Consider the following 56,800-nt stretch of genomic DNA (forward strand, 5'->3'; position numbering starts at 1 on the left):
CGTACAGGTTCGACCATCATCGGCTGCCGACAACAAGCCGATGGAGCGCTGCGGATTGCGCAGAAGCTGACGGCAGAAGCGTTGCATGGCACCACCACGGTCGAGTACCGGATCAGCGGGCAGCATGTAGAACTGACCGCTTGCCAGATCGCTTTTGCCGCCGAGGACTATCGGTTCGAGCCGCGTGAAGCGCTTCGACAAACCGATGCCCCGGACATGAGCGTCTCGTCAGACATGGCCGCCAGCAGCAGTGATTGGTCTTGTGCTCCGTTCATTGTTGTCGAGGGCTATGCCGGGTCGCAGTTGCGCGACAGGGCTTGGCTGAACAAGACGACGGGCAAGTGCATTGAGGCCAGGCAAGACCTGTCCTGGCCCGAAGACTTGTTGATGCTGATGCCGTCCAGCCCTGAAAACAACGCGGTGCTGTTCTATAGCCAGCAGGAGCGGACGATCAGCCGCGGCATCGAACCCCGTGTCGGTCATTGGCAGAATGTGGTGATCGAGCGCGATGTGGTGGAGGTCACTCAGATCAATCAGCGTTTCATCGCCACCAAGGACGACGGCCGTCTGTTCGAGGTCGATATCGTCGACGTGCCGGCAGCGGCAGCGATCGACGAGGTGATTGTGTTTCAGTACGGGGTACCTTCCCTTGCGCACAGAAGCGATGAGGCGTGGCTTGATCAGGCCGATAAGCCTTCGATTCTCCGGTTCGCTGGTGTCGGGCAGCGTTGGCTGCAGCGACATCCCGATTGGTTGAGCGCATTGCATTCGCTGGCCACGAAAGCGCCGTTGCTGCCGTTCCCGGTCTTCGGTTTACGTGATGGGGCAGGTCAGGCTTTCCTAACGGCATGGTGTGTCGATGGCAAAGTCGCTGTGGCCGATATCGGTCAGGGCAAGGAGCTGGCGCTGCTCGGTCTGACCCCGGATCAAAGCGCTGTCTGGTTGCTTGAGGTCAGCACCGGACAACTTTACCGCCAGCCGCTGATGGCGATCGAAGCACTGCGGGGAGTGTTTGCCGCTGACCATCGTTTGCTGAAACCGGAGGTGCTCGACAGGCCTGAAAAGGTCTGGACGTCATGGACTTTTGCTGAGGTGCGGCGCCAGGGTGAAGGGCTGGAGGCGCAGACCCTCGACGGGGTGCATCTGCAATTGCTGGATAACCAGCCGGCAATGATCGTCGGCGTGGAAAATCGCTGGTCTCATGTGCCGGGGCAGAGCGATCAACAGTTACGTGCACGCCTGCGAGCATTGTTGCACGGGCATGCCCACGCGCCTGTCATACAAGTGGCAAGTGCAACCGGACGCTACCTGTATTACCTGCCGCAACTTGACCGGCTGTTTGATCTGTCCGGGCGCAGTGACGGACAGTGGTCGGCATTCCTCGGTACGCGCGGGTCGAAGCAGCCGATGCTGTTCGACCCGCTCGACCAACTGATTTTCAGCGCCGGCCCGAACGACGGCGTCTGGCTGCCCGACAGTTTTGCCCATCGCGACGCCGAGGTCATGGTGCTTGAGGTAGGTGATGACATCACAGAGATCGAAACATTGTTGCCCGATGGCGTTGCCAGGCTGCTGCTGACTTTCGGTGCGCAGACCTCGGGTTATCGGCTGGCGCAAGTTTCCTTCCAGCGCCTGGACTGCATCGTGGTCGATGGACGACAGGCTTCGGATGCTGAAACGGCGGAACCTTGCCTGCTGGATCTGGATCTGGACGAGTGCGGGCATTGGTGGATGTCACGGGTCGATGACGATGTGGTACTGACCGATCCGGACTCCGGGCACAGTCTGATCTTGCGTAATTTCGACGGACAACGCCCACTGCTACTGATGCTGCCCATTGCCGGGCGGCCACACACGTTCACGCTGGCTCAAGGGCTGGAAGCGTTTGCCACTGTGCGCGGCGCAGAAGCAACGGTCAGCCTGACAGCGGTGATCGCAGCGCTGCGCTGAGGTCGCTCCGCATAGCAAAACGCCGCGAACGGTGACCGTACGCGGCGTTTCGTTGTGGCGGTTGCGCGGCAACAATACTCAAGGCACCAGATAACCTTTCACGCCGGTAAAAATGATCTGCGCGGCCAGTGCGCAAACAAACAATCCCATCAAGCGGCTGACAATCTGCAAGCCCTGATCGCCGAGAATCCGCTCGATGCGATTGGACAGATACAGCACCACTCCGACAGTAAAACTGGCGAGCGCAATACTCATGATTGCAGTGAGCTTGTCGTCCCAGTGTGGCTGGCTGACGCCCATTACCAGCAAGGCGCCGATGGTGCCGGGGCCGACCGTCAGCGGGATGGTCAGCGGCACGATGGTCACATCCTGCTGCACGTTATCGGCCTGCACCGCCGGTTTGCCCTGAGCCATGCCCAGCGCGGAAATAAACAACACGCTGCCGGCACCGATGCGGAAGGCGTCCACGGTGATGCCGAAGACATCGAAAATCACCCGTCCGAACAAATAGAGCAGCACACTGGAAATCAGTGTGGCGAGGGCGACCTTCCACGCCAGACGCCGCTGTTCCTTGCGCGAATAGCCACGGGTCAGGCTGATAAAGCACGACAACACGAAGAACGGGCTGTAGAGCACCAGCATCTTCAGATAAACGCTGAACAACACATGGAGCATGATGCAAGCTCACTGGCGATGGAGTCGGGGGGAGTCTATCAGGCACCGCAGATTCTGTCGGTTTACGACGGCTGGGTCGTGGCCCGGTTCTGCTGATCGCGCTGGGCAACCCAGTGTTCGATCAACTCGCGCAACTGGGAGAGCTCGACCGGTTTGGACATGTGCCCGTCCATGCCGGCCTGCCGGGCGCGCTCCTTGTGTTCGGCAAGAATGTGCGCGGTGAGGGCTACAACCGGTGTGCGGATGCGCTGATTGCTGACTTCCCAGGCGCGCAGTTGCTGAGTGGCGGAGAAGCCATCAAGGATCGGCATTTCACAATCCATCAGCACCAGGTCGTAACGCTGGGCCTTCATCGCTTGCAGCGCTTCTTCGCCATTGCTCGCGGTGTCCGGTTGCAGGTTGAGCTTGCCGAGCATGCCACGGATCACTTTGGTCGAGATGGTGTTGTCTTCGGCGACGAGGATGCGGAAGTCGCTGGGCACTTTGGCCGCTGTGGCCGCCGTAACGACCTGCGGCTGGAACGCGACCTGGCCCTTGTTGCGTTGATTGAGCTCGTCAGCCAGCGTGGTCTTGAGCGTATAGCCGGCCACCGGTTTGGCCAGTATTCGTTTGATCCCCGAATTGCGCGCAATGATCTTGCTCGGCGCGTTGCTGATGCCGGTGAGCATGATCAGCAGAATGTCGTGGTTCAGGCTCGGGTCTTCCTTGATCTTCGCTGCCAGTTGCATGCCGGTCATGCCGGGCATGTTCTGGTCGAGCAGGACCACGTCGAAGTAATCGCGCAGATGCGCCTTGGTGCGCAGCAGCGCCAGCGCTTCCTTGCCCGACGGCACGGCGCTGACATTCAGGCCCCAGGCGCTGCACTGCTGCACCAGCACTTTGCGGCAAGTGTCGTTGTCGTCGACCACCAATACCCGCGCGCCTTGCAGCGGGCTGTCGAGGTCGGAGGTCGGATGTTCGAGGCGATCCGGGTCCAGTGGCAAGGTCAGCCACAAAGTGCTGCCCTGGGTGGCGCCGCTCTTGATGCCGAACTCGCCTTGCATCAGACGGATCAGTTGGCGCGCAATCACCAGGCCGAGATTGCCGCCCAGGCGATTGGCCGAGAGGAAGTGCTTGCTGTGCAATTCGGCGTGCAACAGTGCTTCGCGCTCTTCCGGCTCCATCGGCACGCCGCTGTCCTGCACGGCAATGCGCAGGCGCGGCTTGCTGCTGCGCTCATCCAGTGCAACGACGATCAGCACTTCGCCTTCTTCGGTTTTCTTCAGGGCATTTTCCAGCAGGCTCAGCAAGGTCTGGCGCAGGCGCGTCGGATCGCCGCTGATTACCCGTGGCACTTGCGGCTGGATGAAGCTGATCAGCTCGACGTTCTGTTGCTCGGCCTTGGCCCGGTAGATGCTCAGGCAATCATCGATCAGGGCGTTGAGGTCGAACTGCACGTCATCGAGTTCGATCTGCCCGGATTCGAGCTTGGAGATGTCGAGGATCTCGTTGATCAGCGTCAGCAGTTCGTTGCCGGCGCTGTGGATGGTTTGCACGTAATCGCGTTGCTTGACCGACAGCGGCGTGCCCAGCAGCAGCTCGGTCATGCCCAGTACGCCGTTCATCGGTGTGCGGATTTCGTGGCTGATCTTGGCGAGGAATTCGGCTTTGGCGTTGATTTCGGCGTTGCTTGCCGCCAGGTCGCGGCTGATGCTGAAACGACTTTCAGTGATGCTGCGCTGTCGCTCGCCCAAGGCGACGCTCATCAGCAGACCGCTGATGCAGATGAACACCATCAGCGTCATGATCAGGCCTTGCGGCGTGACCAGGGTCAGCCCCAGTAGCGCCGGCAGGATAACCAGGGTGCCGATGTTGAACACGATCATGGCGGCGACGAACAGACGCGCCGGGCGATAGCCCTTCTGCCAGTGATAGAAACCCACCAGCAACATGCTCAGACCGGCCAATGCGACCAATGCGTAGGTGATGATGTTCAGCGGCAAGGTGTTGACGAACAGCAGCAACAGGCTGCACGTGACGATCAACAGAATGTCGCCCCACAGCAGTTTGTTCAGCGGATGCTGGCCCAGTGGTGCAAAGAAGCGCAGGGCGTACATCAATCCGGCTGGAGCCGTCAGCAGCAATGCCAGATAAGCGCCCGGCGTCTGAATGGCTTGCCAGTTCGGCAACCACGGACCGGCGAGATTGAGCAACAGGAACAGACTCAGCCCGAGCAGGCCCTCACAGATCGCCAGCCACAGACTGCTGCGCGAGCGCGAGTAGGCGTAGCGCACCAGGTTGTGCAGCAGGAGCATGGCGAGGCAGCCGAACAGCAGGCCGAAAATCAGCGTCTGCTTCTGATCGGCTGCGCCCTCGATTGCCGCTTGCAGGGTGATGTGCGGGCGCAGCTGATGGCCGGAGACCATGCGTACGTAGACGTCCAGCGGCTTGTCGGCCTGGGGCAGCGGCAGCATGAAATCGCTGCTTGGCAAAGGATGTTCGGCCTGCGGCCGTTCGTTGCCGGTATTGCGTTGCTCGATCAGCCGGTCGCCGTCGAGCACGTAGAGATTGAGTTGGGACAGGTCGGGGGCAAAGATGCGCAGCACTTGTTCGTGCTTGCCCGGCGCCAGTTTGAAGCGCAGCCACAGGGCGCCCTCGGGTTCGGCCGCGGTCAGACGGTCAAGCTCGATGGGGCTGAATTGATTGGTGTAGCGAGCGGAGCGGATGTCGCTCAGTTGCAGGATGCCCTGATCGTCAAGCAATACCGACCAGCCACTGCCTTGCGCGGCCTGGGCCGGGAGCATGCAGAGCAAGGTCATCAGCGTGACGGTGAAGCTTATGGCAATCCTGAGCCAGCGCACGGCGAAATCCCTTCGTAGGTTGATGCCAGAATATAACGATGCGCGACGACCGAACAGCCCGGCGAGGAATGGCATCCCGCGCCGGGCCTGATGGATCGCTTACTCCTGGGTTTCGCCGCGTTCACGGGCAATGGCGCGGTAGCCGATGTCCTTGCGGTAGAAGCAGCCTTCCCAGTCGATGGCAGCGGCCAGTTTGTAGGCCTGCTGCTGAGCTTCACCCACGGTGGCGCCCATGGCAGTGGCACACAGTACACGACCACCGGCAGTAACGACCTGACCGTCCTTCAACGCGGTGCCGGCGTGGAAGACTTTGCCTTCCAGACCTGACGCTGCGTCCAGACCGTTGATCGCTGCGCCTTTGGCGTAGTCGCCCGGGTAGCCCCCAGCAGCCAGAACGATGCCAACGCTCGGACGCGGATCCCACTGTGCTTCAATTTTGTCCAGTGCCTGCGCCAATGCGGCTTCAACCAGCAGCACCAGGCTCGATTGCAGACGCAGCATCACCGGTTGGGTTTCCGGATCGCCGAAGCGGCAGTTGAACTCGATGACTTTCGGGTTACCGGCCTTGTCGATCATCAGACCGGCATAAAGGAAGCCAGTGTAGACGTTGCCTTCCTCGGCCATGCCGCGCACGGTCGGCCAGATCACCTGATCCATCACGCGCTGATGTACGTCGGCGGTAACCACCGGGGCAGGGGAGTAGGCACCCATGCCGCCGGTGTTCGGGCCGCTGTCGCCGTCGCCGACGCGTTTGTGATCCTGGCTGGTGGCCATCGGCAGCACGTTCTTGCCGTCGACCATGACGATGAACGAAGCTTCTTCGCCGTCGAGGAATTCTTCGATCACCACGCGTGAACCGGCGTCGCCAAACGAGTTGCCAGCGAGCATGTCACGCACGGCGTCTTCGGCTTCGGCCAGGGTCATGGCGACGATCACGCCTTTGCCGGCAGCCAGGCCATCGGCCTTGATCACGATCGGCGCGCCTTTCTCACGCAGATAAGCCAGGGCCGGCTCGATCTCGGTGAAGTTCTGGTAATCGGCGGTCGGAATCTTGTGGCGGGCGAGGAAATCCTTGGTGAAGGCTTTCGAACCTTCCAGTTGCGCAGCACCGGCAGTCGGACCGAAGCAGTCCAGGCCACGGGAGCGGAACAGATCGACCACGCCAGCCACCAGCGGCACTTCCGGGCCGACGATGGTCAGGGAAACGTTCTTTTCCGCGAAATCGGCCAGTTGCTCCAGCGCCAACACGTCGATGGCGACGTTTTCACATTTGGCTTCAATGGCGGTGCCAGCGTTGCCCGGTGCAACGAAAACCTTCTGCACACGCGGATCCTGAGCCACTTTCCAGGCCAGAGCGTGTTCACGGCCACCGCTGCCAATGATCAAAACATTCATTTCAAAAACCTCAAAAATCTGTCAGGCGCTGCTGGAGCGCTTTATGTGGGAGCGAGCCTGCTCGCGAAAGCGGTGTGTCAGTCAACGTCAACGTCGCTGGCAGATTGCATTCGCGAGCAGGCTCGCTCCCACATTTGAATCGGTGTATCAGTGACGGAAGTGGCGCATGCCGGTGAATACCATCGCGATGCCGGCTTCGTCGGCAGCGGCAATCACTTCAGCATCACGCATCGAGCCGCCCGGCTGGATCACCGCAGTGATGCCGACCTTGGCCGCGTTGTCCAGACCGTCGCGGAACGGGAAGAATGCATCGGACGCCATGACCGAACCGGCCACCTGCAAACCGGCGTGCTCAGCCTTGATCGCGGCGATGCGTGCCGAGTTGACGCGGCTCATCTGGCCGGCGCCGACACCGATGGTCTGGCGGTTCTTGGCGTAGACGATGGCGTTGGATTTGACGTATTTGGCGACTTTCCAAGCGAAGATCAGATCGTGGATTTCCTGTTCGGTCGGCGCGCGCTTGGTCACCACTTTCAGGTCATCGGTGCTGATCATGCCGATATCACGGCTCTGCACCAGCAGGCCACCGTTGACGCGCTTGTAATCCCAGGCAGCGGCGCGCTCAGCCGACCACTCGCCGCAGGCCAGCAGGCGTACGTTGGCTTTGGCCGCGACGATGGCGCGGGCTTCTTCGCTGACCGATGGGGCGATGATCACTTCAACGAACTGGCGCTCGACGATCGCTTTGGCGGTCTCGGCATCCAGTTCACGGTTGAAGGCGATGATGCCGCCGAACGCCGACTCGGTGTCGGTGGCGTAGGCCAGTTCGTAAGCCTGACGAATGCCGCCCTCAGCGTCCGGGCTGACCGCCACGCCGCACGGGTTGGCGTGCTTGACGATCACGCAGGCTGGCTTGACGAAACTCTTCACGCATTCCAGCGCAGCGTCGGTGTCGGCGACGTTGTTGTACGACAGTTCTTTGCCTTGCAGCTGGGTCGCGGTGGCGATGCCGACTTCGGCAGGCCTGGCTTCCACGTAGAACGCCGCGCTCTGGTGCGGGTTCTCGCCGTAGCGCATTTCCTGAGCCTTGATGAACTGGCTGTTGAACGTGCGCGGGAATTCGCTGCGACCTTCAGTGCTCAGGGTTTCAGCGGCCTGGTTCACGGTGCCCATGTAGTTGGCGATCATGCCGTCGTAGGCGGCGGTGTGTTCGAAGGCCTTGAGCATCAGGTCGAAACGCTGAGCGTAGGTCAGGCCGCCGGCCTTGAGATTTTCCAGAACGTTGGCGTAATCGCTGGCATTCACCACGATGGCCACGTCTTTGTGGTTTTTCGCTGCCGAACGGACCATGGTCGGGCCGCCGATATCGATGTTCTCGATGGCGGTCGGCAGGTCGCAGCCTGGCTTGTTGATGGTTGCTTCGAACGGGTACAGGTTGACCGCTACCAGATCGATCGGCTTGATGCCGTGCTCGTTCATGATCGCATCGTCAGTACCGCGACGACCGAGGATGCCGCCGTGGATTTTCGGGTGCAGGGTTTTCACCCGACCGTCCATCATCTCGGCGAAACCGGTGTAATCCGCGACTTCCACTGCGGCAACGCCGTTGTCACGCAGCAGCTTGAACGTTCCGCCGGTGGAGAGGATCTCGACGCCCAGAGCTTCGAGCTCCTTGGCGAATTCGAGGATCCCGGTCTTGTCGGAAACGCTGATCAAGGCGCGGCGAATCGGCAGGCGGGTAGTCTGGTCGGTCATCTCAATTTCCATCAAAAGCAAAGGAAGTCAGCAAAAAAGGCGACCGTTTTTTACGCGGGCGCCTTTCTGGTTTGATTGAATGCTTACAGCAGATCGTACTGCTTGAGTTTCTTGCGCAGCGTGCCGCGGTTCAGTCCCAGCAGCTCACTGGCCTTGGTCTGGTTGCCCTTGACGTAGTTCATCACGCTTTCGAGCAGGGGCGCCTCGACTTCGGACAGCACCAGGTTGTACACATCCGTGACGGACGCGCCCTCAAGGTGGGCGAAATAATTGTGCAGCGCCTTCTCGACACTCCCGCGAAGGGTCTGGCCTTCTTCGCTCGGCGTGTTGAGGTGCTGTTTCAAATTCACGTTGTCGCTCACGGGTGTTGTTCCACTCACTAAAGTCTCGGTCATCATCGTCATGCGGCCACCCCTTCTTCGTCCCCTGTCAGGCTCTTGTAACGCTCGGCGAAGAACTCCCGAACGTCGGCGCATTGTGTTTCCGTACCATCCAAACGATTGAAACGGGCGCGAAACTCCCTGGCGCCCGGCAAGGTTGCGAGATACCAGCCCACATGCTTGCGGGCAATGCGCACGCCCATCACGTCACCATAAAAGGCGTGAAGGGCAGCCAGATGCTCCAGCAGGATGCGTTCCACTTCGCTCAGTTCCGGCGCCGGCAATTTCTCGCCGGTACGCAGGAAATGATCGATCTCGCGAAAAATCCATGGCCGCCCTTGAGCGGCCCGGCCTATCAGCAGGCCATCGGCACCGGTCGCATCAAGCACGTATCGGGCCTTTTCCGGCGAATCGATATCGCCGTTGGCAAACACCGGGATCGACACGGCCTGCTTGATCGCGGCAATCGTGTCGTACTCGGCTTCCCCTGTGTACAGATCGGCGCGGGTGCGGCCATGCACGGCCAGCGCTGTGATCCCGGCCTGTTCGGCGATCTTCGCCACGTTCAGACCGTTCTTGTTTTCGCGATCCCAGCCGGTGCGGATCTTCAGGGTGACCGGCACATCAACCGCGGCCACTACGGCCTGCAGGATCTCGGTCACCAGTGCTTCGTCTTTCAGCAACGCGGAGCCGGCGGCCTTGTTGCAGACCTTTTTGGCCGGACAGCCCATGTTGATATCGATAATCTGTGCGCCCAGTTCGACGTTGGCCCGTGCCGCATCGGCCAGCATCTGCGCGTCGCCACCGGCGATCTGCACCGAGCGCGGCTCGGGATCGCCTTCGTGGATCATGCGCATGCGCGACTTGCGGGTATTCCACAGGCTCATGTCACTGGTGACCATTTCCGAGACTACAAGCCCTGCGCCCAGACGCTTGCACAGCTGACGAAAAGGCTGGTCGGTGACGCCCGCCATCGGGGCGAGAATCAAACCGTTCTGCAATGTATATGGGCCGATGCGTACCGCCGACATAGGACTTCCCTGAAGTGGGGCCGGATCATGAGAGTTCGAAAAAGGGTGGGCATGATACCCGCTCTCGATGACTGGTTAAAGGCTGAATTGAACAAAATCTGAACAGTTATTCTGTTATCGCCAACGGTTTGGTTGGCCGCGATCCAGTCAGAAAAATGCCGTCAATCGAGAAACGCTGAAGCGGTTCACTCCGGTGAGTGGAAGTTCAGGCTGTAATTCACCGCTTTCGGCCCCGGATCGAGAATATCCAAGGCGATGTGGATCGGCGTCTGCGGCGGCATTTCCGCGAGGCCTTCGAGATCGCCGCTCAGATACTCGCCGGGTTTGAAGCGACGACTGGCGATCAGATGACCGTTGAGGTCGGCGAAGCGCAGTTCGAGCAAAGGGAACGGCTGGGAAAACGTCGCCCGGTTGTAAATGATCGCGTCGACCACCAGCGCCCCGCTGAAATCGGGATGGCTGCGCACCACCAGATTGCTGCTCTTGATTTTGCCGATATCGACTTTCGACGGCACGGTGCAGCCGATCTGCGGGCAGATCTGCTGGAACCACGGTCGGTATTGATCCTGCCGCGCCAGTTCCTCGAAGTGATAGGCGATGTACTGGGCGGCAAGGCCGCCGGCCGCCAACACCACCAGCACCAGCCAGAGCAGGCGCCGGCCCCAGGGCGAGCGGCGCTGCTGCCAGTCCAGTTGCAGCGGGTCGTCGGTCAGATCCTGCAGGACCTCGGCGCGCACCCCGGGCTCGGCCCGTTCGCGTTTTTTGCGCGGCGAAGTGATCAATGGCAGATCGTCGTCATCGTTGTCGTCGCTAGCCGACAGTCGTTCGCGGCGGGCGTTGGGGTCGATCGGGTCATGCAGGCGCAATTGCGGAATCGGCGGCTCGTCATCCAGATCCACCGGCTCCAGCGACAGCGAAGGTTCGGTGCGCTCGGGCTCGAGGGTTTCGATGCCGTCGATATCCGGCTCGATATCCGGCGCTACGCTGCGCTCATCCGCAGGCTCGCTGAACAGGCTGTCGGGCCATGTGCCTTCGTCCGGCTCCGGGCTGTCGCGTCGGGCGCTCAAGGATTCTTCGCGGGTACGGCCGAATTCGGCGGCCGGCTGGATTTCGCGCTGTTCGAGGCGGGCGAGTTCTTCGTCCAGATCGAGGCTGTCCAGATCCAGTTCCGACGCGCTCCATTGCTTCTGGCTGATGGCGCGCGGTGCGGGGATCTGTTCGACGACCGCAGAATCGCTGACAGGCGCGGGCGCTTCAGGCAGCGCTGGTGCGAGCGGCGTCACCGTGTCCTTGCCGGAATGTTGCTCGAGCAGCTGCTTGGCGGCATTGAACACTTGCAGGCAGGAGCCGCAACGAACCACCCCGCGCGCCACGCTCAATTGAGCATGGTTGACGCGGAAACTGGTCTGGCAATGCGGGCATTGGGTGACGAAACTGTCGGTCATGCGGCGATCCGGTTCAGGCAAGCGGTCATTTTAGCGCCGACGCCCGGTGATGCGCACCCAGCCGTCGCGATTGGCGATCGGGTCGAGCTCGAAGTCCTGCGCATAAGCTGCCGCTACTTCTTCGCCCTGCTCGGCGAGAATGCCCGACAGCGCCAGGCGCCCGCCGCTCTTGACCAGACCGGACAGTTGCGGCGCCAGCGACACCAGCGGGCCGGCGAGAATGTTGGCGACCAGCACGTCGGCCTGAACTTGCGGCAGATCCTCGGGCAGGTACAGCGGGAACAGCTCATCGGCAATATTGTTGCGCCCAGCGTTGTCGCGCGAGGCTTCCAGTGCCTGTACGTCGATGTCGGTGCCCACAGCTTGTTTGGCGCCGAGCAGCAGGGCGGCAATCGCCAGAATCCCCGAGCCGCAGCCGAAGTCGAGCACGTGGCAGTCTTTCAGATCCTGACCGTCGAGCCATTCCAGGCACAGTGCGGTGGTCGGGTGGGTGCCGGTGCCGAACGCCAGGCCCGGGTCCAGCAGCAGATTGACCGCGTCAGGCTCGGGTGCGGCGTGCCAGCTCGGCACGATCCACAGACGCTGGCCGAAACGCATCGGCTCGAAACCGTCCATCCAGCTGCGTTCCCAGTCCTGGTCCTCGATGACTTCGCTGTGGTGCTCGGGCAACGGGCTGCCGGTCAGCAGCTCCAGGTGGGCCAGCACCGGCTCCGGTTTGGTACCGCCTTCGAACAGCGCCAGCAAGTGGGTGTGCGACCACAGCGGCGTGGTGTTGAGTTCCGGTTCGAAGATCGGCTGGTCTTCGGCGTCCATGAAAGTCACCGACACGGCGCCGACTTCGAGGAATGCGTCCTCGTAGGTTTCGGCTTGTTCCGGGGTGATGGCGAGACGGACTTGCAGCCAAGGCATGGCGGGCACCTTTGAAAATCTGTGGGGCAGCCCGAAGCTGCAAAAGCGCGCAGTTTACGCCAGGTCGCCGGCAAAGTGGACACACCGCTTGGCTGTTACACATTCGCGGCCGCGATATACATATGTATGGCCTGAGCACTTTTGTCGGCAAATAGAGTGAGCGCTCATCTCTACGCAACAAAAGACTGGACGACATGGCGGATCAACAAGGGACTGTAGAAGAAAAACCACCGATAGCCGCTGCGTCTACGGGGTCGGTGCAGGAGATCCTCCTGCGCATCACGCGCTGGCAGGTGATGATCGACAAGCGCTTGAACAGCCAGATGACGTTGCTCGAGGCGCTGGAGCATTTCGCTTTGACTGAACTGCGCAGGCATTACCCGGACGGCCATTTCGCCCCGGGCTTTGTGGTTGCGCTGCTTGACGCCATTCTGCAAAAGCTTATCGACGGCCGGCCAGTCATGTTCCTGGCGCTCCAGGACGCGCCATTTCGCTGGCCGGGGGGCGCTGACCCCGGTTTACCGTCCAGCCGTCATGAGCATGTGATCCGGACGGTGGATAGCGTTTCGCTGCACTTCCTCGACCAGTACAAAAAATACCTGCGAGAACATTGGGCGACAAAGGGGCAGGAGGCGTTGTTCGATCGTCTGATCAAACGCAAGCTGCGGCGCTATATCAAGGACATCGAGTTGCTGTTGCGCCGTGACCAACTGGCGGGCCTGACACTGGATCAATTGCGCAGCAAAATCGACCGGGTTCAGGCCCGCAGCACGCGTCGGTACCGGTTGACTGCCCTGGCAACCGACGCAGAGAAAAAGATTCTCGAGGCGCATTCCTTCGCGCAACTGCCGTCATGGATCAAAGCGCTGAAGGAGCCGGATCGCGCCCTGTTGCGCGATTATCAGGAGCAGACGTCACTGGCGCAGGCAGCTCTCGATGACCTGCTGCAGGGCCACGGCTCGTTGCGCGACTTTGCCCGCCAGCAGGCCATCGAATACATTCAGCTCAAGCTCGACATGGCGGTTGAACCAGACCGGATCGACGTGCGGCTCAGATGGCGCTCGGCGGTCGGTGAGCCGACCCACAATCGCAGCCTCAGTGACCTGCTGGCATGCGGGCCGATCGGTCAGGACTTCGCAGCGGTATTGGAGATCACCAGTCCTGCGCCATTGCGCAACCAGTCACTCAAGCCGGCATTCATTGCCGACATGCTGGCGGAACAGGATTATCCGGCGGACTACCTGCGCGCCCTCGCCGAGCAGTACCAGCGCACCGACGTGCAAAAGGCACTCATCGACTGGTTCACCGTACGGCTCAGGCAGAGCGCATTCGTCGCGCGCTGCGCAGCTCATCTGGCGGATTCCGACCATGAGCGTCTGGAGCAGATGTGGTCTGGGCAAGCGGCAATGAAACCGTTGCAAGTGGCCGCATTGACGCTGCCCAACGGCATGCAATGCGCCGATCTTCTGGTGTTCTACCAGGCAGAGACTGAGCAAGCGGTGAATAACCTGGTGCTGTACGCGCCCAACAAACCGGACGGTCAGGAGTGGGTCCGGTTGCCTTCGATTGCGGCGTTGACCGGCGAAGTATGGAGCTGGACGCAGAGCGAATCCGGTCGCGAGTATCTGTTGCAGCAGCTTTCGCCGGCTGCACATCACCCGGCACGTGATTATCTTGTGGCTGCGGCGGCCAGTCCTGCTCTCTGGGGCATGCAGAGTGACCTTCGACGAACGCCCTTGCCGTTCGACGAGTGCGTCGAAGCCGCTGCAAAAATGGCCCTGGCAAACAACCTGCAGCGGGTCGAGCAGGACAACTCGTTGCGCTGGTACACGACGCTCGCGCTCGAGGCTCGCCGGCGCATCAGCAGCCTGAATCAGGAACTGATCGTTCATCAGCAGGTTTTCAACGAGCTGCTGGGCGGTTTCGAGGTTTTTGTCGATTTCGCCAGGCGCTCGGTTGCCGCAGCGATCACGCCCTATATGCGCAGCAAGAACGTGCCGGAACCGGTCGATCCGGCCACTGTGTTGATCGATTACAACCCTGGCGTTGCCGACCGCAGGAAGCAGCAGGTTGCCACGCTGCTCGACCTGGCCATTCATGGCTACGATGACAACTCTGGCATCGAGCATCCGAAAAAAGGCGTGCGATCGTCGGTTGGCCAGGATCTGAGCCAGGTGCGCAGCGCCGATCTGGCGCTGTATCTGCGCCGGGCGTGGCTGGGTGAAAAATACGCCAGCGAGATTCGTGGCAAATATCTCGACCCGCGTGATGCTGCCTACGAACCGCGTCGCTTTGCCTACCGCAACGTGCTGCTGTCAAAGATGGACCGGGATTTACGCGTGGCCAGAAGTCAGGCGCGATTGAGCGACGCGGTGTATTCAGCGCTGGTCCGTCAGGTCTCTCTGTTGAGCGAGGTGCCAGCACCGGGTACGCATTTTCCGGGCGCGAGCATGGTTGAAAGTGACGGCGTGTTCAGGTTCACCGTGCGCCATCACGTCGTGCTCGGGGTGTATGTGCTGACCTCGTTCGACCCCGAGCCATCCTGGTGGCTGTACACGCCTGATGCCCCCGACGGCATTGTGGTACGTGCATATCAGTCACTGTTCGGCGACATCGCCGGCGCTTTGCATGACTACTTGATGGCGCGTACGCCGGTTGCTGCGCGCAGCATCGTGTCACGCACCCTGTATGCGATTGCGGCAAAAAAACAACGCGTCGATACGCTGCACGAAGCGCAGCGCCTGATTGACGCCCGTAGCGAGTTCAACGCGTACATTGAGCGCGCGGTCACGGATGTGCAGGACATCACCACCAGCCGCGCGCAAATGATCGAACGCCAAGTGGTCAAGGGTCTGATGTTTGCAGCTGCACCGTTTTGTATGGTGTTTCCTCCGTTTGCCTTGCTGCTTGATGTCGTGTTCATTGCCGTCAGCGCTGGTCAGGCGGTCGCGGCGCATCTGGAGGGCGACATCGATGGCGCGCTCGGCCACTGGCTGGAGGCGTCGTGGGGGGCGCTGTTTGCCATGGTCGGCGCAGGCAGTGCGATCAAGTGGCTGGGCGGTGCGGCCAGAAGTCTGAAGCACACGATGAGGCCTGTCTCGTTGTTGTCAGAGCGTCTGAATACCGTGGCTCCGCTACACAGGGACGCGCTGCCGGCGATCCGGGAAGTACGCTTTCATGCCAGGCAGGCCGTCAGCAAGACGCCCGAACATTTGCAAAGGGTGAGCGAAGAAGGCGTCTTTTTCGGCACCTGGCGCAGCCCGCCCAGCGCTGCACAGCCGCAACCGGCCTATTACATTCGTAACAGAGGCAAGTATTTTCTGGTCAGGGAAAATCCGCATTTCGGTGGCCTGAGCCTGGTCGATGCCCGTCGCCCGACCGCGATCTATCAGCAACCGATTCAGCTTGCTCCGGGGGGCAAGTGGACACACGCCAGGGTCGGACTAACAGGTGGCAACGTGCGCAACCTTGGGCGCGTGAATAATTTGAATGATGCTTTTCCTGGAGGTGTCGAGCCCGTGCTGAACCGCGGCGCGCTGCAGGGCGAAGCCGTGGTGGCGGCTTTCCGTCCCGGATCGCAGGATAACTACCTGTTTTCGTTGAATGCGCAGAGTTGCGTCATCGCCTCGCTGTATAACCCGACGACGAGAGTGGGGGCGGTCATTCATTTCGATCACAATATTCGCCCGCTGATCGAGCGAAGTGTCACGCAGGTGCTGGAGCGTCTGGGGGGAACACCGCCGAACATTCGCGCCACGCTGGTGGGTGGCGACTGGCTGTCGGCGGGTGCTGACATCGGCGGTCCGGTCAGGCGCGTGTTGCGCGAACAGGGCCTGCAGCCGACCTGGGATTACTGGTCATACTCGTCGTGCCTGGGCAACAGCTATGGCGTGGTGCTGAATCTGAACAATGGAGTCTCTAGAGTGTTCAAGCATTCCTCTGGTCAGATTGGCAGGCTGTACAACCCGCTTATCGCCAGATCGAGCTATGCCACGGACGGGCTCTCGATACGTGCCCGAAACTTTACGAGGCGGTTCACCCGCAGACCGTTACATGAAAACGCAGCAGGAGCGGTGGTCGATGAGGCTGGCCTGGGGGCATCTGCCACAATGGTCGAGCAGCAGGCGTTCTCCACGGTAATGGTCTGATCTGCTTGTTGCAGGCATAAAAAAACCCGATCCGCAGGGATCGGGTTTTTCATGCCGCTTCAGCCTTACGACTGTTTGGCCAGCTTGTGCTCGAGGTAGTGAATGTTCACACCGCCTTTGCAGAAGCCTTCGTCACGAACCAGATCACGGTGCAGCGGGATGTTGGTCTTGATCCCGTCGACCACGATTTCGTCCAGGGCATTGCGCATGCGTGCCATGGCTTCGTCGCGGGTTGCGCCGTAAGTGATCAGCTTGCCGATCAGCGAGTCGTAGTTCGGTGGCACGGCATAACCGCTGTACAGGTGCGAATCGACGCGAACGCCGTTGCCGCCTGGGGCGTGGAAATGCTTGACCGTGCCCGGGCTCGGCATGAAGGTCTTCGGATCTTCAGCGTTGATCCGGCACTCCAGCGAGTGACCGCGGATGACCACGTCATCCTGAGTGAACGACAGCTTGTTGCCAGCGGCGATGCTGAGCATCTCCTTGACGATGTCGATACCGGTGACCATCTCCGAAACCGGGTGCTCCACCTGAACACGGGTGTTCATTTCGATGAAGTAGAAACGGCCGTTCTCGTAGAGGAACTCGAAAGTACCGGCGCCACGGTAGCCGATGTCGATGCATGCCTTGACGCAGCGAGCCAATACTTCCTGGCGCGCTTTCTCGTCGATGCCCGGTGCCGGCGCTTCTTCGAGAACCTTCTGGTGACGACGCTGCAGCGAGCAGTCGCGGTCGCCCAGGTGGATGGCGTGGCCCTGGCCGTCGGACAGAACCTGCACTTCGACGTGGCGCGGGTTGGTGAGGAATTTTTCCAGATAGACCATCGGGTTGCCGAACGCCGCGCCTGCTTCGGAGCGGGTCAGTTTCGCCGAGGCGATCAGGTCTTCTTCCTTGTGCACCACGCGCATGCCGCGACCACCACCGCCACCGGCGGCCTTGATGATCACCGGGTAGCCGACTTCACGACCGATGCGCAGCGCCGTTTCTTCGTCTTCCGGCAGCGGGCCGTCAGAGCCAGGAACGGTCGGTACGCCGGCTTCGATCATCGCGTGCTTGGCCGATACCTTGTCGCCCATCAGGCGGATGGTGTCGGCTTTCGGGCCGATGAAGGCGAAGCCGGAGTTCTCGACCTGCTCGGCAAAATCGGCGTTTTCCGCGAGGAAACCGTAGCCTGGGTGAATGGCGGTAGCGCCGGTCACTTCAGCGGCAGCGATGATGGCCGGAATGTGCAGGTAAGACTGAGCGGCGGACGCCGGGCCGATGCAGACGGATTCGTCTGCCAGACCCAGGTGCATCAGCTCTTTGTCGGCCTTGGAGTAAACGGCGACGGTCTTGATGCCCATCTCTTTGCAGGCACGCAGAATCCGCAGGGCGATCTCACCGCGGTTAGCGATCAGAACTTTTTCCAACTTCGCAGTCATCAAAGGCTCTCCGCGGTTCAAACGATGGTGAACAGCGGTTGGTCGTACTCAACCGGCTGGCCGTCTTCGACGAGGATGGATTCGATCACACCGCTGGTTTCAGCTTCGATGTGGTTCATCATCTTCATGGCTTCGACGATGCACAGGGTGTCGCCTTTCTTCACGGTCTGGCCGACTTCAACGAAGGCAGGCGAGGTTGGCGAAGATTTACGGTAGAAGGTGCCGACCATCGGCGAACGGGCCACGGTGCCGTTCAGCGCGGGTGCAGCAGCGGCGGCCGGAGCAGCGGCAGCGACTGGCGCGGCAGCAGGGGCAGCGGCCGGAGCCTGCATCGGGGCTGGCGCGTAGTACTGCTGCGCCGGGGTCTTGCTGTGGCGGCTGATGCGTACGGACTCTTCGCCTTCCTTGATCTCGAGCTCGTCGATGCCGGACTCTTCCAGCAATTCGATCAGTTTCTTAACTTTACGGATATCCATGAATCATCAACTCCCAAGGGTCGGTCAGGGGCGTATAGCTTGGTGTTCAAGCTGCTCTAGTGCGGCCTCCAGGGCCAGTCGGTAACCGCTGGCGCCAAGGCCGCAGATCACTCCTACCGCTACATCGGAGAAGTAGGAGTGATGGCGGAAAGGTTCGCGCTTGTGCACGTTGGACAAATGCACTTCGATGAATGGGATGCTCACTCCCAGCAGCGCGTCACGTAATGCGACACTTGTGTGCGTAAAAGCCGCCGGATTGATCAGAATGAAGTCCACGCCTTCACCGCGTGCAGCGTGGATGCGATCGATCAATTCGTACTCGGCGTTGCTTTGCAGATGCAGCAGATGATGGCCGGCTTCACGGGCGCGCCGCTCCAGATCCTGATTGATCTGCGCCAGGGTCGTCGACCCGTAGGTCCCCGGTTCCCGGGTGCCGAGCAGGTTCAGGTTGGGGCCATGCAGCACCAGTAGCGTCGCCATCTGCGTTGTCCTTGTTATCAATGAGCAGTCGTCAGAACCCGGCGACTATGCCGCAAAGCCTTTGTGACTGTCCAGTTCCATGCAATAGGCGGCACGATGGGCGATGTTTGCGCGAAATTTGTGACCGAGTGAGCTGATCCGGTCATTCGTGGTGTCGGCAAGAGCCTCTTCGCGAGCAGGCTCGCTCCCACAGGGGTATGCATTCCAATGTGGGAGCGAGCCTGCTCGCGAAGGTGGTACGTCAGACGCGGAAGGCCTGAACGGCTGTATGCAGTTGGCCGCCGAGAACCAACAAATTCTCGCCCTGTTCGCGCCCTTGGCCGATGCGCAGCAGGTTATCCCCACCCAATTGATGAATGCGCTCGCTGTGATCGCGGATCTCGCTGACCGCGCCACTTTGCTGCGCGGTGACATCGGCGATGCGCACGGCGGTGTCGGCGATGGTCTGGATCGCACCGACGATTTTGTCCAGTGCACCGTCTGCCGCTTGCGCCTGACTGGCCGTGGCTTCGGCGTGTTCGACTTGCGCGCGCATGCCTTCGACCGATTGTCGCGCGGCGGTCTGCAGGCCGGCTATCAGCGTCTGGATTTCTGCTGTGGCCCCGGCGGTGCGTTGTGCCAGCGAGCGCACCTCTTCGGCGACCACGGCAAAACCACGGCCCATCTCTCCAGCGCGGGCCGCCTCGATCGCGGCGTTCAGGGCGAGCAGATTGGTCTGGTCAGCAATCGAACGAATCACTGTCAGCACGCCGCCGATGGTTGCTGATTCTTCTGCCAGATGTTCGATCATCTGCGCATTGCCTTGAACCTCACCGACCAGCGCATGCAGTCCGGTCAGGCTCTGGCCGATTACAGCCTGCCCTTGCTCGACGGCCAGTCCGGCATGACGGCTGGCGTCGGCAGCCTGACGGGCATCGCCGGCCACTTGCTGAATGGTCGCCTCGAGTTCTCCCAGCGAATCGCGAATCAGCGCAGTATCGCCGGCCTGATGTTCGGCGCCGCTGTGCAGGTCATTGCTCAGTTCGGCGAGGGTGCGGCTGCTGCCCGCGACCTGCTCGGCGTTGCCGCGAATGGTGCCGACCAGATCCACCAGATAGGCGCGCAAGCGGTTGAGCGACGCTTCGATGTCATGCAATTCGCGATTGGTCTTGCCCAGTTGGATGTCGCGACTGAAATCGCCTTCGGCCCAGGTCGACAGCGCTGGGGCGAGGTTGGTCAGGGTGCGGGCCAGGCGCCGCTGCAAGGTATCGATGAGCAGGGCGATCAACAGAATCAGGCCGATCATCACGCCTTGCATCAGCCGCACTTCGCCCTGGATCTGCCCATGTTGCGCGCGTACCACCGGTTCGAGGCCGGCGATGGCGTGTTGCACGCTGGCGATTTTATCGTGGGTCGCGGCGCTGAGCTCGGCGCGTTTCTGGATCTGCTCGCGGGTGCGCGCCAGTTCCGCCGGATAGCGGCCGAGCAAGCTGTTCAGTTCGCGTTTGAGGCCGACACCGGCATCTTCGGCGGCGGCTTTATCAGTGGTTTCGATGCCCATCAGCGCGGCGAAATCGTCACTGCTCGATTCGTTGCTGGCGACCACACCGAGCAAGGGCAGGGCATCGATGGCCTCGGCCTGAGCGCGCATGTTGCTCACTTCGCGCTCGACATCGGCAGCCAGTTCACTGCGCCCGCTGCTCACCAGTTTGTCCCGCGCCAGCGACAGTCTGCCCAGATGCTGCGACGCGGCAAGCAGTGGCGCGAGGTAGGCGGCGTTGCCATTGGCGTAAGTATTGAGCTGGTCGAGGCTGGCGCTGAGTTCGCGTTCGGCCTGCAACAGCAGCGCCTGCGGATCGCCAGCCAGTTTGCCGGCGGCGAGCAGGTCGGTTTTGCTGAATTCATCGAGGCTCGACAGGCTTGGCCGTACCGTGTCGGCCAGCGCCGGGGGCAAGTCACCCAGTTGCTTTTGCACGCTGTCGATAGCCTGGGCGGCACTGCTCAGGCGCAGCGCGTCACCGCTGGCCAGATAATCCTCGACGTTGCGCGCCACTTCATTCTGAAATTGTTGCGACAGCCCCAGGTAACGCTCCATTAACAGATAGGGGCGTTCGAGGGCTTTTTGCGACCACCACAGCGTGGCGCCAAGGGCCACGCAGACGGCGACCAGCAGCAGAGTGTTGAGATTGGTGAGCAACTTCAGGCGCATGACGGCTACCAACGGCAGGAATGGTAAGCGCCTGAATTTATTGCGGTTCTATTACAAGGTTATGACCGAATCAGTGGATTCCGATGAAAAAGTGGCACTTTGCTTTGACTGGCGCGCGGTCTGCACCCGATTGCGTCCTGCACCCTTGGCGCGATACAGCGCCTCATCGGCCTGGCTGGCCATCATCAGGCTGTCGGAGTCATCGCACATTTCTACTACGCCGGCGCTGAACGTGCACCAGAGGTCCTGCGGCTGCGCCGGGTAATGAATCTCGGCGAAGCGCTGGCGAATCTCGTCGAGGACTTTGTGCGCCGCGTCGATATCGGTGTCGGGCATGACGATGGCGAACTCTTCGCCGCCGTACCGGCCAATGAAATCGGTCTTGCGCAACCGCTGCTTGAGAAACAGCGCCAGGCTCTTGATCACCCGGTCACCCATCGGGTGGCCATGGCTGTCGTTGACCCGCTTGAAGTGATCGATGTCGAGCATGGCAAAGCTCAGTGGCTTGTTCTCGCGGCGCGCGCGGAACGAGCAGTCTTCGAGCAATTGCAGAATATGCGTGTGGTTGTACAGACCGGTGAGGCTGTCGCGGACCATCCGTGCTTTGAGGTTGCGCGCCCGAGCGGCGCGGTTGCGCACAGTGGTGATCAGGTGCCGCGGTTTGATCGGCTTGGTCAGGAAGTCATCGCCGCCCTCGCTCATGGCGTCGAGCTGCTTGTCCAGATCGTCCTCGGCCGACAGGTAAATGATCGGCACGCTGACATAGCGGTCGTTGTGGCGGATGACCTTGGCCAGCTCGGTGCCGGTGCAGGCCGGCATGTACATGTCGAGGATGATCAGGTCCGGCTGGAAATCCGCCAGCTCGGCCATTGCCTGAATCGGTTCGATCAGGGTGCGTGTGACAATCCCGGCGCTGTTGAGCAGGCGCTCGGTGTGCAGGGCCTGGGCGCGCGAGTCGTCAATGATCAGCACTTTATAAGGCTCGTACTGGGCGACGCAGGTCAGCACTTCGATTTTTTCCAGCAGGCTCGATGCTTCAAGGGTGCCGGTGAGGAATTCCTGGCCACCGGCGCGCACGGCGGCGAGGCGGGTCGGGGTGTCGGTTTCGTGCAGGCTGAAGAACAGCAGCGGCAGCGGTTCTTCGAGACCGACCTGAGCTTCGGCGGCGAGTTTCAGGCCGATGCCGGGGCCACTGAAATCCACGTCCATGACAATCGCTGCGGGCAAGCGCTCGACCATCGACGAACGAAACGCGGCCACGCTGTCCAGTGCCTGCGCGCTCAAGCCGAAAAATTCCAGTTGCTTGGCCAGGCGTTCAGCGCGGTCGTGATCCTGCAACATCACGTAGATCGGCTTGCGCAGCGGCGGCAGGAACGTCTGGTCGAGCTGATCGCCATGGCGCAGGCCAGTGCGCGACAGGCGCTGCATCAAACGATTGAGATCGGTGATCAGGCCGCTGCTGAGGCGTCCACGATTGGCATCCACCGCTTGCAGCGACTGGCTGATGTGATGCGCCAACTGAGTGTGTTCCGGCTGTTCGAAGCGCTCGGCAAAACGCAGCAGACGCAGATTCGCCTCGCTCAGTTCGGCAAGATCGACGGTGGACCACTCACTGCGTTGCAGGCGCTGCCATATCTCAAGAATCTGACGTGCCTGATGAATTACCCGCTGGGCAAAGTGGTGCTTGAGACGCTCACGGCTGGGGTCTTCTGGCTCGGTCATATCCTGACTACTAGTTAGGGTGCATGCTGAGATCGACTGGTGGCTCTATGCTAGCACCTCTTTTCCCTTAGACGAGTGTCGTACGTCAATAATCTGCTGGACGACACGATTCAGTTTCTGACCGGGTGGTTTTGTTTTTACCTCTGATTTTGACCAAGTGCCCGCATGCTGGGGCTTAGCGAGCAATCCTGCCAGCGCTGTCGACATTTCAGCGGCCTTGATAGACGGCGTCTGACAGCGCTTTCTGATTTTTCTTCTACGCGCTTTCACCGGCCCGGTTGGCTGTTACGGTTCAGGGATTCCCCTAGCTGCCGTCCATCCGCCATGAGCCAATGTTTCACCGAACTCGCCAGTGATGCCCAGCGCCTCAATCACAACATCAGGCCCATCGATGACTGCGCTTGCGACGAAGAGCTGTTGTACGGCGAGCGGGTGCAGGTGACAGAGGTGCCAGTGCTGACCTGCCAATGCCTCTGGCGGCGCTATCAGCGCGCCGCCGAGGCAATTGTCGCCCCGAACGGCGTGCTGATTGCCGATCCGGTCGCGCGCAACCGGGCGATCAACGCGGCTTATGCCCGGTTGTGGTTGCACGACTCACGTTTTCAATGGGCGGGCCTGGCGGCGTTTGCCTCCAAGCAGGTCGGCTGTGGCTTGCTGCATGCGGCACAGAGTATCGAACGCATCCGCGAGGAATACGAAGCGCGGCAGCGGCTGCGAGACAGCCGACGCGAATCCGGATTGCTCACGCCGGAAAAAATGCCGGGACAGGCCGAAGACCTGCGTGAATATCAACAGGCTCAGGCGCGTAATCCGCTGTCTGTCATGGATGCCCGGGTGCCAGGTGAAGAGCTGTCGGTGGCCGAGCAACAGTTCCGGCATGTCTACGAAATGATGGCGATGGGTAATACCACGCTGTTTCTGGATGTTTATCCGTTGCATCAGTTCTATGCGGTGCGGGGATTGGCGGAGTTGAAGAAATGTCTTCGCGACCGGGAGAAGATTCAAGGGCATGCGAAGTGGCCGGTGCTTTGGCCGGTCGGGCAAGACACCCTCAGGTTCGGGGATGCATATCCCGAGATAGAGGTGGCCTTTGAAGCAATAGAGGCTGGGAAAATCGCCGAAAGCGTGAAGCATTTGGCGTGGCACGAGCAGCAAAATATTCTCCAGCCGACCATTTACGAAAACAGCCACCTGGTTGCGCTTTTGCGCGGCAATCATTTTTCTTATGTCACCAACTTCCCTTCCGGCGTCGCTCAGGCCATCGAGCTGACGCTGACCAGCCAATGCCAGCGTGTCGATGATGGCCGGACCATTGATTTTGATAGCAGCCCGCTGGCGGATTTGTCCGATATCGACCAGCGAATGAAGTTTGTGCTGCGGGCGGCAAGTCGTTTTGATCTGTTGCTCAACGACAGCAACAAGGCGTTGTTGGCGCAGTCAATCCGCGAGATTGCGCTCAGGGAGGAGGGCTGATGAGCTTGCGCCTTCGGCAAATCAGCCGACGTCGCTGGGTGTGGATGATTGTTTGTGTGGCTGCTGCACTGGCCGCCTTGCGGCAATTGATGCAGCCGCTATGGAATGATCCAGTCATTACCTTGAGGATCGGCGAAACCTACGAGTACATGGAGGCACATTCAACCGCTCCGTTCAGTGTGTGGGATCGCGGCAGCAAGACTGTTTCCGGTGGCATTCCGAAGACGGATGCACGTCTGCGCTTCGTTGATCCGCAGTACGGGTTCGAGACGCCGCTGGCTCGGTTTTTCACCGTGACGTTCGTCAATAATCTGACCGTGAGCATCCGCATGTCTCCGCAAATCGAACCTCTGCTGATTGAGGACGCCATGAAGGTTGTTACCGATCTGCAGAGCCAATGGTGCGCAAAAGGCTGGAAACCGATGGGTACGCAGGGCGACCCGACAATTACGGACACCCCCGAATGGCGCGCATACGTCAGACAAGGAGTGCTTTCTGGGCGGTCATTTTGGCAGGCCGGCGACAAATACCAGGCAATGCTGATTCTAGGACGCTTCAGAGATTCCAGACATCTCGATCAGGAGCGCTACCTCATCACTCTCGCCGTGGCGAAACCCTGGATTCCTTTCGACGAAATCGAAGATCGCCGCCTCGAATCCCATCACTTCCTCCCACCCCTACCCGAAAAAGGAGCCATTCCATGCCCATCCCAGCCTTCATGACCATCCACGGCAGCCGCCAGGGCCTGATCACCGCCGGCGCTTTCACTGAAGCCTCGGTGGGCAATACCTACCAGAGCGGGCGCGAAGACAAGATCATGGTTCAGGCCCTCAGTCATGGCATGTACATACCCAAGGATCAGGGCGCCGGGCGGCGGATGCACAGGCCCTTGATCATCACCAAAACCCTCGACAAGGCTTCGCCCTTGCTGAATATGGCGCTGTCCAGCGGCGAGTTGCTGAGCGAATGCCGCGTGGAGTTTTATCGCACGTCGGCCAGCGGCGTGCAGGAGCACTTCTACACGGTGGAGCTGGAGGATGCGTTGGTCGTCGGCAGCGAACTATTGATGCCGAACTGTCTCGACACGGCCACGTCGCATCTCACCCAGCTGGAGAAAGTCCACTTCAGCTATCGGCGCATCTACTGGCGCCACGAAATCAGCCGGACGATGGGTTCGGACGAGTGGCAAGGCGAGGGACTTCGGTGAGGCTGGTCCGTGAACTGAGCCTGACCGACCACGAGCGCCAGCATGTCTGTTGCGTGGAAGAGGCGCTGGAGCACGTCAGCAGTCTGTTGAGCATGCGCCAACCGCTCGAAGGTCTGGATCAACTGCGGGCCGGTTTGATGATCAATCTGGACAGCGAAGTCCTGGCGCAGATCAAACAGGGTGAATGGTGCCTGATCAAAGCCGAGGCCGACTATGGCTACTGGCAGGGCGCCGAAGCGGTGTTCCACCAGGCCGTGCTCGATCTGATGAACAACCCGCCCGAGCAGCCCACGCGCACCGCACGAATCTTTCGTCTGGTCGACAGCGTGACCGGTCAGCCGTTGCCCGCGCAGGCCTACATCGCCATGATCGATGGAATACCCAGTCAGCGCCGAACTGATGCCCAAGGCATTGCACATCTGTTTACCGACGACCAAGTGCGGCAGCTTTCGCTGCGCATCTTCAACGTCTGAAATCTGCGTCTATCCTTTCGTTCGCGACACCCTTCGCTTGTTTTGCGCCAGTACCGCGATAGCGGGTGCTAGGCCTTGGCACGTTGTTGTATGGTTGTGGTCGAACCGTTGAACCCAAGTGATTGAAAGGATATCGCCATGCTGGACTGGAAAAACCGCGCGGGCAGCGCGCCTGAACGTGCCGCCGAGCCCAAGTCGGCCACCCGCAGCTATGTCGGCGGGCTGCTGTTCAGCCGGGCGCTGGCCACAGTGATCGGTCTGTATTTGCTGGTCACCATCGCGCTGGGCTGGTACTGGAGCCAGGAGCCGGAACTGTTTCCGGTGGCGCAGAACGCCCAGGTCGCTGCCGAGAAAGAAGGCAAGCAAATGGTGGTCGGCTACACCACGGTCGAAACCCTGAAGACCGTTGCCGGCACCTTGCTCAACAAGCCGGGCGGTTACATTTCCAATGACCGTTTCCCGCCGGGCCTGTGGATGGACAACACGCCGAGCTGGGAATACGGCGTGCTGGTGCAGGTGCGTGACCTGACCCGCGCCCTGCGCAAGGATTTTGCCCGTTCGCAATCGCAGTCGGCCGAAGACGCCGATCTGGCCAAGGCCGAACCGCGCTTCAACTTCGACAACAAGAGCTGGGTGCTGCCGTCCAGCGAGTCGGAATACCAGGAAGGCATCAACTCCCTGAGCCGCTATCAGTCGCGCTTGTCTGATCCGAACCAGAAAAACGCGCTGTTCTACGCGCGCGCCGACAACCTCAACAACTGGCTGGGCGATGTCGGTACCCGTCTCGGTTCGCTGTCGCAACGCCTGTCGGCCAGTGTCGGCCGGGTCAAGCTCAACACTGCGCTGAAGACCGAAGTTCCGGCAGTCGGCGAAGTGCCGCAGGTTGACGAAGAAGTCGTGGAAACCCCGTGGATGCAGATCGACAACGTGTTCTACGAAGCACGCGGCCAGGCCTGGGCGCTGTCGCATCTGCTGCGCGCCATCGAAGTCGATTTCGCCGACGTGCTGGCGAAGAAGAACGCCACCGTCAGCGTGCGCCAGATCATCCGTGAGCTGGAGGCTTCGCAAGAGCCGGTGTGGAGCCCGATGATTCTCAACGGCAGCGGTTTCGGCGTGTTGGCCAACCACTCGCTGGTCATGGCCAACTATATTTCCCGGGCCAACGCTGCGGTGATCGATTTGCGTCAACTGCTCAATCAGGGCTGATACGTGAGCCAGACTACAAGAGAGGCGGCCCATCGCGCCGCCTCGGACGCTGAACAGATCGCCTGGGTCGACGAACAGGACAACCTGCTCGGCGCTCTGGTGCGCTCCGATTTGCGTGAGCGCGGGCTGATTGGCCGTGGCACTTACATCATGCTGTTCAACTCCGCCGGTGAGCTGTGCGTGCACCGCCGTACGTTGAGCAAGGCGATTTATCCTGGTTACTGGGATGTTGCCGCAGGCGGCATGGTCCAGGCCGATGAAAGTTATGCCGAGTCGGCGGCGCGCGAGCTGGAAGAAGAGCTGGGCGTCAGCGGCGTCGAACTCACCGCTCACGATCACTTCTATTTCGAAGACACCGGCAACCGTCTGTGGTGTTCGGCATTTTCCGCTGTATGGGACGGGCCGCTGAAACTGCAGCCGGAAGAAGTCCTCGAAGCGCGATTCATCCCTGTCGAACAGGTCATGCGCGAAATCAGCGAAAAGCCTTATTGCCCGGACTCTCTGGCCGCGTTAAGGCGCTATCTCAAGGCGCAGCAAAGCAACGTCGCAAAGAACACATGAATTGGCGCCGATTGGCACTTAGCAATCGCGATTTTTGCCGTTACACTGCGCGACCTTTTCAAGCTGCACCGGATAGCTTGAGGTTGGCCTGCAGATTTACCGTAGGAGCTGCCGAAGGCTGCGATCTTTTGATCTTGCCGTTAAAGATCAGGATCAAAAGATCGCAGCCTCGTTGCACTCGTCAGCTCCTGCAGATTCAGTCCAGCGTCCAAAGTTTTCCGATGCAGTAGCGCTGCCCCTGCCTGAGTGGGGCTTCGCGGTCGCTGACCTTGCCCAAGGTTGCGATCAGTCTTTGTCCTCCCGAGAGGATTGCCGGTGGCCAAGAAAGCCGCATCCTTCGCCGCCCTGGGCGGCCTGGTATTTTCCACCGACGCAGGTCGTCATTGCCCGGAATGCAGCAAGCCGGTGGACGCCTGTATCTGCAAACAAACCGTGATCCCGGCCGGTGACGGCATTGCCCGCGTGCGTCGCGAAAGCAAGGGCCGTGGCGGCAAGACGGTGACCACCATCACCGGCGTGCCCTTGGCCGAAGACGCGCTCAAGGAGCTGGCGACGACGTTGAAGAAACGTTGTGGCACCGGCGGGGCGTTGAAGGACGGCATCATCGAAATCCAGGGCGATCACGTCGAGCTACTCTTGGCAGAGCTGATCAAGCACGGTTTCAAAGCGAAGAAATCCGGCGGCTAGCAGCCTCTGTGAAACCCTCCGGCGGCTTGATCCGGCTTCGAGTGTTCTCGGATCCGGCGTCGTCGCCATGGTTTTCACAGAGCCTGTTCATGACCGGTTTCTAAACTCCACGCAGTCAGTGCGGTCTACCGCCGCACTGACGAACCGTCATTTTCATTCTTTAGACTGCGCCGGCCTGAACGTCAGGCGACGCACTCTGACTTCTTTATAGGGGACTTCGATGTCCGTACGACGCACACGTAAAGACGATGGCAGCCAATGGACAGTTGCGGACAGCCGCAGCGTTTACGGGATTCGCCATTGGGGGGCCGGGTATTTCGCGATCAATGAAGCCGGTCGCGTCGAAGTACGTCCGAACGGCCCGAGCAGCTCGCCTATCGATCTGTTCGAGCAAGTCGACCAACTGCGCAAGAGCGGTTTGTCCTTGCCGCTGCTGGTGCGGTTCCCCGACATCCTGCAAGACCGTGTCCGTCAGTTGACCGGTGCTTTCGATTCAAACATCGAGCGCCTGGAATACCAGAGCAAATACACCGCGCTGTACCCGATCAAGGTCAACCAGCAAGAAGCGGTGATCGAGAACATCATCGCCACGCAGAACGTTTCCATCGGTCTGGAAGCCGGCTCCAAGCCTGAGCTGCTGGCGGTGCTGGCGCTGGCGCCGAAGGGCGGCACCATCGTCTGCAACGGTTACAAGGACCGCGAGTTCATCCGTCTGGCGCTGATGGGCCAGAAGCTCGGCCACAACGTGTTCATCGTCATCGAGAAAGAATCCGAAGTCGGCCTGGTGATCGAAGAAGCCGCCTCGCTGAAGGTCAAGCCGCAGGTGGGTCTGCGCGTGCGCCTGTCGTCGCTGGCCTCGTCGAAATGGGCCGACACCGGTGGCGAAAAATCCAAATTCGGCCTGTCGGCGGCGCAACTGCTGTCGGTGGTCGAGCGCTTCCGTGGCGCCGGTCTGGATCAGGGCATCCGCCTGCTGCACTTCCACATGGGTTCGCAGATTGCCAACCTCGCTGACTATCAGCACGGCTTCAAGGAAGCGATCCGTTATTACGGCGAATTGCGCAACCTCGGTCTGCCGGTCGATCACATCGACGTCGGCGGCGGCCTCGGTGTCGACTACGACGGCACGCATTCGCGCAACGCCAGTTCGATCAACTACGACATGGACGATTACGCCGGTGTCGTGGTCGGCATGCTCAAGGAATTCTGCGACGCGCAGAGTCTGCCGCATCCGCACATCTTCTCCGAGAGTGGCCGTTCGCTGACCGCGCACCACGCAATGCTGGTTGTGCAGGTCACCGACGTCGAGAAACACAACGACGAAATCCCGCTGATCGAAAACAAGGAAAGCCTGCCGGAAACCGTGCAGTGGCTGGTCGATCTGCTCGGCCCGACCGACATCGAAATGGTCACCGAAACTTACTGGCGCGCCACGCACTACATGAGCGACGTGGCCGCGCAGTATGCCGACGGCAAGCTGACCCTGGCGGAAAAAGCCCTCGCCGAGCAGTGCTACTTCGCCGTGTGCCGTCGCTTGCACAACTCGCTGAAAGCGCGTCAGCGTTCGCACCGCCAGGTGCTCGACGAACTCAACGACAAGCTGGCCGACAAGTACATCTGCAACTTCTCGGTGTTCCAGAGCCTGCCGGACACCTGGGCGATCGATCAGGTGTTGCCGATCATCCCGCTGCATCGCCTCGACGAAGAGCCGCTGCGCCGCGCGGTGCTGCAGGATCTGACCTGCGACTCCGATGGCAAGATCAACCAGTACGTCGACGAGCAGAGCATCGAAACCAGCCTGCCGGTGCACGCGTTGAATGAAGGCGAAGATTACCTGCTGGGCGTGTTCCTGGTCGGTGCCTATCAGGAAATCCTCGGCGACATGCATAACCTGTTCGGTGACACCGACTCGGTGAACATCTACCAGAACGCCGATGGCAGCGTGTACCACGCCGGTATCGAGACCCACGACACCATCGAAGACATGCTGCGTTACGTGCACTTGTCGCCGGAAGAACTGATGACGCACTACCGCGACAAGTGCGCCAGTGCCCGCATCAGTGCCAGCGAGCGCACGCAGTTCCTCGATGCCTTGCGTCTGGGCCTGACCCGCTCCTCCTATCTGTCTTCCTGAGACCCGATAGCGTTCCGCCCGGGTTGTCCGATTTTTTTCCGCAAGCTGTGGAAAAGTCGGACAACCCGGTGGGACATCTCCTGATTTTTTCCCGAAAACCTGTGCGATCACGGTCAGCAAACTCATCTGGTCTGCTTTTCGCGTAGGTCATTTCCTAAGTTGTACTTCGCCTCTCTACTCGGCCATGCCTCTCGGCGAGAATCCCCGGCCGCCCCTCCTGTAGAGATCCGCCCATGTTCGATCCAGTCAACGAGCCGTCGTTTCGTCTCGATGTAGCGGGCCTGTCCGACCCCTTCGAAGTTCTCGCCTTTACCGGAAGGGAAGCGCTCAGCGAACCCTTTGCCTTCGAGATCGATGTGGTGATCGACGATCCGCATCTGGATCTTGCCAGCCTGCTGCATCGTTCTGCGTTCCTGTGCTTCGGCGCGCCCGGCCAGGGTGTGCACGGCCAGTTGCACAGCCTTGTCCAGCACGAGCATGGCCATGGCTTGCGTTTGTGTCGAGTGCGTCTCGGACCGAGGCTCGACTGCCTCGACCTGCGCTTGAGCCAGCGCATTTTCAGCGGCCGCTGCGTGCCGCAGATCATCGAACAGGTTCTGCGCGAGCATGGCATCGTCGGCTTGCAACGACGTTTTGACCTGCATAGCGACTACCCGACCCGCACCTTCTGCACGCAATACCGCGAATCCGATCTGCAACTGCTCCAGCGCCTGTGCGCAGAGGCGCGCATTCACTATTACTTCGAGCATCACCGCGACAGGCACTGCCTGGTGTTCGGCGACGATCCGACGCGAATGCCCCATGCAGACGTCGCGCCCTATCAGGGCGAGCATGACCAGCGTGGCGTCGCTCCAGCCGTCCGCCAATGGCAACTGCACGAAGACTCGCAGGCCAGCCAGCGAGGTCCCAGTGCCGAAGGCCACAGCGATCTGCCCGCCTTGCGCAGCGGTCAGTGGTTGCCCCTGGACGACTATCCTTTCATCGAATGCAACCGCCCATGGTTGCTGACCCGCATCGAGCACCGTGCCGATCAGTCTCTCGAACCGCCCTATTGCAATCGCCTGTTCGCGGCCGCGCGGGCACCCGTCTGTGCGCCCGCCGCTGCGCAGTCCAAGCAGCGCATGCACAGCCTGCAGCGAGCCTGGGTGGTCAGCGTCGATGAGCCGCAGCCGGATTGCTCGCGGCCGGTGGCGGTGCAATTCGACTGGCTCTATCAGGGCGAAGGGGCTTCGCCGAGTCATTGCTGGCTGCCCCTCGCGCCTGACTTGAACGAGCTGCCCTCGGCGGCACTCGCTGATGGTGTGGAAGTGGTGGTGAGTTTTCTTGAGGGCGACCCCGATCAGCCGGTGGTCAGTGGCGTGCTCCAGCCCTCAGTGTTGCCAGAGGCTGCGGTCGAGGACGATGATCCGGTATCGCTCCCAGAACTGCTGGTGAGCGATGGGTTGCAGCAACTGTTGCAGTCTGGCGAGCCGTTGCTGCTGCTGTGCCTGATGCCGGGCGGTGGCAGCTTCAACCACTGCGCCGAGTCCGTGTGCAGTTGCCGGCTGCTCACCGCGCTCGATCAGAGCAGCGCACGATGAGCGGCGCGGCGCTTGAGCCCATGGCGCAATGGCTGTTGCTCGATACCCCGGACGCGGCACGCGCCCTGCTGACCTTGCGCCAGGGCTTTGCCGATGTGCAGCGGCACCGATTGTTTGACGGCACCGAATTTCAACCGGTCAGCGAGCACGGCCCGGTCCTCGTCGACTTGCGCGAGAGTCCGGCATTGACCGCCTTGTGCCTGCGCGATCCGGACACCTGGCGTGGCCTGTTGCTGAGCTGCGAGATACCTGCGCAGCAGCTGCTCAGCCACTTGCAGCGCATGCTTACCGTCTCGTTCGGTTTGAATCACCGGGCCTTGCTCAGCTATTACAACCGTCAGACCGCCAGCTATTTCTTCGACGCCTGCGACGCCGCGCAACTGAGTCGCTGGCTCGGGCCGATCCGCCAGTTGCGCTGGTTTGGTGGTACCTGGGCCGACCGCGCCATCGGCAGTCAGGGCTGGCAACAGCTGCGCAATCCCGGCCTGCTCGTCGAACCTTTGGGCATCGAAGAAAGCCTGACCCGGCGCCAGCGCGAGCGCTTGCAAACCTGTCTGCTGGAGCAGCACATCTGGCGCTGGTGCCAGTCTCTGAGCGTTGATTACCAGACGATCGCTGTGCATGTGCAACAAGGTCTGGCGCTGGGTTTCAGCGATCGTGCTGTGCTGGATGGCTGGCTGTGGCTGCGCCTGCTCAATCCGCGCGCCGTGCTGGTTGTGCCGCCGGCCGGATTGACGCAGCCGGAACGGCTCGACTTCCTGCGTCGGCAGTGGGGCGCGGGCTGACTGTCCGTCAGTGAGCCTTGCCGCTGAACCAGCCATCGCGGCGTTTCAGCCACAGGGCTTGCGCGCCAAGGGTCACGCTGCGCAAGACCATGAACAGCAGAAAAGATATCCACAGGCCGTGATTGCCCAACGCTTGCAAGAGCCAGGCGAACGGCAGGAGCAACAACACCGTCAGCAGCATGCCGTTGCGCATTTCCCGCGCGCGGGTAGCGCCGATGAACAGGCCGTCGAGCAGGTAACTCCACACCGCAATCAACGGCAGCACGGCGAGGTAGGGCAGGTAGACGAACGCCGTGTCGCGCACGCTCTGAATGTCGGTCTGCATCTCGATGAACAGGTGCCCCGCCAGCAGAAACAGCACGGCAAACCCGAGGCTGGCGATCAGCGACCAGCCGCCGGCCACCACCAGCGATCGACGCAATGCCAGGCGATCCCGTGCGCCAATGGCATGGCCGCACAAGGCTTCGACCGCGTGGGCCAGGCCATCCAGTGCGTGGGCCGTCAGCAGCAGGCCGTTGAGCAGCAGCGCGTTGGCCGCTACGGTCGCATCGCCGAGCCGTGCGCCCTGCACGGTGATCAGGAAGAACACCGATTGCAGGGCGAGGCTGCGGATGAAAATGTCACGGTTGACCGCCAGCAGCGGCCGCCAGCTCTGCCAGACTCTCAGTGCCGACCAGATGATCTGCCCCGGATAGGCGCGCAATGCCGTGCGCGTCAGCCACAGGCCGAGCAGGGCGCCGCTCCATTCGGCGATTACCGAAGCCCGCGCCGAGCCGACCACGCCCCAGTCCAGGCCAATGACAAACCAAAGATTGAGGACGATGTTGATCAGGTTGGTGCTCAGCAGAATCGCCAGCGGCGCTCGGGCGTTCTGCGTGCCGAGGAACCAGCCGACCAGTGCATACGTCGCCAGCGCTGCGGGCAGGCCATACAAGCGCGTGTGGAAAAACTCCCGGGTCAGTTGCTCCAGCTCCGCCGACGGCTGCATGAAGTGCAGCGCGACGCCGCTGAGCGGCACGCCAAGAGTGCCGAGCACGACGGCCAGCCCCATCGCCAGCAGCAGGCCCTGCAAGAGAATCTGCCGCAACGCCGCGCCATCGCTGCGCCCGGCAGCCTGGGCGGCAAATCCGGTGGTGCCCATGCGCAGAAAACCCATCGCCCAGGCAAGAAACGTGTACAGACTGGCGCCGACCGCCACCGCGCCCAATTGATGGGCATGGGGCAAGTGACCGATGACAGTGCTGTCGACCAGCGCCACCAGCGGCACGGAAATATTGGAAAGAATCATCGGCGCGGCGAGCGCCCAGACCTTGCGGTGAGTCGGGCGGTCGCGCCAGTCGGTAATCAGTGAGGACATGCAGGCTCCTTGGGGGAGCGGGGATTGTAGCGGCAGAAACACCCTCACCCCAGCCCTCTCCCAGAGGGAGAGGGGGCCGATCTTCGTCGCTCTCAAGCGTGAGTTCGACTCGATATTGCAGGTCGGTGGAGAATTTCAAAGCAACGCGGTCAGCTCCCTCTCTCTCCGGGAATGGGAGAGGGAGCCGATCTTCGTCGCTCTCAAGCGTGAGTTCGACTCGATATTGCAGGTCGGTGGAGAATTTCAAAGCAACGCGGTCAGCTCCCCCTCTCTCCGGGAATGGGAGAGGGAGCCGATCTTCGTCGCTCTCAAGCGTGAGTTCGACTCGATATTGCAGGTCGGTGGAGAATTTCAAAGCAACGCGGTCAGCTCCCTCTCTCTCCGGGAATGGGAGAGGGAGCCGATCTTAGTCGCTCTCAAGCGTGAGTTCGACTCGATATTCCAGGTCGGCGGAGAATTTCAAAGCAACGCGGTCAGCTCCCTCTCCCTCTGGGAGAGGGCTGGGGTGAGGGGCTTTTGAAGCGCTAGTGAATAATCCAGCTCAACAACCACAACCCCAGCAACAACCAGATGATCCCGGCAATGATCGACGCGTTCATGAACGCCCGGATCGCCGACCACAGCAGCATCAGGCCAACGATCAGGGCGATGATGCTGATGATCGAGGTGTCCATCCCCAGCGTTTGCGCCAGGCCGTCGACAAAGTTGCCGCCGGCATTGCTGAGCATATTGAACAGGCCACTGAGGCCGTCGACGATAAAGCGGATGATCGAACCGAGTGCCTGGCCGAGCCATTCGAAAAAGCTTTCTACACGCATGTGTGCATCCCTGATGAAAGAGCTGAGCCTTGGGCCACGCCGAGGGTGGCCGAGTTCCCTGCATGATAGAAGGTTTGCCCGGATCATGTGTGGGAGCGAGCCTGCTCGCGAAGGGGGCGTGTCAGGCAAATCCGGTCTGGATGATCCATCGCTTTCGCGAGCAGGCTCGCTCCCACAATAGATCATCTGCGCTGCTTGCCTTCAGCCCGCATCCCCCCGAAGCTATGCGTCTTCAGGAGAGCCCGATGAACCTTGTTGAACTGACCGAACGCCTGCATGCCATTCGCGACCGCAATGACTGGCGGCAATTTCACAGCCCGAAAAACCTCGCCATGGCCGCCAGCGTGGAAATGGCCGAGCTGGTGGAAATCTTCCAGTGGCTGACAGAAGACCAGTCGCGCCAGTTGCCGGCGGACAAGCTCGCCCACGCCGGGCAGGAAGTCGGCGATATCGTCCTGTATCTGTTGCTGCTGTGCAGCGAACTGGGTCTGGACATGAATGAAGTGGTGCGCGCCAAGCTCGCCGACAGTGAACGGCGGTTCAGCTGATGAGCGACCGTCATTTCGATCAGTTGGCCACGCGCTTCGCCGAAAAAATCTACGGCGGCGCCAAAGGCGCGATTCGCCTCGCGGTGTTGCAGGCCGACCTGAGCGAGGCCTTGCCGGATCGGCCGCTGCGGGTGCTGGATATCGGCGGGGGCCTTGGGCACATGTCGCTGTGGCTGGCCGAGCGCGGCCATGACGTCACCTTCACCGAGCCGGCTGAGCCGATGCTCGAGGGTGCGCGCCAGCGTTTTGCCGAAGCCGGACACACCGCGACATTCATACAGGCGCCGTGGCAGGAACTGCCCGGTCAGCTCACCGAACCCTACGATCTGGTGATCTGCCACGCCGTGCTGGAATGGCTCGCCGAACCCCACGCGATCCTGCCGGTGCTGCATCAGTTGACCAAGCCTGGCGGCTGGCTGTCGCTGGCGTTCTACAACCGTGATGCGCTGATTTATCGCAATCTGCTCAAGGGCCATTTCAAGAAAATGCGCAAGAACGTCATGGCCGGCGAGAAGCAGAGCCTGACCCCGCAGCAGCCTCTCGACCCTCGGGAATTGGCAACGCAACTCGCCGGTATGTGGCAGGTCGAAAGTCAGAGCGGCGTACGGGTATTTCACGATTACATGCCGGTGGAATTCCAGGCCCGCGCCGAACTGGCGGATTTGCTGGAAATGGAACTCGCGCACCGTCGTCACCCAGGCTTCGCCGCGCTTGGGCGTTACTTGCACTGGATCTGCCGGCCGATCTGAGCGGAGCGCGACATGAAAGCTCAATGCGGGTTATTGCTGATTTGTCTGGGGTTGGCCGCTTGCCAGGGCAGCAACCCGTACGTGGCGCAGTCGCGGCCCTTGCCGCCGGCACCGCCGCAAGCTGCCACCACCTTCGACCGCAGCGCCTACCCGGCGCCGCCGCGTGATTACGGGCGCTACCGCAACTGGGCCTGGCGCAACGGGCAGTTGCCGCCGGGCACGGCGTGGGCGGACTCGGCGCAGGTGGCCGAGGCGGTCAGCAACGCCCTCGACCAGCGCGGCTTGCGGCCGATGCGCGACAACCGCCCGGCGGACCTGCTGGTCAGCGCCGATCTGCGTCTGGAGACCCGTTTGCGTCAGGTGCGCGATGATTACGGCTACTACGGTGGATACGGCGGCTATGATCGTTATGGTCGTGGTTACGGCATGTACAACAGCGTGCCGATCGTGCGCACCTATCAAGAGCAGGTCGTAGTGGTGCGGGTCGATCTGTTCGATGCCGGCAATGGTCAGCCAGTGTGGAGCGCCAGCGCCGAGACCGGCACCCAAGGCAATCAGATCGAACGCGCCGATGCGATCCGCGAGGCTGTGGAAAAAGCCATGGCGGCGTATCCTCCCAGCTGACGTCGTGTCAGCAGGTTCATGTCTTCACCCGGAGAAAAATCATGTTCCGCCGTCTCGCTCTACTGGCTGTTGCCGCGCTGCTCAGTGCCTGCGCTGCCAACCAGGTCAATCACGATTTCGACGCCAGCCGCGACTTTGCCGCTTATCGCAGCTGGAGCTGGAAAGACCCGGCCCTGCAATATCGCCCCGATGATCCGCGCATCAAAAGTGACCTGACCGAACAGCGCATCCGCCAGGCGGTGGCCGATCAACTCGATCAGCGCGGTTTGCGCCCGGCCGCTGGCGGTGGCAAGGGTGATCTGAGCGTGCAGACCTACCTGATCGTCGAGGACCGGCAGCAGCAAGTGACGACCAATTACGGCGGCGGTTGGGGTGGCCCGTGGAACGGCTACTGGGGCGCGCCGATGTACAACGAAACGCGCAACATCACCTACAAGGTCGCGACCATTCAGATCGACCTGCTCGACGGCAAGGACGGCAAACTGGTCTGGCGCGGCAGCGATGAGCAAATGCTCAGCAACCGCCCGAATCCGGCTGACCGCAGCAATGCCATTCGCGAGACCGTCGCACGGATTCTGGCCAACTATCCACCGCGTTGAACCGCTCTGAACCGTCCCTGTGGGAGCGAGCCTGCTCGCGAAGGCGGTGTGTCATTCAGCATTGAATCCTCTGGCACGACGCTTTCGCGAGCAGGCTCGCTCCCACCGTGGCGGTGGTGACAGGAATGGCGCCACGCCAGCACTCTCGACCGACCGCGTCTACACTCTTTTTCATTAACGGAGGTAGCGCTCGGCACTGCGCCGGCAAAGGAGTGCGCCATGTCGCGAGGATCGCAAGGCAACGGCCCGGCCCGGCAACGCGGGGCGATCGGCTTGATGGCAGCCGCCACCCTGAGTCTGGCGCTGGTGATGATGTTGCTGGTGGTCGACAGCGGTCGCTTGTACATGGAACAGCGCAAATTGCAGCGGGTGGTCGATACCGCCGCCCTCGAAGCGGTCAGTCGCGGCGGCAATTGCCTGCCCGGGCTGACCGCCGCCAGTTATGCCGGGCAAAGTGCGCTGCGCAATGGTTACGTGGTCGATGCCGCCAATACGCTCGCGACCACCTGCGGCACGCTGGCCACCGCCGCCAGTGGTGTGCGCAGTTTCACCGTCGATGCCACGCAATCAAGCGCAGTCAAAGTCGCCGCCAGTCGTACGGTCACCAGCAGTTTTGCTGGCGGTGTGCAGGCGCTGTTCAGCGCCACGCCGGTCAGCCTCAATACCACGCTCAATGCTTCGGCAGTCGCGGCCAAACCGCAGCCGACCATCGCCCAACTGAATATCCGCAGCACCCTCGCCAGCATCGACACGGCGCAGTCGAACATCCTCAATCCGCTGTTTTCCGGGTTGCTCGGCGGCAACGTCAACCTCACGGCGTTGGGCTGGGACGGTTTGCTGCACACCGATATCAACCTGCTCAAATACCTCGATCAACTGGCCATCGACCTCAACGTCGGCGCCGGCAACTACTCGCAGTTGCTCAACACCCAAGCGACGGTGACGCAGTTGATTCAGGCCGCAGCGACGATGGTGCAACTCAACGGCGCAACCGCGCAAGTGGTCACCGCGCTGGGCCAGTTGCAGGTCGCCGCGATCAACGCGGCGCCGGTCAGACTCGGCGAGATCCTGCAACTGCAGACCGGCACTACGGCGGCGGGGCTGGATGCCAATCTGCAATTGCTGCAACTGGTGCAAGGCGTGGTGCAACTGGCCAACAGCAAGAGCGCGGTGGCGGCGACCTTGCCGGTCAACGTGCTGGGGCTGGCCGGTGTCACGGTGCGGGTCAAGGTGATCGAGCCGCCGCAGTTCTCGGCGATTGGCGACCCGGCGCGGGCCAAGGCCGATCCGTTGGGGCCGGACCGGATTTATGTGCGCACGGCGCAGGTTCGCACGCTGCTGTCGGTGAATCTGCCGGTGCTCTCGGGGGTGACGGGGCTGACCAATGCGGTGCTGGGCCTGGTCGGTACGCTGACGCCGACGCTCAATGCGCTGTTGAGCCTGAATCTGGTGGACACGCTCAATTCAGTGTTCTGCCTGTTGGGTGCCGGCTGCCAACAGCTCGATCCGAAGCTGCTGCCCTCACCGCAAATCGACATCGCGCTGGATGCCGGCGGGGCGAAAAGCTATGTCACCGATTACCGCTGCCCGACCGGCGATACCGACAGCAAAAGCCTGACTGCCGCCACCACGACTTCTCTGGCTGATCTCAAACTCGGCAAGATCGATCCCGTCGCCGCGTTCTCTTCAGTCGCCGAACCAACCGTGACGCCGTTGCCGCTGGTCGATCTCGGCATCATCACCTGCCACAAGATTCTCGGCATCGGCAGTTGCGATGCCGCCTCCCACGTGCAATACGGCGCGGGCGGCATCGCCCTCAAACTCGACACCAGCGTCGCGCAGACCACGCAGAATCTGCTGTTTTCCAGCACCACTCCCTTCGCCACCCCGGCCAATCTGAAACTGCCGCCGAGCCTGCTGCCGGCCGCGCCGACCAGCAACATCGTCGGCAGCCTGGCAAACACGCTGTCCGGCATCAACCTGATCGTCTACAAACCCGTGGGCAGCAATCCGCTGGGCGCCATCGTCACCGGTGTGGCTTCACTGATCAGCGATGTCAGCAACCGCTTGTTGCCGGTGGTCACCGGTTTGATCAGCCCATTGCTTGATCCGCTGTTGAACAATCTGCTCAAGGGTCTGGGCATCAATCTGATGAACACCGAGGTGGGCGCCAACATGACCTGCGGGCAGACCGGCAAGGCCTATCTGGTGATCTGATCGTCGCTGGCGATCGGCAATTCGATGCAGAACCGTGCGCCCTCCGTGGAGTTGCGCACGCTCAATTGCCCGCCCATGTTGGCGATGATGCCGTAGCTCACCGACAGGCCCAAGCCGGTGCCGACGCCGATCGGCTTGGTGGTGAAGAACGGCTCGAAGATCCGCTCCAGCAAACGCGGATCGATACCGCCGCCATTGTCCTCGACCCACAAGCGCACGCTTTCCTCGTCACGTTCGGCGTAGATTGAAATCCACGGTTTGAATGCCGGGTCGTGCTCGCGCTTGCCGAGCAGGGCGTCACGGGCGTTGACCATCAGGTTGATCAGCACCTGCTCCAGTTGATCGACGTAGCCGCGCACCTGCGCCTCGAAGCCGGTCTCGCTGATGCGCAGATCGACACCTTTGCCGCGCATGCCCTCGGCCAGCAGTGACAAGGTGCCTTCGATGGCTTGGGCCGGATTGAACAACTGTTGTTCGATTTCCGAGCGGCGACCGAACACACGCATGTGGTCGACCACCTTCGCTGCGCGTTGAACCTGAGCGTCGATACGGTTGAGTTTGTCGGTCAGGTAATCGACCTGTACATCACCGTTGCCGAGGCGTTTGAGCACGTTGACGATGGCCATGCGCATCACGTTCAGCGGCTGATTGATTTCGTGGGCGAGGCCGGTGGCCATTTCGCCGAGGGTGGCCATTTTCGCGCTTTGGGTGAGTTGCTGTTGCGAGCGGCGCACCTCGGTGTTGTCGCGGCCCACCGCTTGCACTTCGATCAACTGCCCATGCTCATCGAACACGCCGCGATCCGACCAGACCCACCAGGCGTGTTCGCGTCCGGGCAATTGCAGGCTGATTTCGGCGGTGCTCACTGGCTGTTCCGGGGTCAGTTGGCTCAGGCGCTGCACAAACGCGCCGCGCTGTTCTTCGGACATCCAGCCACCCAGATCAACGCCGGGCAGTTGTTCCGGGGTGCATTCCAGATAAGTCGCCAAGGGTCGGTTGCCGAAGATCAGCGTCAGGTCCGGGCGATAACGGCAGATCATCGCCGGCGAGTCCTCGACCAGAATCCGGTAGCGCTCTTCGCTTTGTCGCACCTGCTCGGCAGCAAGCGTTGCGTCGGTGACGTCCAGCCACAGGCCCACCGCCTCGACTGGCAGACCGAGATCGTTGCGCAGCAGTTTCGCTTCATCGAGCAGCCAGTGATACTCGCCACGGTTGTCGCGCAGGCGATAACGCGCACGCACCGAGCCTTCGCGCAGCAACTGGCGGTTGCGCTGGAAATACAGTTCGCGGTCGTCGGGATGCACGCGCTCGACCAGCGCTGTCGTGTCGCAATCTTCCAGCGTCCAGCCCAGCAAGGGTTGCAGGCTGGCGCTAAAAAAATCCGGAACCAGTGCGCCTTCTGCATAGCGCTGCACGTAGATCACCGCCGGTGAACTGGCAATCAGATTATCCAGCCGCGCATGGGCGGCAGCGGCGCGCTGTTGTTGATTCTGGATGTCGCTGATGTCGAGCATGAAGCCGACCAGACGCCGATGCTCACCGGTGCCGCTGACCTGGCCCTGAATCCGATACCACGTCGCCGCTGCGCCGACCTCCGCGCGGTGCAGACGCACGCTCAGGGTCAGCGCTTCTCCTTGCAGTTGCAGGGCGCGCAGGCGGCTGCGCAACTCGTCACGGTCGGCGGGATGAAACAGCGACAGCCAGTCTCCTACCGGCAGCAGGCGATCGCTGAGATTCAGTGCCGAGGCCAGCGTCGGCGCCAGCGCAATCTGCTCTTCGGCACTGATTTCCCACCAGCCGGTGCCGAGCAGGTTTTGCAGGGAATCAAGACGCTCCATCGATTGCACATGGCGCTGCTCGCGCAAGCGGCTGAGCAGCGGTCCGGCCAGCGCACCGGCCAAGGTCAGCCAGTCGCGATCGGTCAGCCATGGCGCCACGTTGTCGACCGTGTAAAACCCGCAAAGCAGCCATGCGACCACGCCTTGATCATTGCTGTAGGGCACAGCGAACCCGTTGGCGTTGCCGAACGTGGCCTGCAATCGCGAATGTTCATAGCGGCCCTGCGGGCCGGCGAGGCGTTGCGGTGCGCTGCCGTTGAGGCTGTCCAGCGGCGTGCTCAATGGCTGGCCGTCCTCCCACAGTTGCGGGGCGTCGTGGGCACGAAACTGTTGATGAATCTGCCAGCCCTGGGCCTGTTCATCGAGCAGCGCCACGGCGAGGCAGGGGATGTGCCAGCGCTGGGCGATGGCCTGCAATTGTTCGCCGAGCACCATCGGCAAACGCGTCAGGCTGCAGGTGCGCAGGCGATCGCTGACTTGCGCGGCGAGGGCCTGGCAGGCGTCGCGGTCGCGCGCTTGCTGACGTTCGAGCAACAGGTCGGCGATGTCGAGCAGCTGCAGTTGCCAGCCATCGTTTAGTGGCTGCACCCAGCCGCGAAGGTGCAGCGGCTGATCATTCAGGCCGGTGAAATCCAGATCGAGCAATTGCCCGTGCCAGTCCCGCGGCTGGCCTTCGACGCTCAGCAGGCTATGCGGCAGCAGATAGGCGCGAAGCGGCAGCGGCTGACCCTGAGGTTTGTGCTGGGCGAGCAAATGCCGCAGCGGGCCGGCGATCTGCAACACATCGCCGTTGCCATCCAGATAAAAATGCAGGCCGATCGGCGGCGCGCCGAGGTGGTCCGGCAATTCGTGGGCTGCGGCGGGGGCGCGCTTGAGCAAGCGCCCGAAAAGCTTATCGCCGGCGGTCAAAATTGCAGGCTCGAGCGGGCGGTGAGGTGCGTGGGCAGATTAGGCACCGTGCCGATCCCGGGCAGCACCAGAAACGGCATGATCTGATTGAGCTTGCTCACCGGGTAATTGACGCTGACGGTCAGGGTGCCAGTCCCCGCGTCGTAGGCCGCACTGGTGTCGGTGCCGACCACCAGATTCAAGGCCGAGGGCAGCCATTGCAGTTGCTGGGTCAGCGCGGCATTGGCGGTGTTGACCACCACCGTCGAATAGTTCGGCGTGGTCGGGTCCACCGCAACGCTGCGGCGCACCGCCTCAGCGGTGGCCTGGTTGAACGATTGCATCATCACGAAGGGCAGGCCGTAGCTGACCAGCCCGTAAAACACTGCGAAAAAGATGATGAACACCAAGGCGAATTCGATCGCCACCGCACCTTTTTGCGACCTGCGAAAGCCGTTTTTCATGCGTGCGTCTACCCTGACAGTCACTGCGTAGTATCAGCATAGAATCAATCAGGCAAAACGGACGGCTTTCAGCGGATGCAGATTTCCCTTGTTCTGATCTGGCTGGCGATCTGCGCCGCGCAAGATGCCCGGCAGCGGCGAATTTCCAACGCATTGACGTTAGGCGTGGGCGCGCTGGCGCTGGTCTGGTTGCTGGCGACCGGCAGCACCTGGCTGGGTGCCGACGCGGGGCAGGGCGGCTGGGCCTGCCTGATCGCTTTGCTGCTGACGCTGCCCGGTTATTTCATGGGCCGCATGGGCGCTGGTGATGTGAAATTAATGACAGCCCTGGGTCTTGCGACGAACGGCATATTCGTTCTTGGCGCGTTTATCGGCGCTGGCCTGGCCAGCGTGCTGTGGCTGCTGCTCGCGCCAAAAGTCTGGCCTCATATGGCTCAAGGAGTTAGAGAGCATGTGCGTCATCTGGCTCCGGACAAGTCAAAAAAGCTGCCATTTGCGCCGTTCGTGTTGGTAGGTGTAGTGCTTTCGCTGTACTGGATCACCTGATCGCGGGGTGCCACTAGTCCTATGTACATAGTCGGAAAGTGGGTCTACTTTCAATTCAGGCGAATACGCCACCAAAGTGCAGGAATCGTCAGCGTTGGCCGAGCAAATGGAGTGGTTCGTGAACAAGCCTAATTCGGTAAAAATCCTCGTGGTCGATGATCAGCCGCTGATCGTCGAAGAGCTCTGTGAGTTTCTCGAGAGCAGTGGCTACCGTTGCGTGCCGTGCGACTCGAGTCTTGAAGCCATCGAGCTGTTCAGGGCGGACCCGGACATCGGTCTGGTGCTGAGTGATTTGCACATGCCGGACATGGATGGCATCGAGTTGATCCAGGCGTTGCAGCGGCTGGCCGGCAAGCAGCGGGTGTTCGAGGCGATCATGCTCACCGGGCGCGCTGACAAGCAGGATGTGATCAAGGCATTGCGTGCGGGGATTGCCGATTACTATCAGAAGCCGATTGATCTGGCAGAGTTGCTCGAGGGTGTGCAGCGTCAGGAGCTGGCTTTGCAGGAGCGGCAGAAGAATCTGCATCTGGGGCATTTGAATCAGAAATTGCAGTTTTTGTCCGAGTCGATTGATGACCTTTATCAGGATCTGGACAAGGTGCGGCGCTCGCCCGTGCCGGTGGTGAGTGATGGTGAGCCTGAGTCCGTGGAGATGCCGGCGGTGTTCAGTCAGTTGTCGCCCCGGCAGTTGGATGTGGCGCGGCTGGTGGGCAAGGGGCAGACCAATTATCAGATTGCCTGTGAGTTGGGGATTACCGAGAACACGGTGAAGCTGTATGTGTCGCAGGTGTTGCGGTTGACGCATATGCATAATCGGACGCAGTTGGCTTTGGCCCTTTCGCCCGTTGGATCTGCTGGGCGGCAGCGGGTTACTGCGCATTGACTTGGCGGCCTTTGGGCCGACCATGCTTTGGGTGGTTGGGGTGAATATCCGTTTTTTTGGTGTCGCTGATTACGGTTCCGCCCTTACGGCGGGTCACTTTTGGCAAACGCCCCAAAAGTAACCAAAAGGTCTTCGCCCTGACGTTCGGCCCGCTCGCTGGGGCTCGGGGTTCCTTCGCTCCGGGATCGATCCTGGCGCAGCGGCTCCGGTTTGCTCCGCTGCACCTACACTCGCTGTGTACGACTGCGTCGTACGGTCGCTGCGCTCCCACGCCCGGATCAATCCCTCCATTCAGCCTGCCGACGGGCTCCCAGATCAAGATCAAAAGCTACTCGAGCTTGCGCTCATTGTTTTGAGTGGTGAAAAGCATGCGGTGTCTGGCTTTTGTTTTGCGCTGGATTCGCCCCTCACCCCAGCCCTCTCCCGAGGGAGAGGGAGCCGATTTGTGGGTTGTTCAAAATTTGTGTTCGACTCGGTTTTTCAGGTCGGTGTACTTCGCCCAAACAACTCGGTCTGTCACCTCTCCCTCTGGGAGAGGGCTAGGGTGAGGGTGCTTTTGATCTGCTTCAAAATCTGTGTTCGACTCGGTATTTCAGGTCGGTGTACTTCGCCCAAACAACTCGGTCGGTCCCCTCTCCCTCTGGGAGAGGGCTAGGGTGAGGGTGCTTTTGATCTGCTTCAAAATCTGTGTTCGACCCGGTATTTCAGGTCGGTGTACTTCGCCCAAACAACTCGGTCGGTCCCCTCTCCCTCTGGGAGAGGGCTAGGGTGAGGGTGCTTTTGATCTGCTTCAAAATCTGTGTTCGACTCGGTTTTTCAGGTCGGTGTACTTCGCCCAAACAACTCGGTCGGTCCCCTCTCCCCTCTGGGAGAGGGCTAGGGTGAGGGTGCTTTTGGTTTTGATTGTTTAAATCTGTGTGTGATTTGCCAGAACCTTCCCACAAGGTTTTCAGGTTGTCCGTCGGACGTCGGGTCACTAGTCTCTGGCTGTCGTCGAATCTTCGGCGATCGGGTGTGAGAACCCTGCTACTTATGGTCATCCAGTATCTGTGCACGCATAATCGCCGCCAGCTTGTCCGCTGTCTGCAATGTGTCATGGCGGCTGTGTGCGGGCAGACTTCGGTCTGGCCGGGTGTCCATAACCGGTATTCTCACCCCGCATACAGTTGCCACCTTTTGCCCCGTGAGAATGGCATTGGGTCGCACCGCAGATTTTGGAGAGCCGTTTTAATGGACAAACTGATCCCAGACCCACCCCCATCCCCCACCACCCCGCTCGAAGACGCCATGCGCGCCGACGATCTTGTGAAAAACCGCGAAGCGATAAAACGCGCGCTCGATTTCTATCTCTGCCCCGAACCCGCAAAACCGCACCCGCCCAGCGCGCTGTTCATGGTGGTGCCCAATGTCGATACCGAAAGCTTGTTGGCGCATGCCTGTGAGTCGCTGGCGTCAGCGAGTGCGATGGCGAGTAATTTCGCTGGCGAGTTGAGCGGGTTTCAGCGCAGCACGGCGTTGGCGATTCAGCAGATTGTCATGTTGGCCGAGCTAGCCGTGAATCGGGCGCTGGATCGGGTTGATCCGCAGCGTTGAAACCGCGTTATCGTTCTTCGCGAGCAGGCTCGCTCCCACCGAAAGCACGCGGTCGACTGTGGGAGCGAGCCTGCTCGCGAAGGGGCCTTCAAGGGCACCACCAAACTAATTCTTGCTCTCGATCTTCCCGCCCGCATCCGGATCATAAAAATCCGGGATCTCGTACTGGTATTTCTTCAGCCAGCGCCGCATCGCCAGTTCGCGTTCGGTGGCTGTTGCACTCTGAGGTTTGGGGGAGGCGGCTTTGTTGCGGCTTTGCAGAACCAGCCAGCCTTCGGTTTCCTGCTGCTGCGCAGAAGCAGGGCCGGCGTCGATGGCTTGGGCGCTGAGGGGCAGGGTGAGCAGGGTCAGGTAGCACAGGCCTTTGCGGATGGTCATGGCTGTCTCCTATTCGAGCGTCGGCGGTAGCGGGTCGATGAAGGCGGCGACGCGGTCGCCGGGTGTGGCTTTGGCGTTGGCCGGGGCTTTGAGTTTTTCTGCGCGTTGCTGCGCTTCGGTGAATTGTTCCGGGGTCAGTTTCGAGCGGCTGACGATTTCCGCGGCTTGCGGCCAGTCGTTCTGGTAGAGCAGCAGGGTGACCATGTTCAGCGTCGCCAGTTGATTGTTCTGGCTCAGTTCGATGGCGGTGAGGAATTCGAATTTCGCTTCGTTGAGGCGCAGTTGGTTGAGGTAGACCACGCCGAGATCATTGCGGATTTTTTCGTCGGTGGGCGCCAGGCGCGCGGCGCGTTGCAGGTGGGCCTGGGCCTGGCCGTTGTCGCCACGGGCGGCGTAGACCTGACCGAGGCCATGTTCGGCTTGGGCGGTGAGGCAGCCGCCGAGCAGGCTGCGGTAGAGCGGCTCGGCTTCGCTGCGGCCGAGCAGGCGATAAACCTTGGCTTTGCGCAGGCGCACTTCGCTGAGGTTGTCCGGCAGGCTTTGCAGGTTGGCGAGGCTGGCGTGGAGCTTGCCGTCGCTGGCCAGGTCATCGGCGAGGTTCAGCGACAGTTCCTGCTCCGAGGTCAGTTTGCTGCAGCTGGACGGCGACAGCAGCGAGGTCCACGGCGCCTGGCCGTCCGTGGCGCAGCCGCTGATCAGCAACAGACTTGTCATGACTATCAGTACTTTCATCAAACGCTCTCCATGAGCCAAGGTCAGTTTGCGAAGGCGCGGGCAATGGCGGTGAAGCCCGGGCCGGCCAGTACGATGAGCAGGGCCGGAAACAGAAACAGCATCATGACCACCGACATCTTCGCGGACATTTTCGAGATGTATTCCTGCAGCCGGGTCAGGCGTCGGTCATCGAGTAATTGCTTGAGCGCCAGCAGTGATTTCATCGCGCCGCCGCCCTGGTGGATCAGTTGCTGGAGGATCACGCAGGTGTCGGTGAATTCGTCCACCGCGAGCATCACCGCCGTCTTGTTCAGCTCCTGCCCCAGCTCCAGACCCGAGTCGACGCGGCTGAGGATCAGGCGCAGTTCGCTGGTCAGTTCCGGCAGCAGTTTCTGCGCTTCGACGCTGAGCACGCGCAACGCTTGTTCCACCGCCATGCCGGATTCGAAGAGGATGCGCAGCAGCGGTATGAACGTGGAAATTTCCACGGCGATGGTTTTCTGTCGGCGGGCGGCGGCGTAGGCGAGCAGGCGTTTGGGCAGTAGATAGCCGCCGCCCGCAGCGAACATCGGCGCCATCCAGCGGTGACTGGTCTGCGGGAAAAACACTTCCTGCAAAAAGATCGCCAGCCCCAGAGCGAGCAGCGGCGTGCCGATCTGGCAGGCGGCGAAGAGCGCGCGTTCGTTGGCGCGGCGCCAGCCGAGCCGGCAGAGCAGGGTCTGGGTTTCGCTGTCGATGCTCACCGAGCCCCGGCCGAAACGGCTGTTGCCCAGCGCGCGCAGCCAGTGGCCGAAACGGTTCTCCCGGACCAATTGACCGTGCAAGCGCTGATGCACCTGTCGCACGCGGCGGCGCTCGGTGAGCAGGTGATTGCCCACCAATAACAGCGAACCGAGGAGCAACAGCAACGCCGCGAGCCAGACCATCTCAAACGCTCCGCAACATGCGCCACAGCGCCAGACTGCCCAGCACCTGCAACACGGCGGCGCTGAGCAGCATGGTCTGGCCGCTTTCGTCGTGCCACATGCCGAGCATGTAGCCGGGGTTGGTCAGCATGAAATAGCTCACCAGAATCAGCGGCAGCAAACCCAAAACCCAAGCGGTCATGCGTGTTTCCCCGGTGAGGGCGCGCAACTGCCGCGCGCCCTGGTCGCGCTCGCGGATCAGTTTGATCAGGTTCTCCAGCAGCTCACTGGCGTTGCCGCCGTAGCGGTGGTTGACCTTCAGGCCGAGGGCGAACATGCGCAGTTCGTCCTGCTCGTAGAGTTCGGCAAAATCGCTGACGGCGTCAGGCAAGTTCACCCCCAGTTGCACGTTGCGCTGTACCCGGCCCATGGCCGCTTTCAAAGGGGCTTCACTGGCTTCGATGGCGCCCAGGACTGCATCGCTGAGGGTGCGCCCGGACTTGAGGCTGCGCACGGTGTGGTCGAGCAGTTGCGGCAGTTGTTCGATCATGCGACGGATCCGTTGTCGGTAGCGAATGGCGATGTACAACCGCAACGCCACGGGCGGGACGAGCAACATGATCAGCAGGCCGACCCAACTGGCGAGCAGAAATCCCAGGCCCATTGCCGCTGCCCACAGGCTCAGCCACAGACCGAAACGCTCGCTCGGCCGACCCAGTCCAGCACGTAAAAACATCCGTTCCAGTCCCACCCACCTGGCCTGCTCGACGGCCAGCTGCGGTTGTCCGGCGGCGAGTCGATTGAGGACTTTTTCCTTCGCGGTCTTGCGCAGCCCTTTCAGGAACAGATAGATCGACAGCCCCAGCAGCATCAGGCAAATGGCGATGAGAATGATCGGTCCCAGCATCTGCGTGCTCCTCGCCGTCAGCCCAGGTGAGCTTCGTGGCGCAGCTTGTCGCCGGCCGGGTTGACCGCTTCGCGCACAAAACCGAACCCCGTGCGGCGGTCGAGGCGGAACAGGGTGTTGGTGACGTAGACGTCCTCGCGAATGCCGACCACTTCCACCACTTCACTGACGCAGCGCCGGCCATCGGGCATGCGTGTCAGTTGAATGATCACGTCGAGGGCGGCGCAGATCATCTGACGCAGGGTGCGTTCGGCAATCGAGCGCCCGGTCAGGCCGACCAGTGTCTCCAGACGCAGCAGCGCGTCCTGGGCGTTGTTGGCGTGCACGGTGCTCATCGAACCGTCGTGGCCGGTGTTCATCGCGGTGAGCACGTCGACCACTTCGACGCCACGGATCTCGCCGAGAATGATCCGGTCAGGACGCATGCGCAGGGCGTTGCGAATCAGGTCGCTGGCCTTGACCTCGCCATGCCCCTCAGCGTTGGGCGGACGGGTTTCCAGACGCACTACATGCGGATGGCCGAGTTGCAGTTCGGCGACGTCTTCGATGGTCACCAGCCGTTCGTGCGGGTTGATCAACTGGCTGAGGATGTTCAGCAGCGTGGTCTTGCCGGTGCCGGTGCCGCCGCTGATCAGGATGTTGCAGCGCTTGCCCACGGCGTTCTGCAGGAATTCGAAAATCGCCAGATCAATGGTCTGCATCGCCATCAGGTCGGTGCTCTTGAGCATGTCCTTGCGGAACTTGCGGATCGACAGGCACGGGCCGTCGAGGGCAATCGGCGGGATGATCGCGTTGACCCGGCTGCCGTCCGGCAGGCGCGCATCGACCATCGGCGAGGACTCATCGAGGCGGCGCCCGAGCGGCGCAAGGATGCGTTGCATGACCCGCTCGACGTGATGCGCATCGATAAAACGCAGATCGCTTTGATGCAAAACGCCGTCGCGCTCGATGAACACCCGGTGCGGGCCGTTGACCAGAATCTCCGTCACCGACGGGTCGCGCAGCAGGACTTCCAGTGGGCCGAATCCGGTGAGTTCGTCGACGATTTCTTCGCCGAGGCGCTCCATTTCGTAGCGCGAGATCGCCAGGTGCAAACGCGCGATGTATTCGGCGACCTTGTCGGTGACGAACTGCGCCAGTTGCTGGCGCGAACCTTCCAGCAGGTTTTTCCCCGACTCCTCGATGGCGTCGATGATGTAGCGGTGCAGGACCAGTTTCAGGCCTTCGTGATCGCTGTTGCCGATCGCTCCGTGCGATGTTGCGCCAAAGAGTTTTTCTGCGCTCATGAGTGGCCTCGCAGACGGTCGAACCAGGTGACTTTCGGTTTGTTCAGGCCTTCGGAGCGTTTCGCCAAGCGCTCGCCGAGGGTGCGCAGGCTCTGGGTGAGTTTCTCCCGGGGCGCCAGTTCGAACAGGCTGACGCCCTGGTTTTTCGCGTTCAGGCGCACATCGGGACTAAAGGCCAGCACGGCGATGACTTCCAGATTGAAGGTCTTGCCCAGGGTCTCGGCATCCGGCGCGACGTTGCTCAGGTAGCGATCGATCAGCAAGCGCCCGTGCTCGAGTTTCATGCCTTTATCGCGCCACTGGTTAAGCACGGCGAGGTTGCGTCGGCAGTTGAGTACGTTCTGGTCGGTGTACCACAGCAGTTTGTCGCAATGGCTGACGAAGGTGCGCAACGCCTCACTGTCGGCCTGCCCGGCGAGGTTCACGACAATGTGCTGGAAGTGCTGGCGCAAGGCGCTGAGCAGCATGTACAGCTCGGCGGCGCTGGTGGTTTCCAGCGGCTCGTCAGTGATGGCGTAGGCAAGAATGCGCAGGCCGTGGTCGGCGCTGGTGAAAGCGCTGTCGATCAGCGTAGCGTCGAGCCGGCGCAGATGGCGCAGGGCGTCGCCGAAGTGAAACGAGCTCTCCAGCCCCAACAGCGCGAGGCTGTCGCCACGGGGCAGGCCAAGGTCGAGCAGCAAGGTTTGCTGGCCGCTCTTCTGCACCACCATGGCCATGTGATTGGCGAGCAAGGCACCGTCGGAACTGCTCTGCACGCCGTACATCACGGTAAGCCCGCCCAGCTGCGTGTTGGGAGTGACGGCGGGCAGGCGTTTGCCCAAGCGCCGCACCAGCCCGGCGACTTCGCTTGAACGTGAGCCATAGGCGACGAAATCCCGTGCACCGGCGCGCATCGCATTGAGTACGAGCTGATTGTCCATGCCGTCGCCGAGGGCGACGATTGCCAGCATCGGCTTGGCTTCCAGCGCACCTTCGATCAGCGCACTTTGCGCCACGACATGCTCGCGATCGAGACCGACGAAGACCAGATTGGCGAACGTCACATCGACCAGTGCGAGCAGTTCGTCGAGGCTGCCGGCACCGGCGCTGACCACCTGGCCCAGTGGCGCGAGTGCGCTTTGCAGCCATTCCAGATCGGTGCTGTTGCGGGTGATGGCGAGGAAGGTCTGACTGAGGTTCTGGCTCATTGCGACAACCCGCTGCGCTTGTCGAAGTTACCGTTCTCGAGGAAGAACATGCGATAGAAATTCGGGTCGTAATTGCGCAGTTTCTCCCCCGGCAACGACGGCAGTCGCGCGTCCGCCGCCAATGGCTGGACCAGGTGCGGGGTGACGATCATCAGCAGTTCGCGCTCTTCGCGTTTGATTTGCGAACCCTTGAAAAACGCCCCGAGGATGGGAATGTCGCCCAGGCCTGGAAACTTGTTCACTTGCGAGCTGTTGGTGGTGCTGATCAAACCGCTGATGACGAAACTTTCGCCATCACCCAGCGACACGCTGGTGTCGGTGCGGCGGATGGTCAGCGCCGGAACGGTGGTGCCGGCGATGTTCACCGCGTTGGCGAAATCCAGTTCGCTGACCTCCGGGGCGACTTTCAAGGCGATGCGGTCGCGGCCGATGATGGTTGGCGTCAGGGTCAGGCGGATGCCGAATTCCTTGTACTCGATCGACACGCTGTCGCTGCCGGAACTGGGCACCGGAATCGGGATTTCTCCGCCGGCCAGGAAGCTCGCACTCTGCCCGTTCAACGCCACCAGACTCGGCCGCGCCAGGGTGTAGGCGAAGCCGCTGGTTTCCAGGGCGTTGATGATCGCCATGGTCTTGCCGCCGACCCAGGAAAAATTGAACAGCGAGTTATCCACCGGCAGGCGCGGCTGCGGCACGCCGTCAATCGGCGGCAGTGTGCCAGGCGAGCCGAACAGGAAATTGCCGCGGGTGCCGATCAGCGAGGCCGTGGCTTCCTTGAGCTTGGTGCGGCTGACTTCGACGAAACGGATGTCGGTCTGCACTTGCGACGGCAGGGTCGGATCGTCCGACGGCACGCTGCTGGTCAGCGCCGTGGTCGCCGCGCCCTGGACGAAGACCATGGCTTGCTGCGGCTGCGCCGAGCAGGCCGTCCAGACCATCAGGCTGGTCGCGCCGGGGCCGACGCCCGTGAGCAAAAAGGACGAACCGCCATTGGCATGCACGTCGGCAATTTTCGGATCGCCCACTGCCAGCCGAGTGATTGCCACCGGTGACTGCATATCCTGCTGGAAGCCTTCACCGATCTCGATCACCGAGGGCAGGCGCGGCAGTGCCGAGCAGTTGCCGACCGCCGCGACGGCGCTGTCCATCGTCAATCCCAACAACAGCAAGGCCCGGAGCGCCGGTTTCAATGTCGGTCTGAGTCGACTCTGCATGCACGTGAATCCTTGCGCAGTCATGGGGTTTGTTGGCTGATCTGGTTGCCGCGAATGATTTCCACCGCAGGCCTGGGCGCCGCGTCGGCACTGGCGGTGGCAGGTGCTTTTTGCGCGCTGCCCAGGGCGAGTTGAGTGAACTGGAAGAGCTGGCTGTTGGCGCGATCCAGATGCGCGGGCGATTGCGCTTCGCCGGCCCAATATTTGGCCAGCCGCTGTTCTTCGCTGCTGCGCACCGCGAGACGCAACGTGCCGACTTGAGTGGCGAGCATCAGGCGGCTGAGCAGTTGTTCCGGCACCGCCAGCACCGCAGTCCGCGCGGCGATGCGGCGTTGGTCCTGTTTGAGTTTTTCTTCGGCGCTGAGGCTGGGCGTCGCCGGTTGGCCGTCGTTGGTCAGGCCGTACTGATCGCCGACCCCGAGCACGCGCAAGGCCGGAACGGCGATCTGCGCCGACTGCTGCAGATTGCTCGCGTCCTCGCGCAGATACAGCAGCACATCGACGTAATCGCCTGGCAGCAACTGTCCGGCGCCACCGATCACTTCATCGACGGCCACGGTGAGCGCGCGCTCGTCGCGGCGAATCATCCGCGCCAGCGCGCCGCCGGCCTGGAAGCTTTCGTCATTGAGCCAGGTGCCAGCGCTGAGGTGGCGCCAAGGCGTGCGGCCGACTGCTTGTTCGATGCTGGTCAGGCTGCCCGCCGGTGCGCTGCGCAGTTTTTCCACGGTTACATCGGCGGCGGTCAACGGCGTGAACGGCGGCACATCGTGGAGCAGCACCACCACCGGTTGGCGGGTCTGGTCTTCGGCAATCGCGACAGTCTGTTCAATGCTGACCGCTGGGGCGACGGGCGCCTCGGCGACCGGGGCCGGCTGACGACTGAGCACCAGCCCCCAGTAACCGACAACAACCGCGCCGAGCAACAGCAACGCGGCTAGGCCCATGGTGACGCGACTGTTCATGACGGCTCTCCCTTTCCTGCTGCACAACCGACTGCATTTGCTTGCGAAAGGCGGACTGAATCGGCAGCTATGAACATGCAACTATTTCGCTATTTCCAAGCTAGCTGATCCAAGCAAAAGCGCCATTAGTGACAGGCAAAATAACCGTACCAAAGTGTGAGTCTGGCCGGTTAACAGCGGGAAATGGCCGAGACACGTTGGGATTAATGCTTTGTGATTAATGCGTTCTTACAGTTGTTGGGCGGGGGTTTGTTGACAATGCTCAGGTGGCACGGTGGAACCTTGCCGCGGTGGTGATGTCGGCGCCAGAGGCGCGAAGGAGTGGACCTATGTTTCGTATGACTTTTGATTATGTGATCGCCAAGGCTCGCGCGTTTGCCCGCAGTGAAGAGGGTGCTTCGGCGATCGAGTATGCGATTGTGGTGGCGATGGTGGCTGTGGTGGTTGTGGCGTTCGTCACTCCGCTTGGAGACAGGGTATTGGCGATCTTCAACAATATTCTGACCTCGCTCGATGGTACGGCTGTGACTCGGCCAACGCCCTGATCTTGTGAACACTGCACCTGGCTGATATCGCACTACACTGGATTTACCTTTCAGTATTCAGGTATTGCCTATGAACGCGTCTTCGTCGCCCCGCCAACAACTGCTTCTGGTTGATGATGAAGAAGACGCGTTGCTGGAGTTGGCGGAGTTGCTGGAGGGGGAGGGGTTTGTCTGTCATACCGCGACGTCGGTGAAGCTCGCGCTGCATCATCTGACCCGGCATCCGGATATTGCTTTGGTGATTACTGATCTGCGTATGCCGGAGGAGTCGGGCATGTCGCTGATCAGGCGGTTGCGTGAGCATACGTCGCGGGCGCATTTGCCGGTGATTGTGATGTCGGGGCATGCGGATATGGAGGATGTCAGCGATATGTTGCGGTTACAGGTGCTGGATCTGTTTCGCAAGCCGATTTATCACGTGAGGTTGTTGGAGACTCTCGATAATCTTTTTCCCAAGCCTAAGGTTCAGGGTGGGTGAACTCGGCGGCCTTTGGGCCGACCGTGTTGGTGGGGTTTTGGGTGAATATCCGTTGCTTCGGGTGCTGCGGCTGGCGGTTTCGCCTGACGGCGACTTACTTTTTTACAAGCGCCTAAAAAAGTAAGCAAAAAACGCTAGCTCCTGCGTTCGGCCCTCGCAGGCTCGGGTTCCTTCGCTCCGGGACTGATCCGGGCGCAGCGGCTCCGGTTTGCTTCGCTGCACCTCCTTCCGCTGTGTCTGGCTGCGCCAGACGGTCGCTACGCTCCCACGCCCGGATCAATCCCTCCACTCAGCCTTCCGACGTCGCCGGTGGATCAAGATCAAGAGCACTCGAGCTTGCGCTCATTGTTGAGTGGGGCGGCTTCGCCGCGGGCAGCTGCGCTGCTTTGCTTTTGCTTTTGCTTTTGTGGGAGCGAGCCTGCTCGCGAAGGCGGCCTGCCAGCCGACCAATTTCTTCCTGATGTACATCAATCCTGTGGGAGCGAGCCTGCTCGCGAAAGCGCCCTGCCAGCCGACCTGTTTCTCACTGAACACCCACGATCAAAACTGTAGGAGTGAGCCTGCTCGCGATTGCGCCCTGCTAGCCGACCATTTTCTTCCTGATGTACATCAATCCTGTGGGAGCTGGCTTGCCAGCGAAGGCGGTCTGCCTGCCGACCTGTTTCTCGCTGATGTACTCGATTCAAACTGTAGGAGCGAGCCTGCTCGCGAAGGCGCCCTGCCAGCCGACCTGTTTCTCACTGAACACCCGCGATCAAAACTGTAGGAGTGAGCCTGCTCGCGATAGCGCCCTGGCAGCCAACCCATTCCTGCCTGATGTACATGAATCCTGTGGGAGCTGGCTTGCCAGCGATGGCGGCCAGTCAGCCAACAACGCTCTGCCTGACTCACCACCTGCGCAATCAACCTCTAGCTCTTGTCACTCCGGCACAAGCCTGTCCAGTACGCGGTTGACCGCCAGTTCGCCCAGCATGATCACCTGTTGTATCCCCAACAGGGAGCTGCGTTGCGGTCCATCGATAAATCCGGCGAGGTCGCTGGCCATGATGCTCGCCGAGGCCAGTGATTCGCAGGCATGCACCAGCAGGGTTTCGTTGTCCGCAGCCGGGTCGACGATGAACAGGGTGCTGGGTTTGCGCGGTGCAGCGGGGTCTTTGATGAGGCGGGGGTTGAGGTAGTAATCGATGGCGCGGTCGGCGGCTTCCTTGAGTTTTTGCGCTTCGACGAGCGGGTCGGCGAAAGTCGGATCGGCAAGGGGTGGATCGGGCGTTATCTTTTTCACGGGCTCAGTCTCCTTGTGGAGTAGGGCCGCAACCGGTTCGCGACTAAACGAAAGGGAGGCAGCTGCACGCAGGTTAGTCGACCGATGAGCCACGAAATCGGCGCGCCCGAAGGCGCCCTGCGCACAGCCACCATCAAGTGCAGGTATGCAATACCTGGCTGACAGGAACCTGTGCGTCGTGGACAAGCGGGCGACTAAACCCGACCACTGATGAGCAGTGGCAGGCAAACGATAGAACCCGCGCCCCAGGCGCACAAGCCGGCGGATTCTGGCGTAGCCGTAGGCAACGGCGCAAGGATTTGTGGGCTGTTGCGAGGTAACGGGGCGTGTGTTTAAACGGCTGGTTTAAGCGCTGCGATAAATCGGTTGAATAGCCGAACCCTTTCGCGAGCAGGCTCGTTCACACAGGGACGGCGGTTGTACTCAGCAACCATGAACACCGCCGAATCTGTGGGAGCGAGCCTGCTCGCGAAGGCGGTGCGTCAGTCAAAAAAATCCTGACTGACACATCGCTCGACCATCACAACTGATAACTGAAACTGATGCTGTACCGAGGCTTGCGATTGAACGTATCCAGTGCTTCATCCGACATCGCCTTCGCCACTTCCAGCGCCACGTTGTAATACTTGGCATCACCAAAGCGCAGCCCGACGGCGGTCGATGACAGGTTGTTGGCCTGCACCGGCAGTTGGTTGAACCAGCTGCGCGAGCGGTCGACAACGACGTAGGGTTGCAGGATGCGCACCCAGTTGCCGTCGCGGTTGAAGCTGTAGTTGACCTCGTAAGCCACGCCCCAACCCTTGTCGCCCGAGGCCTGGTCGTCGGGGTAGCCACGGCCGAAGTTCTGCCCGCCGAACACGGCGCGTTCGCTGTCGGGCAAGGTGTCGTCGCTCC

The 56,800-nt window shown here is 61.3% G+C and carries 50 protein-coding genes (2 of these 50 cut by a window edge); 23 read left to right on the forward strand and 27 right to left on the reverse strand.

The genetic code is table 11. The annotated features are described in order from the left end of the window. Positions 1–1,950: the 3' portion of a TcdA/TcdB pore-forming domain-containing protein gene (locus AB4N41_RS11870; RefSeq protein ID WP_460138394.1), read on the forward strand. The gene continues 5,157 nt to the left of window position 1, outside the view; only the last 1,950 of its 7,107 coding nucleotides appear in the window; its start codon lies beyond the left edge, outside the window; the stop codon is at positions 1,948–1,950. Positions 1,951–2,028: 78 nt separating this feature from the next. Here the strand turns inward: AB4N41_RS11870 and AB4N41_RS11875 are convergent, their stop codons facing one another. The 8 genes from AB4N41_RS11875 to prmA all read right to left on the reverse strand — a co-directional run bounded on the left by AB4N41_RS11875 (position 2,029) and on the right by prmA (position 12,380). Next, entirely contained in the window at positions 2,029–2,625 is a 597-nt protein-coding gene (locus AB4N41_RS11875) for a MarC family protein (protein ID WP_016771870.1), read from the reverse strand. Positions 2,626–2,687: 62 nt separating this feature from the next. Further along, positions 2,688–5,465, reverse strand: coding sequence for a hybrid sensor histidine kinase/response regulator (locus AB4N41_RS11880; RefSeq protein WP_095181162.1), 2,778 nt, complete (start codon positions 5,463–5,465; stop codon positions 2,688–2,690). Between the two features lie 99 nt (positions 5,466–5,564). Beyond that, positions 5,565–6,860, reverse strand: a complete 1,296-nt coding sequence (purD, locus tag AB4N41_RS11885; RefSeq protein WP_041480674.1) for a phosphoribosylamine--glycine ligase — start codon at positions 6,858–6,860, stop codon at positions 5,565–5,567. Positions 6,861–7,007: 147 nt separating this feature from the next. Beyond that, the gene (purH, locus tag AB4N41_RS11890; RefSeq protein ID WP_252877360.1) at positions 7,008–8,615 is read right to left on the reverse strand and encodes a bifunctional phosphoribosylaminoimidazolecarboxamide formyltransferase/IMP cyclohydrolase; all 1,608 of its coding nucleotides are present in this window, start codon (positions 8,613–8,615) and stop codon (positions 7,008–7,010) included. An 83-nt stretch (positions 8,616–8,698) separates the two neighbouring features. After that, positions 8,699–9,019: a DNA-binding transcriptional regulator Fis gene (gene fis / locus AB4N41_RS11895; protein ID WP_002555375.1), complete on the reverse strand. Its 321-nt coding sequence runs from the start codon at positions 9,017–9,019 to the stop codon at positions 8,699–8,701. After that, positions 9,016–10,026: a tRNA dihydrouridine synthase DusB gene (gene dusB, locus AB4N41_RS11900; protein ID WP_016771866.1), complete on the reverse strand. Its 1,011-nt coding sequence runs from the start codon at positions 10,024–10,026 to the stop codon at positions 9,016–9,018. The genes fis and dusB overlap by 4 nt, the downstream gene beginning before the upstream one ends. A 185-nt stretch (positions 10,027–10,211) precedes the next feature. After that, a complete protein-coding gene (locus tag AB4N41_RS11905) occupies positions 10,212–11,471 on the reverse strand; it encodes a DUF3426 domain-containing protein (RefSeq protein WP_095180915.1) in 1,260 nt (419 codons plus the stop codon). A 30-nt stretch (positions 11,472–11,501) separates the two neighbouring features. After that, on the reverse strand, positions 11,502–12,380 hold the full coding sequence (gene prmA / locus AB4N41_RS11910; protein WP_252877361.1) for a 50S ribosomal protein L11 methyltransferase: 879 nt from the start codon (positions 12,378–12,380) through the stop codon (positions 11,502–11,504). Between the two features lie 194 nt (positions 12,381–12,574). Between prmA and AB4N41_RS11915 the strand changes: the two genes are divergently transcribed. Next, the gene (locus tag AB4N41_RS11915) at positions 12,575–16,528 is read left to right on the forward strand and encodes a type III effector 1 (RefSeq protein WP_252877362.1); all 3,954 of its coding nucleotides are present in this window, start codon (positions 12,575–12,577) and stop codon (positions 16,526–16,528) included. A 65-nt stretch (positions 16,529–16,593) separates the two neighbouring features. Here AB4N41_RS11915 and accC read toward each other — a convergent pair whose 3' ends face one another. The 5 genes from accC to gcbA all read right to left on the reverse strand — a co-directional run bounded on the left by accC (position 16,594) and on the right by gcbA (position 22,815). Next, positions 16,594–17,949: an acetyl-CoA carboxylase biotin carboxylase subunit gene (gene accC / locus AB4N41_RS11920; RefSeq protein WP_024011424.1), complete on the reverse strand. Its 1,356-nt coding sequence runs from the start codon at positions 17,947–17,949 to the stop codon at positions 16,594–16,596. A gap of 17 nt (positions 17,950–17,966) precedes the next feature. Then, positions 17,967–18,425, reverse strand: coding sequence for an acetyl-CoA carboxylase biotin carboxyl carrier protein (gene accB / locus AB4N41_RS11925; protein WP_016771862.1), 459 nt, complete (start codon positions 18,423–18,425; stop codon positions 17,967–17,969). Between the two features lie 24 nt (positions 18,426–18,449). Continuing rightward, positions 18,450–18,905 (reverse strand): type II 3-dehydroquinate dehydratase, encoded by a 456-nt coding sequence (gene aroQ, locus AB4N41_RS11930; protein WP_016771861.1) that lies wholly within the window; start codon positions 18,903–18,905, stop codon positions 18,450–18,452. A gap of 241 nt (positions 18,906–19,146) precedes the next feature. Beyond that, on the reverse strand, positions 19,147–21,093 hold the full coding sequence (locus AB4N41_RS11935; protein ID WP_252877363.1) for a methyl-accepting chemotaxis protein: 1,947 nt from the start codon (positions 21,091–21,093) through the stop codon (positions 19,147–19,149). Between the two features lie 51 nt (positions 21,094–21,144). Further along, positions 21,145–22,815 carry a diguanylate cyclase GcbA gene (gcbA, locus tag AB4N41_RS11940; RefSeq protein ID WP_016771860.1) on the reverse strand — a complete coding sequence of 557 codons (1,671 nt, stop codon included), beginning with the start codon at positions 22,813–22,815 and terminating at the stop codon, positions 21,145–21,147. Between the two features lie 324 nt (positions 22,816–23,139). On the opposite strand from gcbA, the gene AB4N41_RS11945 reads away from it, so the two are divergent. The 10 genes from AB4N41_RS11945 (at position 23,140) to AB4N41_RS11990 (ending at position 32,921) form a co-directional block, all read left to right on the forward strand. Next, positions 23,140–24,288 (forward strand): DUF2515 family protein, encoded by a 1,149-nt coding sequence (locus AB4N41_RS11945; protein ID WP_150638335.1) that lies wholly within the window; start codon positions 23,140–23,142, stop codon positions 24,286–24,288. Next, entirely contained in the window at positions 24,288–25,010 is a 723-nt protein-coding gene (locus tag AB4N41_RS11950; RefSeq protein WP_252877364.1) for a hypothetical protein, read from the forward strand. The genes AB4N41_RS11945 and AB4N41_RS11950 overlap by 1 nt, the downstream gene beginning before the upstream one ends. Further along, positions 24,989–25,495 carry an Hcp family type VI secretion system effector gene (locus tag AB4N41_RS11955; protein WP_095180910.1) on the forward strand — a complete coding sequence of 169 codons (507 nt, stop codon included), beginning with the start codon at positions 24,989–24,991 and terminating at the stop codon, positions 25,493–25,495. Before AB4N41_RS11950 ends, AB4N41_RS11955 begins: the two co-directional genes overlap by 22 nt. Further along, the gene (locus AB4N41_RS11960) at positions 25,492–25,968 is read left to right on the forward strand and encodes a hypothetical protein (RefSeq protein WP_252877365.1); all 477 of its coding nucleotides are present in this window, start codon (positions 25,492–25,494) and stop codon (positions 25,966–25,968) included. Before AB4N41_RS11955 ends, AB4N41_RS11960 begins: the two co-directional genes overlap by 4 nt. 138 nt (positions 25,969–26,106) lie before the next feature. Beyond that, entirely contained in the window at positions 26,107–27,174 is a 1,068-nt protein-coding gene (locus tag AB4N41_RS11965; protein ID WP_041480664.1) for a DUF2333 family protein, read from the forward strand. Positions 27,175–27,177: 3 nt separating this feature from the next. Next, positions 27,178–27,735, forward strand: coding sequence for an NUDIX hydrolase (locus AB4N41_RS11970; RefSeq protein ID WP_041480663.1), 558 nt, complete (start codon positions 27,178–27,180; stop codon positions 27,733–27,735). 315 nt (positions 27,736–28,050) lie between these two features. Continuing rightward, a complete protein-coding gene (locus AB4N41_RS11975; RefSeq protein ID WP_007914613.1) occupies positions 28,051–28,422 on the forward strand; it encodes a translation initiation factor Sui1 in 372 nt (123 codons plus the stop codon). A 220-nt stretch (positions 28,423–28,642) separates the two neighbouring features. Further along, positions 28,643–30,556, forward strand: coding sequence for an arginine decarboxylase (speA, locus tag AB4N41_RS11980; protein ID WP_016771856.1), 1,914 nt, complete (start codon positions 28,643–28,645; stop codon positions 30,554–30,556). 233 nt (positions 30,557–30,789) lie between these two features. After that, entirely contained in the window at positions 30,790–32,136 is a 1,347-nt protein-coding gene (locus tag AB4N41_RS11985) for a type VI secretion system Vgr family protein (RefSeq protein ID WP_252877366.1), read from the forward strand. After that, positions 32,133–32,921 (forward strand): DUF4123 domain-containing protein, encoded by a 789-nt coding sequence (locus AB4N41_RS11990; protein ID WP_252868741.1) that lies wholly within the window; start codon positions 32,133–32,135, stop codon positions 32,919–32,921. The genes AB4N41_RS11985 and AB4N41_RS11990 overlap by 4 nt, the downstream gene beginning before the upstream one ends. A gap of 7 nt (positions 32,922–32,928) precedes the next feature. Here the strand turns inward: AB4N41_RS11990 and AB4N41_RS11995 are convergent, their stop codons facing one another. Then, complete coding sequence (locus tag AB4N41_RS11995; protein WP_252877367.1) at positions 32,929–34,278, reverse strand: MATE family efflux transporter; 1,350 nt, start codon at positions 34,276–34,278, stop codon at positions 32,929–32,931. Between AB4N41_RS11995 and AB4N41_RS12000 the strand changes: the two genes are divergently transcribed. After that, positions 34,277–34,798: a hypothetical protein gene (locus tag AB4N41_RS12000; protein WP_252877368.1), complete on the forward strand. Its 522-nt coding sequence runs from the start codon at positions 34,277–34,279 to the stop codon at positions 34,796–34,798. The two genes, AB4N41_RS11995 and AB4N41_RS12000, sit on opposite strands and share 2 nt — an antisense overlap. 4 nt (positions 34,799–34,802) lie before the next feature. Here AB4N41_RS12000 and AB4N41_RS12005 read toward each other — a convergent pair whose 3' ends face one another. Further along, entirely contained in the window at positions 34,803–35,096 is a 294-nt protein-coding gene (locus AB4N41_RS12005; protein ID WP_073471796.1) for a hypothetical protein, read from the reverse strand. A gap of 245 nt (positions 35,097–35,341) precedes the next feature. On the opposite strand from AB4N41_RS12005, the gene AB4N41_RS12010 reads away from it, so the two are divergent. The 5 genes from AB4N41_RS12010 (at position 35,342) to AB4N41_RS12030 (ending at position 39,833) form a co-directional block, all read left to right on the forward strand. Beyond that, positions 35,342–35,644: a MazG-like family protein gene (locus AB4N41_RS12010; protein WP_016771852.1), complete on the forward strand. Its 303-nt coding sequence runs from the start codon at positions 35,342–35,344 to the stop codon at positions 35,642–35,644. Next, positions 35,644–36,393 (forward strand): methyltransferase, encoded by a 750-nt coding sequence (locus AB4N41_RS12015; protein ID WP_252877369.1) that lies wholly within the window; start codon positions 35,644–35,646, stop codon positions 36,391–36,393. Before AB4N41_RS12010 ends, AB4N41_RS12015 begins: the two co-directional genes overlap by 1 nt. Positions 36,394–36,405: 12 nt before the next feature. After that, the gene (locus tag AB4N41_RS12020) at positions 36,406–37,017 is read left to right on the forward strand and encodes a DUF4136 domain-containing protein (RefSeq protein ID WP_252877370.1); all 612 of its coding nucleotides are present in this window, start codon (positions 36,406–36,408) and stop codon (positions 37,015–37,017) included. A 41-nt stretch (positions 37,018–37,058) separates the two neighbouring features. After that, positions 37,059–37,616, forward strand: coding sequence for a DUF4136 domain-containing protein (locus tag AB4N41_RS12025; protein WP_016771849.1), 558 nt, complete (start codon positions 37,059–37,061; stop codon positions 37,614–37,616). A gap of 219 nt (positions 37,617–37,835) precedes the next feature. Further along, on the forward strand, positions 37,836–39,833 hold the full coding sequence (locus AB4N41_RS12030) for a pilus assembly protein TadG-related protein (RefSeq protein ID WP_252877371.1): 1,998 nt from the start codon (positions 37,836–37,838) through the stop codon (positions 39,831–39,833). Here AB4N41_RS12030 and AB4N41_RS12035 read toward each other — a convergent pair. Together AB4N41_RS12035 and AB4N41_RS12040 are read right to left on the reverse strand one after the other, a co-directional pair. Beyond that, positions 39,818–42,580, reverse strand: coding sequence for a PAS domain-containing sensor histidine kinase (locus AB4N41_RS12035; protein WP_460138395.1), 2,763 nt, complete (start codon positions 42,578–42,580; stop codon positions 39,818–39,820). The genes AB4N41_RS12030 and AB4N41_RS12035 overlap by 16 nt on opposite strands. After that, positions 42,577–43,023 (reverse strand): TadE/TadG family type IV pilus assembly protein, encoded by a 447-nt coding sequence (locus tag AB4N41_RS12040; RefSeq protein WP_024011435.1) that lies wholly within the window; start codon positions 43,021–43,023, stop codon positions 42,577–42,579. Before AB4N41_RS12040 ends, AB4N41_RS12035 begins: the two co-directional genes overlap by 4 nt. 75 nt (positions 43,024–43,098) lie before the next feature. Between AB4N41_RS12040 and AB4N41_RS12045 the strand changes: the two genes are divergently transcribed. The 3 genes from AB4N41_RS12045 (at position 43,099) to AB4N41_RS12055 (ending at position 46,048) form a co-directional block, all read left to right on the forward strand. Beyond that, positions 43,099–43,569, forward strand: coding sequence for an A24 family peptidase (locus AB4N41_RS12045; protein WP_252877373.1), 471 nt, complete (start codon positions 43,099–43,101; stop codon positions 43,567–43,569). Between the two features lie 106 nt (positions 43,570–43,675). Further along, complete coding sequence (locus AB4N41_RS12050; RefSeq protein WP_370695132.1) at positions 43,676–44,455, forward strand: response regulator; 780 nt, start codon at positions 43,676–43,678, stop codon at positions 44,453–44,455. A gap of 1,230 nt (positions 44,456–45,685) precedes the next feature. Next, entirely contained in the window at positions 45,686–46,048 is a 363-nt protein-coding gene (locus tag AB4N41_RS12055) for a DUF6124 family protein (protein ID WP_150741615.1), read from the forward strand. 105 nt (positions 46,049–46,153) lie between these two features. Here the strand turns inward: AB4N41_RS12055 and AB4N41_RS12060 are convergent, their stop codons facing one another. From AB4N41_RS12060 to cpaB, 8 genes are read right to left on the reverse strand one after another with little or no spacing between them, the layout of a single operon-like run. Then, complete coding sequence (locus AB4N41_RS12060; protein ID WP_252877374.1) at positions 46,154–46,426, reverse strand: DUF3613 domain-containing protein; 273 nt, start codon at positions 46,424–46,426, stop codon at positions 46,154–46,156. Between the two features lie 9 nt (positions 46,427–46,435). Beyond that, positions 46,436–47,158, reverse strand: coding sequence for a tetratricopeptide repeat protein (locus AB4N41_RS12065; RefSeq protein WP_252877375.1), 723 nt, complete (start codon positions 47,156–47,158; stop codon positions 46,436–46,438). A 23-nt stretch (positions 47,159–47,181) separates the two neighbouring features. Next, positions 47,182–48,066, reverse strand: a complete 885-nt coding sequence (locus tag AB4N41_RS12070; protein ID WP_252877376.1) for a type II secretion system F family protein — start codon at positions 48,064–48,066, stop codon at positions 47,182–47,184. Position 48,067: 1 nt separating this feature from the next. Next, positions 48,068–48,952 carry a type II secretion system F family protein gene (locus tag AB4N41_RS12075; protein ID WP_095180898.1) on the reverse strand — a complete coding sequence of 295 codons (885 nt, stop codon included), beginning with the start codon at positions 48,950–48,952 and terminating at the stop codon, positions 48,068–48,070. 17 nt (positions 48,953–48,969) lie between these two features. Beyond that, the gene (locus AB4N41_RS12080) at positions 48,970–50,238 is read right to left on the reverse strand and encodes a CpaF family protein (RefSeq protein WP_252877377.1); all 1,269 of its coding nucleotides are present in this window, start codon (positions 50,236–50,238) and stop codon (positions 48,970–48,972) included. After that, the gene (locus tag AB4N41_RS12085) at positions 50,235–51,425 is read right to left on the reverse strand and encodes a pilus assembly protein (RefSeq protein ID WP_252877378.1); all 1,191 of its coding nucleotides are present in this window, start codon (positions 51,423–51,425) and stop codon (positions 50,235–50,237) included. The genes AB4N41_RS12080 and AB4N41_RS12085 overlap by 4 nt, the downstream gene beginning before the upstream one ends. Beyond that, a complete protein-coding gene (locus AB4N41_RS12090) occupies positions 51,422–52,639 on the reverse strand; it encodes a type II and III secretion system protein family protein (RefSeq protein WP_252877379.1) in 1,218 nt (405 codons plus the stop codon). The genes AB4N41_RS12085 and AB4N41_RS12090 overlap by 4 nt, the downstream gene beginning before the upstream one ends. A 20-nt stretch (positions 52,640–52,659) precedes the next feature. Further along, positions 52,660–53,601: a Flp pilus assembly protein CpaB gene (gene cpaB / locus AB4N41_RS12095; protein WP_252877380.1), complete on the reverse strand. Its 942-nt coding sequence runs from the start codon at positions 53,599–53,601 to the stop codon at positions 52,660–52,662. A 329-nt stretch (positions 53,602–53,930) separates the two neighbouring features. On the opposite strand from cpaB, the gene AB4N41_RS12100 reads away from it, so the two are divergent. Together AB4N41_RS12100 and AB4N41_RS12105 are read left to right on the forward strand one after the other, a co-directional pair. Continuing rightward, complete coding sequence (locus AB4N41_RS12100; protein ID WP_370593582.1) at positions 53,931–54,146, forward strand: Flp family type IVb pilin; 216 nt, start codon at positions 53,931–53,933, stop codon at positions 54,144–54,146. A 70-nt stretch (positions 54,147–54,216) separates the two neighbouring features. Next, positions 54,217–54,624 carry a response regulator gene (locus AB4N41_RS12105; RefSeq protein WP_041480644.1) on the forward strand — a complete coding sequence of 136 codons (408 nt, stop codon included), beginning with the start codon at positions 54,217–54,219 and terminating at the stop codon, positions 54,622–54,624. A 919-nt stretch (positions 54,625–55,543) separates the two neighbouring features. On the opposite strand, the gene AB4N41_RS12110 is transcribed toward AB4N41_RS12105, so the two are convergent. After that, positions 55,544–55,906 carry a DUF6124 family protein gene (locus AB4N41_RS12110; RefSeq protein ID WP_041479635.1) on the reverse strand — a complete coding sequence of 121 codons (363 nt, stop codon included), beginning with the start codon at positions 55,904–55,906 and terminating at the stop codon, positions 55,544–55,546. Positions 55,907–56,426: 520 nt separating this feature from the next. Then, positions 56,427–56,800 carry the final stretch of a ShlB/FhaC/HecB family hemolysin secretion/activation protein gene (locus AB4N41_RS12115; RefSeq protein WP_056787743.1) on the reverse strand. It continues 1,297 nt past the right edge of the window, so only the last 374 of its 1,671 coding nucleotides appear in the window; the start codon falls outside the window, past its right edge; it ends in the stop codon at positions 56,427–56,429.

This window comes from Pseudomonas sp. S2_A10 (assembly GCF_054668465.1).

What these genes read in the sequence shown, in the direction of transcription:
- AB4N41_RS11875 (WP_016771870.1), bottom strand. Translation starts at nt 2,625, where the DNA reads ATGCTCCATGTGTTGTTCAGCGTTTATCTGAAGATGCTGGTGCTCTAC.
- purD (WP_041480674.1), bottom strand. Translation starts at nt 6,860, where the DNA reads ATGAATGTTTTGATCATTGGCAGCGGTGGCCGTGAACACGCTCTGGCC.
- purH (WP_252877360.1), bottom strand. Translation starts at nt 8,615, where the DNA reads ATGACCGACCAGACTACCCGCCTGCCGATTCGCCGCGCCTTGATCAGC.
- fis (WP_002555375.1), bottom strand. Translation starts at nt 9,019, where the DNA reads ATGACGATGATGACCGAGACTTTAGTGAGTGGAACAACACCCGTGAGC.
- dusB (WP_016771866.1), bottom strand. Translation starts at nt 10,026, where the DNA reads ATGTCGGCGGTACGCATCGGCCCATATACATTGCAGAACGGTTTGATT.
- AB4N41_RS11905 (WP_095180915.1), bottom strand. Translation starts at nt 11,471, where the DNA reads ATGACCGACAGTTTCGTCACCCAATGCCCGCATTGCCAGACCAGTTTC.
- prmA (WP_252877361.1), bottom strand. Translation starts at nt 12,380, where the DNA reads ATGCCTTGGCTGCAAGTCCGTCTCGCCATCACCCCGGAACAAGCCGAA.
- AB4N41_RS11915 (WP_252877362.1), top strand. Translation starts at nt 12,575, where the DNA reads ATGGCGGATCAACAAGGGACTGTAGAAGAAAAACCACCGATAGCCGCT.
- accC (WP_024011424.1), bottom strand. Translation starts at nt 17,949, where the DNA reads ATGACTGCGAAGTTGGAAAAAGTTCTGATCGCTAACCGCGGTGAGATC.
- accB (WP_016771862.1), bottom strand. Translation starts at nt 18,425, where the DNA reads ATGGATATCCGTAAAGTTAAGAAACTGATCGAATTGCTGGAAGAGTCC.
- aroQ (WP_016771861.1), bottom strand. Translation starts at nt 18,905, where the DNA reads ATGGCGACGCTACTGGTGCTGCATGGCCCCAACCTGAACCTGCTCGGC.
- AB4N41_RS11935 (WP_252877363.1), bottom strand. Translation starts at nt 21,093, where the DNA reads ATGCGCCTGAAGTTGCTCACCAATCTCAACACTCTGCTGCTGGTCGCC.
- gcbA (WP_016771860.1), bottom strand. Translation starts at nt 22,815, where the DNA reads ATGACCGAGCCAGAAGACCCCAGCCGTGAGCGTCTCAAGCACCACTTT.
- AB4N41_RS11945 (WP_150638335.1), top strand. Translation starts at nt 23,140, where the DNA reads ATGAGCCAATGTTTCACCGAACTCGCCAGTGATGCCCAGCGCCTCAAT.
- AB4N41_RS11950 (WP_252877364.1), top strand. Translation starts at nt 24,288, where the DNA reads ATGAGCTTGCGCCTTCGGCAAATCAGCCGACGTCGCTGGGTGTGGATG.
- AB4N41_RS11955 (WP_095180910.1), top strand. Translation starts at nt 24,989, where the DNA reads ATGCCCATCCCAGCCTTCATGACCATCCACGGCAGCCGCCAGGGCCTG.
- AB4N41_RS11965 (WP_041480664.1), top strand. Translation starts at nt 26,107, where the DNA reads ATGCTGGACTGGAAAAACCGCGCGGGCAGCGCGCCTGAACGTGCCGCC.
- speA (WP_016771856.1), top strand. Translation starts at nt 28,643, where the DNA reads ATGTCCGTACGACGCACACGTAAAGACGATGGCAGCCAATGGACAGTT.
- AB4N41_RS11985 (WP_252877366.1), top strand. Translation starts at nt 30,790, where the DNA reads ATGTTCGATCCAGTCAACGAGCCGTCGTTTCGTCTCGATGTAGCGGGC.
- AB4N41_RS11990 (WP_252868741.1), top strand. Translation starts at nt 32,133, where the DNA reads ATGAGCGGCGCGGCGCTTGAGCCCATGGCGCAATGGCTGTTGCTCGAT.
- AB4N41_RS12000 (WP_252877368.1), top strand. Translation starts at nt 34,277, where the DNA reads ATGCAGGCTCCTTGGGGGAGCGGGGATTGTAGCGGCAGAAACACCCTC.
- AB4N41_RS11995 (WP_252877367.1), bottom strand. Translation starts at nt 34,278, where the DNA reads ATGTCCTCACTGATTACCGACTGGCGCGACCGCCCGACTCACCGCAAG.
- AB4N41_RS12005 (WP_073471796.1), bottom strand. Translation starts at nt 35,096, where the DNA reads ATGCGTGTAGAAAGCTTTTTCGAATGGCTCGGCCAGGCACTCGGTTCG.
- AB4N41_RS12010 (WP_016771852.1), top strand. Translation starts at nt 35,342, where the DNA reads ATGAACCTTGTTGAACTGACCGAACGCCTGCATGCCATTCGCGACCGC.
- AB4N41_RS12015 (WP_252877369.1), top strand. Translation starts at nt 35,644, where the DNA reads ATGAGCGACCGTCATTTCGATCAGTTGGCCACGCGCTTCGCCGAAAAA.
- AB4N41_RS12020 (WP_252877370.1), top strand. Translation starts at nt 36,406, where the DNA reads ATGAAAGCTCAATGCGGGTTATTGCTGATTTGTCTGGGGTTGGCCGCT.
- AB4N41_RS12025 (WP_016771849.1), top strand. Translation starts at nt 37,059, where the DNA reads ATGTTCCGCCGTCTCGCTCTACTGGCTGTTGCCGCGCTGCTCAGTGCC.
- AB4N41_RS12030 (WP_252877371.1), top strand. Translation starts at nt 37,836, where the DNA reads ATGTCGCGAGGATCGCAAGGCAACGGCCCGGCCCGGCAACGCGGGGCG.
- AB4N41_RS12040 (WP_024011435.1), bottom strand. Translation starts at nt 43,023, where the DNA reads ATGAAAAACGGCTTTCGCAGGTCGCAAAAAGGTGCGGTGGCGATCGAA.
- AB4N41_RS12045 (WP_252877373.1), top strand. Translation starts at nt 43,099, where the DNA reads ATGCAGATTTCCCTTGTTCTGATCTGGCTGGCGATCTGCGCCGCGCAA.
- AB4N41_RS12050 (WP_370695132.1), top strand. Translation starts at nt 43,676, where the DNA reads ATGGAGTGGTTCGTGAACAAGCCTAATTCGGTAAAAATCCTCGTGGTC.
- AB4N41_RS12055 (WP_150741615.1), top strand. Translation starts at nt 45,686, where the DNA reads ATGGACAAACTGATCCCAGACCCACCCCCATCCCCCACCACCCCGCTC.
- AB4N41_RS12060 (WP_252877374.1), bottom strand. Translation starts at nt 46,426, where the DNA reads ATGACCATCCGCAAAGGCCTGTGCTACCTGACCCTGCTCACCCTGCCC.
- AB4N41_RS12065 (WP_252877375.1), bottom strand. Translation starts at nt 47,158, where the DNA reads ATGAAAGTACTGATAGTCATGACAAGTCTGTTGCTGATCAGCGGCTGC.
- AB4N41_RS12070 (WP_252877376.1), bottom strand. Translation starts at nt 48,066, where the DNA reads ATGGTCTGGCTCGCGGCGTTGCTGTTGCTCCTCGGTTCGCTGTTATTG.
- AB4N41_RS12075 (WP_095180898.1), bottom strand. Translation starts at nt 48,952, where the DNA reads ATGCTGGGACCGATCATTCTCATCGCCATTTGCCTGATGCTGCTGGGG.
- AB4N41_RS12080 (WP_252877377.1), bottom strand. Translation starts at nt 50,238, where the DNA reads ATGAGCGCAGAAAAACTCTTTGGCGCAACATCGCACGGAGCGATCGGC.
- AB4N41_RS12085 (WP_252877378.1), bottom strand. Translation starts at nt 51,425, where the DNA reads ATGAGCCAGAACCTCAGTCAGACCTTCCTCGCCATCACCCGCAACAGC.
- AB4N41_RS12090 (WP_252877379.1), bottom strand. Translation starts at nt 52,639, where the DNA reads ATGCAGAGTCGACTCAGACCGACATTGAAACCGGCGCTCCGGGCCTTG.
- cpaB (WP_252877380.1), bottom strand. Translation starts at nt 53,601, where the DNA reads ATGAACAGTCGCGTCACCATGGGCCTAGCCGCGTTGCTGTTGCTCGGC.
- AB4N41_RS12100 (WP_370593582.1), top strand. Translation starts at nt 53,931, where the DNA reads ATGTTTCGTATGACTTTTGATTATGTGATCGCCAAGGCTCGCGCGTTT.
- AB4N41_RS12105 (WP_041480644.1), top strand. Translation starts at nt 54,217, where the DNA reads ATGAACGCGTCTTCGTCGCCCCGCCAACAACTGCTTCTGGTTGATGAT.